Below are 54,957 nucleotides of genomic sequence, written 5' to 3'. Positions count from 1 at the left end.
ACAATAACACAAGGCGGAATTGTACAGGGAACTCAGGCAGGAACTGTAGAAGTTGTTTACACTTTTGTCGATGCTTATGGAGTTACTGTTACGACGAGCAAAGAAATCACTATAAAAGCAGCTACTGTTTTACCAGCTATCACAGGGCCTGATACAGTTTCAGTTTCACTAAGATCATTACCGTTCCAGAATGAAACAGCAGGAGGAGTTTGGAGTATAACAAACGGTACAGGTGCAGCAACAATTACTAATGAAGGAGTCGTAGAGGGAACTCAGGCAGGAACTGTAGAAGTTGTTTACACTTTTGTTGATGCTTACGGAGTTACTGTTACGACCAGCAAAGAAATTACGATAAAAGCAGCCACTGTTTTGCCAGCTATCACGGGGCCAGATACAGTTTCAATTTCAAAACCATCAACAGCATTTCAAAATGAAACAGCAGGAGGAGTTTGGAGTATAAAAAACGGTACAGGTGCAGCAACAATTACTAATGAAGGAGTCGTCGAGGGAACTCAGGCAGGAACTGTAGAAGTTGTTTACACTTTTGTCGATGCTTACGGAGTTACTGTTACGACCAGCAAAGAAATTACAATAAAAGCAGCTACTGCTTTATCAGCTATCACAGGTCCCGATACAATTTCAATTTCAAAACCATCAACAGCGTTCCAGAATGAAACAGCAGGAGGAGTTTGGAGTATAAAAAATGGTACAGGTGTAGCAACAATTACTAATGAAGGAGTAGTAGAGGGTATTCAGGCAGGAACTGTAGAAGTTGTTTACACTTTTGTTGATTCTTATGGAGTTACTGTTACGACGAATAAAGAGGTTACAATTCTAAACTATACACCATTACAAGGTAAAATTATTGCCTCAATAGAAAAACCGACAACGTTAGATACTATCAGTTTTTCATTTGAACCGTTAACAACAACTTTTACAGCAAGAAAGACATCTTCTCAATTGGCTGTTTCTGATAAAAGTAGTGCGTCATCAACATTAGTAAATAACCTAACATATAAGTGGATTTTCCACGAATTGGATAATGTTACCTTAAAGGATACCATTACAGATCCTATTGCATTGCAAAGATTTCCTATTCCGGGGAACTACCGTTTAACTCTTATAATTAAAGAGCAAAATGGTACAGAAACTACATTTTACAGAGATGTGATTGTAACGCAAACCTGCGATCCTATTATTGGTAAAATAAAAATTTTGAATTAGTCTGAAAAGACGAATTATTATAGATTGAAATTGTAGCAGTTGCAAAACTGTTTATAGATTCTCTTGCTCTATTGTGAAATAAAGTAAGCAAAAAATATAAAATTAACATATTAGAAAATATGACAAATTGTTTTAAAAAGCATTGGTTTCTTATTATCGGGATATTATTGTTATCTAATTATTCCATTGGGCAGAGTTTTTTGAGTATTCCTGATTCTATTGTAAAACCAAATGGTAGGCCTTTTATAATTCGATTAAATCCAACTAGTACTATTGCAGAACAGTGTACAAGTCAGGTTATAACTCTAAATATTGGTACGCTAACTTATCTCCCAGGCTCAAATGGTCCTTTACCTCAAGGAGTGGTAGTTAGTCCTTCAACAAATGGAGGTATAACAATACTGACAATTAGTGGGATTATTAATGATGGAAAACAGGGTTCAAGCTTAACCATGGACATTGCGGCACAATTTAAGCCAGGTACCTGTGATTATTTTTCAGAGGATATTCTAGCGAGTACAACTAATGTTGGATGTGGTGTCCCTTCAAATCAATCAGGAAGTGCTAAAGTAATTTCAGTGACTCCTAATCATGCGAAATCTAGGATTGTTTTGAGTAAATATATAAGTGAACCCGTATGTCCTAATACTGTTATTAGTTATAAAGTATACGCTGAAAATCCAAATAATCAGGGTTTTAATATTAAAAATGCAAAAGTTAACTTAGAATTGGATAAATGCGCTAATGTCATGGGCCTTTATAAGGAAAATACTTATATCAGTGTAAATCCTACTATTTCTACATCAAACGGAATGCAAAATGTTGTTTTTGACATACCAGATTTACTTTTAAGCCCATATTCAAATACATTAGCTTACGATCTATACGTAACATACCCATGCGTTAGTGGTGGTGGAAATGATTGTACAAGTGGAGCAAAGAGTATAAAATCATATTTAACAGGTACAAAAAGTGATTGTGGACTTGATATGGAAAGTGTAAAAGAGATAGTTTCAACAACTACAAGTGTAAATCCTTCACAATGTTCAAATGCAATTTGTCCTACTGGAGGTGGAGGAACAATAATTTTGGAACCACTTGAGATGTATGTGGGTTCAAATTTACCCTGCCCTTCTTGTTCACATCAAAATCCTTTACTTGCACTTACCCTTAACGTACCACCACTTTACCAGAATTATGAAAATAGGGTTTTATCGGTAGAGATTCCTTCTGGATTTTATGTAACATCTGCTGAAGATTATTATAAAACTGGATGTGATACAAATTATGAAATAAGATATGTTGATGCTCTAGGCAATAAACAAGCGACACCTTTTCCAGGTGCATTAACTCGTAAAGTTGAGTTTTCGACGGATTGTTCCATTTCGGTGCCTCATTCGTATTTTTATATATATTTGAAATACGACGAACAAAATCCGCCAAAAGGAAGTCAAACACTACCTGTAAAAGCAACATTTACATCAAATGGAACAGTAGTTTTAGAAACTACTTCCTATCCCTCTACTGCTCCTTGTGCACCGAGTTTGACTACTTATAATCAAGTGAGAAAAATAAATCAGCCGTTATCTGAAAATAATTATAATGCAGCAGCTATTCCAGGAGAGTTACTAACATATAGATTTCAACTTGAAAATTATGGTACTGCAGACACCAATAACAGTGTTTCTATAAAAATAGATAAGCAATTAATTTATGAGGGTGGGTTTAGATATTCTTATGATAATTGGAATTATTATTATGCTGGCCCTTTCAAACTTTTAGAAGGACAACCAGTATTTTCAGTTCCAGAACTTGGAGATGTTAGCGTAACGACTCCAATAGTTGGACAAAGTGGGAATGTAAATTTATCTGGATTTAGTTTTCCATGCACAAGGAAAAATCTTTATATCGAATTTGACGTACGACCTAGGGATAATGTTACAGCAGGAACTAAAATACCTATTACAACGACTATTGCAGGGGCTCAGGGAGTTAGAGAATTGAGTCCAAATCTTATTACTGTATTAGCTTACACATATGTAAAAAGTAAAATGTTTGTCAAGTGTTCTTTTGCCAACGAATGGAAAGATAATAATATAAATGTAAGAAATGGAGAAGTTGTTGATTTTAAAATGCAATTTTCTAACGTGGGATCTAATCCTGTTACACTTTCTGAATTAATAAATCTAAGACCTCAAGCTGGAGATTTGTTTGAATTTGGTTCTAATTCACGAAACAGTACTCTTAATATGGATTATTATTGTGATCAGCCAACCATTTTTACTAATGCCGCTGTAACACCAGCTGTTGATTTCTCTTATGCTTTAAACTCTCCTACAATGGATAGAGATATGTTATGTCCGCCTCAATTGTCAGGGAATGCACCAATATGGACACAATCCTGTAATAATGCAAATTGGCTAAAAGCAACATTCCTAAATAATTTTACACTATTGCCTGGAGAGTTTGTGGAGGTAATGTATAAAGGAAGAGCTACAGGAACTACAGGAACTATAGAAACTGCATATAACAGTTTTGCATTTAAAGTTATTAAAGACGGTATTTGCGATCTAGTGTCTGCAAATTCTAACACGCTGGTAATAAAAAATGATGAAAGTATCATCGGATGTAATTCTTGTACTTTAGATAATGCTTACTCAGGAGAAATGAAAGTTTTATTTGAGAACTTAATGAAGAACATTCTTACTAGAAAAATAAAAGGAGAAACAGACGCTCAAATAAATGGAAGTAGTCCTGATGAATTACTTGCTCTTAGACCTTACATCACTAGTGGAGGAGGTGATAAAATCTACAAGTTTGTATCAACGGTTAATGCCCAAAATAAAATTACCAGTATAAAGTTTTCTTTTGATGCAAATAGTGAAGAAAATGACGTTACGTTTATTGAAGAAAATGGAGTGAACTACAATCCAGAAGTAGGGGCTATAGATCCTTCCTACTTAAAAATTGATACCACTTTATATGCTACGTCAAGTAAATATCTAACAACATGTAGAAGAGTTGTAGATAATAACGGGTCAGTAATTTCTGAATGTAACAACAAGACACAGGTTAAAAATATTGAGTTCTGTCCTGCGAGATTTTGTTATCCAATGAGCGGTGAAATAAAAACAGGAGAATAGTTTCTAGCTAAAGCATATAAAATATTAATACATAAAGAATTAATTATGTTAAAAGGTTTTAAATTAAGAAAATATTGGGCCCTTACTCTTTGTATGGTTCTTGGTTCAATTACTTCAACGTATTCTCAAGATATTCCAGATAATGTCCTTGGTATAGATGTGCCAACATTAACAGAGGGATATAGAAAAGGTGGTATGACTAATGAAGTTATAAATATTGAAATAAGTAGGCTAAGAGAGAGTAGAAAAAAAGAACTATTTGAAAGTAAAGATAGAAAACAGATTCTTGTGAATCAAAATGCCAATGTGCAAATTAGTTACTCTATAAAAGATCCAGTACTTTTAGAACCAAGTGGACTTAATAAATCAAATATTTCAGCAAGAGGATTTAATTTAGCAGCTATTGTTGAAGATACTTTGGTTGTGAAAAAAGGTGCAAACACTAAGTTTTTTCTTGAACCATCTTCGCCAGATATGGCATATAAGTGGATTTTTTATGATTTAGATAATGTAACAAAAAAAGATTCAGCTACGACGCCAATAGCTTACCAAAAATATACTGTACCTGGAAAATACAAAATTACACTAGAAATAAAAGATCCAAGTGGCTGTATCTCCTATTTTACAAAGAATATTAAAGTAGAAGATTCTGAACTTTGTGTTGGAAAACCTATAAATTTTGCCTTTGAAACAACAGAAACTAATTTAACATATACTTGGACGGCTACAAATGCTGCAGGAGTTCTTGTAAATGAATTGTATAAAAGTACTGATGGTTTATATACGTATACGCCAACTCTTCCTGGCGATTTTGTTATTAAACTAACAGCAACAGGAACTGGAAAATGTGAAACTGTATTTGAGGAAAAAATTACTGTTTTAGATTGTGAACCTGCTCAAGTCTGTGAAAATCACATTGCAATCGTACTAGATGAATCTGGATCAATCGATGATACTGAAGCAAAAAGAATTAGAGCACAATTAAAATCTTTTATTGCTGCACAAATTAAGTCTAATAAAGATGGTGACGGTAAAATGACCATTTCATTAATTGGACTTTCAGATACTGATAAAGACACTCGTACGGATCATGTTCTTGAATATTCAGTATCTGAAGCTGATCTTTTAAATGGCGGGTATATATCTAGATGGATTGATAATTACGGAAGAAGATACGGACAGACAGGTATAAGCGAAGGTTCTGATTATTGGAAAAGTGGTTTGAGTGTAGTTTTAAATACAAACTTTAAAATTAAACCAAAATTAGTTTTCTTAATTACAGACGGTTGTCAGACAACAAATCCAGAAGGTCTTAAAACATTAATGCAGAAATTTGATAACTATCAAAACTCTCCTGACCAAAGTGAAAACAAGCCGCATTTATATGTTGTAGGTATTAACAACGGTTTCTATGTTGATAATGCAGAAACAAGTAAAACGATGGCTCGTAGCGCTGATCCTAATTTTGTTCCTTCATTATTGAAGACAAGTTTCGATTCTACCAATTCGGCTTATTTAGGTAAATCATTACAATACCTGTTTAATTTCAATGAAAATAATACTAACGCATTTCCAATTGAACGTATTAATGGTTTTGACAGTGCAACATATTTTGCTCATAATGATTTTACAATGTTAAGCGATGAGCCTTTTTATTTCTCAGATGGAATCGTAGAAGCTGGAGTAGGATGTGGAAAGTTATCTGAAAAAGATTATTGTGCGAACTGTATATCTTTCCAACCAGAAATTAATAAAGAATATTTATTGAGTGCTTGGGTAAAAGAAGATACAAATATTCAGCTAAAAGATTATAAAAACTCAGAAATCAATATTGTGTTTTACGATGATCCGCAAGCTGCAGATCCAGATCCAAGTGATCCAGATGCGCCATCACAGATAATTGGAAGTGTTACATTAAAACCATCAGGTGCAATTATTGACGGCTGGCAGAGAATTTCAGGAAAATTTATTGTTCCAGAAAAGACAATAACTGCTGGAGTGGTATTGAATAATAAGAACGTTGGTATTCCAATTTATTTTGATGATTTGAGAATTCATCCAGTGGACGGAAGTGTTAAAGCTTTTGTTTACGATCCTGAAACATTCAAATTGATGTCAGAATTAGACGAAAATAATTACAGTACTTTTTACGAGTATGATAACGAAGGAGGATTAGTGCGTGTTAAAAAAGAAACAAGTCAAGGTGTAAAAACTATTCAAGAAACACGCTCAGGTAATTTTATCAATCCAAAATAATTAGAAATGTTTTTAAGAAGATTAATAGGCGTTTTGGGTTTACTATGCTGTTCGTTTGGGTATTCGCAAGATGCAAAAGAGATATTAAAAAAAGTAGGTGAACAGTATGGTGCTGCCAAACCGCTTCAGTATAAAGTAACGTACAATTTATTTAAGGATTTTGATGCAAAAAAGGTAGAAGAAACTTATACGGGAGTTTTCTACAAAAATGCACAAAATGATATGTACACTAAAATAGGGAATACCGAAACTTTAAATACGAAGAAGGTTAATTTGAGAGTCAGTCATCCCGAAAAAGCAATTGAGATTAATAAGCCTATACCAGATTATAAAGGAGATTTGAATCTGAAGGCACTATTAGAAATGTGTAAGATTGAAAAGTGTACTGATTTGAAATCGTTTTGGGAAATAACTTTAAAAACGAACTCTTTTACAGGTTTGCCTTATTCAAAAATAATAGTAAGAGTTTCTAAAACCTATTTTATACAAAAACAGGTGTTCTTTTATAATGCGCCATCTAATTTTTCTAAGGATTATCGTAAACCAGATTCACATTATCCGAGGCTAGAAGTAACGTACAGTAACTTTAGTAGAAATCCAGTAAGCGTATCAGTGTTTAATAGTCAGAACTATTTTACATCTTCTGGAGGAAAAATTGTCTTGTCTCAGCAATTAAAAAAATACGAGATAGTAGATCAAAGAAATGTTGCCAATAATAATTAAGATAAATTATAGATATATGTATATCAGCAAAAATTTTATAGTAGTATTATTTTTATTTTTTAGTTTGTTTTCTTTTGGACAACACGAAGAAGGAATTATTGCTTACAAGCAAGGCAGTGAATTGTCTGGTAAACCAAAATTGAGTGTAGAGGATCCTAGATATTCAGACTTAAACATTAAGAAATTATTTGTTTCGGTGAATGATGGAGTGTCAATTCATTTTGGTTTTAAAGATGATATTACACAAACAGAAGCTTATAAAGAAATTTATGACTGTACCGTAAATTTAACAATCATTCCTTATAATAATAAAGGAGATGAAGATTATAGCTATATCGAAAATGGTGAGTTAAAATATCACGATAACCCTTTTAAGGTTTCATTAAAAATTACACATGATAATGTAACAAAAGGAATTAACGTAAAGGATTACTTAGTTTATAAACTTCCAGGAATCCATAAAGCAATTGTTGAAGTTAGCTCTATAACATATTCGTCTGCGGGAGTTCATACTTCTCCTTATTTAGCTGTAAAGTTTACTACAGATCGCTACTATAATTTACAAAATACTACTGCTATACCAACTGCAGAATTTGTTAAGTATAATAATGGATTAACACCTACTAAAGTTTCTACTGCGAGTCAAGCTGATGAAATTGTAATTAAATGGGAAAAAAATGAAAAAGCTCCAGCTTTGGAGTATGAATTAGAATGGGCTTGGATTGACAATTTTGGATCTGATGGTGCTAAAAAAGCAGCTAGCGATATTGCTTTGACAGAAAAAGAATTTATGTTAAACAGCACAAGAATTCAAACAAAAGAGACTTCTTACAGTATTCCTCTTGTTTATTCTAGTGGTTATTTTATATACAGAGTTAGAGCAGTTGGACGATTTTTGGATGATATTACTAAAGTTTATAACGGAAAATGGTCTGTTTCTGAAGTTAGTCATAGATTAAATGCTGTTAGTGACTGGGCTTTTATTGAAATAGATAAATCTCATGAATTAGGTGAAAAAAACTGGCAATATCAAGCTTCTTTTGCCGAGGATGGGAAGAAAAAAGAAGTTGTAAGTTATTTTGATGGTTCTTTACGTAATCGTCAGACGGTTACAAAAATTAATTCAGATAATAAAGCAGTTGTAGGCGAAGTTATTTACGATAACCAAGGTAGAGCAGCAATCGAAGTATTGCCGAGCCCGTTGCAATCGTCAGCAATTCACTTTTATAAAGACCTTAATAAAAATGCTGCAGGTTCTATATTTACTCATAGAGATTTTGACTGGGATGTAAAGGACAGTATAAGGTTTTGTAAACCAATTATAGTTCCTTCATTAGCAAATACTTCTGGAGCGGGTAAGTACTATTCTGTAAATAATGCAAAAACAGATAATTTCCAAGATTTTGTTCCAGATGCTCAGGGTTATCCTTTTTCTCAAATTGAATACACTCCTGATAATACAGGACGTATTAAAAGTAAAGGAGGAGTAGGTCCTGACCACCAGATTGGTAATGGACATGAAATGCGTTATTTTTATTCTCAGCCATCGCAAGAAGAGCTAAACCGCCTTTTTGGTTATAAAGTTGGAAATAGATTGCATTATAAAAAGAATACAGTTATTGACCCGAATGGTCAGGTAAGTGTAAGCTATTTAGATCCGCAAGGAAGAACTATTGCAACAGCACTAGCTGGAGATAAAGAAGGTAGTCTGGAAGCTTTAGATGATGAAAAAGATGCGAAACTTCACGCGGTGATTACTTCAGATATGTTGGCAGATGGAAACACTGTTTATGCATCTGGCGAAAATGGGATATTAAAAGACGGGTTGAAATTAAATACTGTTGTTCCTGTTGTACATAGTAAAGCAATGACGTTTGATTATTCTTTTACTAAAACGAAAAATGCATTTACAGATGCTTGTTTAAACGGTAAATTTTATCCATATGTATATGATTGGGCAATTAGTCTTAAAGACGATTGCAGCAACGAATTGCTAGTTGGAAATGATGCTTTAACAGCAAAAATCGGAGAATATAGTCTAACAGCAACTAGTTCGTCTGAATTGAAACTTCCGATAAGAACTTACAATGCATTACATGAGGAAAAGTTTCTGAGAGTAGGAGCCTATTCTTTTAATAAAGATCTTCGTATTGATAACGAGGTATTAAAACGTTATGCTGACGATTACATCAAACAATTAAAAGATAATAAAATTTGCTTGCCAGATTTAACAGCATTAGAAGAAAATGTTACAGTTGAAAATTGTAACATTACTTGTAAAAGCTGTGAAGATAGTTTGGCTAAAAGCAATTTGACAGAAGACCAATACAATTCTTTCAAAACCTATCTTGGTGAGACTGATAACAAATTAGGAAATGTTGATGCAAGAGCATACCTAATAACTATTGCCGAAAATAATTATGTTGCGAAAAATATGCTTACTGTTCTTGAGTTACAAGGAACAGATAGAGCTAGTTATGAGAATAGTTTTAGATTTGAATTTCAAAACCTACTAAAAGGTTGTAGAGAATTATGTGAGCAGCCAGTAAATGTTTGCGATCTAAATCTTGGAATGCTATTAAAAGACATGAGTCCACATGGGCAATATGGTTCTGTTCAAGGAATAGAATTAGATGTTGACGATGCTGCTGTAGAAGCAAATGAAGACATAGATGCTCCACTAGATCCTTTAAGTATTTTTAATGTTAATAATGATTTGTCATACGGTGGTTTCCATACTGAAACGTATAGAGATGAAGATACAAATCAGGATGTAACAGTAAAAATTTCAAATAATACGTGGAAAAATCCTGATGGAGGATTTTATAAAAATGACGATGGATCGGTTTCAAAAATTAAAGTAAAATTAGTAAGTACAGTTCCTGGAAAGCCAGAAGCAAATATTTACGAGCCAGCATTAGAAGATATTATCTTAACTAATAATGATCGCGATCCAAATAGTGACGATCCAAATGATTATTTAGTAGAACCAAAATATCTAAAAGATGTTGCTTATTTTGTAAGTATCTGGCAAAGTAGCTGGGCAAATGCTCTTGTTAAGTTTCACCCGGAATATCAATATTATAAATATAATTTAGGACTTTGCATGAAGCAAAATTCTGCAGGTATAAATTCAAACGCATTTGATGCTGATTTACTTGAAAAAGAATATTACACTGAGGAAATGACTCAGCCAAATGAAGCAATCTTTGCGGCTGGAGGTGTATTAGAGCAATTGTTGAATATTAATGCTACAAATGATCCATTCTACAGTTCTAAAAATGACTTCTTGCAAGAAACAAACGAAGATTTTGCAGTTAGAAGAGATATCATGCGCGAAGCTTTAACATCAAATTATGATGGTATGAAAGCAGGAGGAAAGAGTATGAATATGCTTCAAACAGCTTATTACTTTGCTTATTATTCTAATGGAATTGCTCATGAATCTGCTTTTGCAAATTTTTTAAGCCTTACACAATCAGGATTATTAGATAAAATCAGAACTCTTGGAAGCACAGGAAATATAGTAGAGTTAAATACCAAGCAAAGAATTTGGGCCAATTTTAAAGCTTACTACATTGGATTAAAAGATAAAACACGTACTGTTTTGGCGCATATAGATGCCATAAAGCACAATAACTATAATGAGTGCATCGGAAATCCTGATAGCTCAGATAATTTTGTAACCATATTAAAAAAATATACTGGAGTTACATCAGGTTATTCAGATACAAATTATGAAAGACTTGAGAAGTTAATAGCTTTAGCACCAGATCCTGATAAAGTAGCAATACCAACTACTCCAGCTAGTACAGGAATAAATTTAGTTTGCTCAGATGAGCTTTATACATTGTTTGCAACAAAAACAAAACGTTTTGTAGGAGCAGATTATGGCTATGATTCTAGCATGGATGATATGGATATTTTGGCAGCTGCAACAGCAGAAGCTGAAACAAAAATTTATTTAGAAACAGGAAAAAGTCCAGGATTTTTAGCACTTGAAAATTTCTTAAAAGGAATGGTAGATCCAAAGATTCAGGATCAGGGGTTAATTGTAACAAATCCGATACCAACCACCAGCATGCCATATTTGACGCGCAGTCTTTTTAATGCCCAGGTATATCCTACTTTTATATTAGGAGCATCAAATGAAATTCCTGGAATTACAAGCGCAAAAGATGCATCAAATATGCTATCTATTGGTTTTGTTAGAGGAGGCGCATCAATTGCAACACCTATTACTTTACAGTTTGTAAATGAGAATGCACATGTTAATCCGTGTGGTACAGGAAGCAACAGTCTTAATTGGGCTGACGTTATAGATTTTAAGAATTTATATTACATTCCAAAGTCGTATGATAAAGATTTAGGAACATATAAATTTCAAATTATTGCTACTATAAAAAGAAAAGGAAGCAATGAAACTTGTAAAACTCCAGAAGAGGTTCTTGTACAAGGTACAACCAAAATAAATATTGCAGATTATTATCCTTTAAAAGCTGACGTTACTTGTGGAAAACAAGAAAGATTTAGTGAAGCTTTTAATAATTTAGTGTTGACTTTACAGCGTGAAAATACATTAAGAAACTCAAATTTAGATATTACAGCAAATGGAGCTTTTGCAGGAAGTTATCTTCATGATTATTTTGGTATACAGCCTGGAGATGCAGTTACATGGAATAATTCTGGAAATCAGGCTGATATTTCTGTAAATGGAGAAAAACGTATAGCGCTTAATTTTGGTTCTCATGCTTTAGGAAGCAAAGCAATTTCAAGAATTTCAGTTGGAGATTTATTAATCAATAGTCCATACAATTTAGTTAAAGTAAGACTTCGAGGATTAATTGGTTTACGCCAGATTAATGCTAGAATTTCGACAGGAAATAACAAAAGACCTTTATACTTTACTTGTTGTTCGGTATGTGGTGAAAACGACTACAATGGAGATGGAATTGGTGACGAGTGCGATGTTACTAGCCCATGTGGTGTAGTTGATAGTGACGGTGATGGTGTTATGGATGATTGCGACAATTGTAAAAATACTCCAAATCCTGATCAAAGAGATAGTGATAATGATGGTATTGGAGATGCTTGTGATGGAAATTCTCCAAATCCTTGTGGTACTATTGATAGCGATGGTGACGGTGTTTTTGATAATTGTGACAATTGTAAAGATTTTCCAAATCCAGATCAAAAAGATACCAACAACAATGGGATAGGAGACGCTTGTGACAATCCTTGCGGTACAATTGATACCGATGGAGATGGTATAAACGATTTATGTGATAACTGTCCATTTGTTCCAAACCCAGATCAAAAAGATACAAATGGTAACAAGCTAGGTGACGTTTGTGATATTACAAGAATAAATACTTGTAAAATTCCAGAAGATGTGGAGCTTAAATATGAAGATAATTTAAGAGCGGTTATTAATGAAGCAATTGAATTAAACTCATTTGGACAGTATAGAAATTCTGCTTCAAGTTCTGTGATGAATCGTTTTATAACAGAATTAGGTTTAATAGAAAAATTTCAGGTAGCTAGAAATATTTATTTAGAAGAGAATCCAGAAACGTACAACACACCTATTGAATTAACAACTTTTTCAGTTACTAAATCTAACCCTAATGGTGGAGGGAATCCTTATTTCCAAATTCATTTTAAAAATAGCACAGGTCAAACAGATGCCTTCATAAGTTTGCAAGTGAATGCTAATTTGTTTAAGAAAATCAATTACATTGATGTTTCAGGTACTGTTGGGGTAAATGTTTATTATACAGACATAAATAATATTGCAAAAACTAGTAAAGTAAACATTTTTAATTATGTTAATTATGATGAAACTTGGGGATATACAGCAGGTGTATGCGAATTTTTAGAGTATAAATTGCAATCGCTTAGAACAGCAAGGATGGCAAGAAACTCAATAGCAAGTGTACCATTAAGAAATAGAGCATATTATGAAGCACGCTTAAATGCTGACGGAACAGTAACTACTTTTGAACATAACTTATCTGTTGCTGAAGCAAAAGCTATTGTGAGATCAACTGATTTAGTAGAAGAAGTATGTCCAAAGCTTTGTGTTCCAGCAATTCCAGAACCTGTAGTTTGTGCAGAGAAGTGGAGTTTGTTTAAAGCTGATTTGAATACAATAATTCCAGGTTACGTACTTCCTGAAAAATTAAATGATAATGGGAAGTTTTTCTGTGAAGCCAATTTTGGTTACATCAGTGACGATTATATCTACTATTTAACAAAACTAAAAGAATTTAAAAAAGGAACGATTAAAAGCAGTAATGCATTATTTGTAGACATTAATAAATTTGGAGCTACTAGATTACACTATGGTAATAAAGATACTCGTGGTGTAATTGACGAATACTTTAAATATTTAGTTCTAATTGATGTGCCAAATCCTACAGAAGAGGCATTAACATGGAATCAATTTGCTGATAAATATGTTGCTGATTACCAGAAATGTGTGCCTGCCGTAATGATTCCAAGATTTAGTTTAGTGCCTGAAAATCCAGGTACAAAAACACCTTGTGAATTATATGCAGCAACTGTAAAAGAAGCTAACAAACAACAATTAGAAGAAGCATTTTATACCGCTAAACGCGAAGAGTTTGTAAGAAACTATACTAAAGAAGCATTGGAAGGAATTACTGAAACGCTGACAAAAACAGCTTCAGATAAAGAATACCAATACACATTGTATTACTATGATCAGGCAGGTAACCTAATTCAAACAGTTCCGCCAGAAGGAGTTGATAGATTATTGCCGGGTTCAGATATTACAATCAATACAGTAAGGGCAAATGATAGTGAAAAAGTTGATTTAGCTGATGTAAACGGATTGCAAGTTGCACCGAAAAACGAGTTGCAGACTCAATATCGTTACAACTCATTAAATCAGTTAGTATGGCAAGAAACTCCAGATGGAGGAATAAGTCAGTTTGCTTATGACGAGTTAGGAAGAATTATTGCTTCTCAAAATGCGAAACAAAAATTAGCTTCTCAATTAAGTTATATACGTTATGATAAATTAGGTCGTATTATGGAGGCTGGTCAGTTGACATTAAAAACTCCTGCGGTAATTAACGAATTAGGAAGATTGGCAGTTAGTACTGCTCCAAATGCAACTTTAATTAAAGTCAATGCTATTAATGATCATTATCCCTATAATGTGGCTTCAAAAACAGATCAGGTAACAAAGACTATATATGATAATCCTTTGGAGAATTCAGAAAGCTGGTTCACAGATTATGGTGTAAACAACAGTCAAAAAAGAGTTACGGCTATATTGTATTTTGATCAATTGCTTACTGAACCAACTACGGTTCAAGCATCAGGGGGGTATAATAATGCAATTTTGTATGACTATGATGTGCATGGAAATGTAAAAGAATTATTGCATCATACCAATAACAACTCAGTATTAAATGGCTTAAATCAGCAGATTAAAAAAGTAGTATACGACTACGATTTGATAAGCGGAAATGTTAATAAGGTTACCTATCAGCCAGAAAAAGTAGATCAGTTTATTCATAAATATGATTACGATGCTGATAATAGAATCAAGCAAGTTTATACGAGTAAAGACAATACAGTTTGGGAAAAAGAAGCCAATTATCTGTATTATGAGCATGGTCCTCTTGCTCGTGTAGAAATTGGAGATAAGCAAGTTCAAGGAATAGATTATATCTACACAATTCAAGGCTGGTTAAAAGGAGTTAATTCAGAAGAATTAAACAATGATAAAACAGATGCAGGCAAAGATGGATTAAATGTAGCTAAAGATGCCTTCGGTTTTGCTTTAAATTACTATAAAGGAGATTATCTGTCTAGATCAAATAATACGAATTCAACTGTTTTCAGCTTAACTAATGGCGGAAACCGAGAAAGTACTGCTAATCTGTACAATGGAAATATCAAGGATATGGTAACGTCATTGTTGGATCTTAACGGAAACCCGATGGGTTCTCAATACAATAGCTATACATACGATCAGTTGAACCGTATTAAGAGCATGAATAGTAAATCTATTTTAGCTGGCGTTTCAAATCCTTCATATAGTTCAAGCTACAAGTATGATAGAAATGGAAATTTAATGGCATTGAACGCTTTTGCTCCTAAAGCAGACGGTTCTATTGCCGAAATGGATAATTTGACATACAGTTATAAAACTATAACGCATCTGGATAGAGATCCTTCAGCGTATAATTATAAAACAAGATCAAATCAGCTGCAGCATGTAAAAGACGCTGTTGGTGCGGGAGTATTTACAAATAACGATAAAAATCCAAATGATACATCGTTAGATATAGATAGCCAGCCTGATGATAACTACACTTATGATGAAATTGGACAGTTAACGTCTGATAAATTGGAAGGAATTGATATTGAATGGCGTGTTGACGGTAAAGTTAACAAGGTGACTAAAAAGAACGGTACTGTAATAAGCTTTGAATACGATGGATTAGGTAATAGAGCATCTAAAAGAGTTGTTACACCAACTTCTAGCACGACAACATATTATGAAAGAGATGCGCAAGGTAATGTCTTGAGTACTTATGATATGATAACCAATAGTGCAGGTTCTAAGTATTATCTTGCAGAACATAACATCTACGGAAGCAGTCGTCTAGGTATCGAACAATATGATCGAACAAAAGAAATTTCAGGAGAAACTTTTGCATTATTCGCAGAGAAAGCAAATTTAATGACTGCAAGATCTATGGTTGCGATGAAGGGGGTAGAAGACGTTCCTCCAACTTATGGTTTGAGTTTTGATTACAAAGATGATTTTGCAGCTTGGGGAGATTCAAATAGTAAATTAAATTTATTTGTTAATAAAACAACTAGAACAAAAGTAATTACATTAAATTCTCATTTCAAAATTAATTCCGCTACTCCTAAAGATCAGGATAATGTGATTGCGGCGTTACATGGTTCTTCTGTAGAAGGAAGTTTTCCAAAAAAGAATTCATTCTCTTATAGAAGCTCTGTATTATTAACCGTTAAGAAAAATGAATTAACTGGTTATGTGCCAACGGTATCTTTATATAAATACCGTCGTAATCACAATGATTACAATAGAAAAGGTAAAAAGAAATACTCTTTTAGAAGTACTTTGGAGAGAACAGATTTTACAATTGACACCAAAACAGGAGCAATTCCAGAAAGTGCATTTGATTTTAATGCAGAAGTTAGGTTAAACTCAAAAACGGCAGCTTATGAGGTAGTCATTGTATTAAATGGAAACGTTTATTCTACAGTTTCAAAAACAGAAGTGCTTAAAAATGGTGAAAACACTGAACACTTAAAAAGAAATGACGGTCGTTTAAAAATTACTTTACCTGCTAATACATTAGGTAAAGTTAAAATAGAAGATAAACCTGGTGAGTTCGTAGAGTTGCCAGCTTTACTAAGTGAAATGTGTGATTTCACATATAGTATTGATAACGGAAAAGGAACAGAACCGTTAAAAATTAATGCGTTTGGTTTTGATGAAGGTCCAGGGGGGCAGCCAGTTTCTTCTACAAGCTTAAACATGATATTAAGTAATGTTTCTTATGCTTCAACATTCTGTGGTGTAACAGAAAGTGATCGTGATGCAGACGGAGTAAAAGATAAAGATGATATTTGTCCAGATGTATTTAACCCGAAACAAGAAGATACGACTGAAATTGCATTAGGATATGCTCCAGACGGAGTAGGAGATGTTTGTGACAACTGCGCTTATCCAAACCCGCTTCAGATTGATACTGATGGAGACGGAAGAGGAGATGACGTTATGGTAAACGGAGTATTGAAACAGTGTGATAACTGTCCTACAATTCCAAATTACGATCAAGTAGATACTGATGGTGATGGTATTGGAGATGCATGTGACAACTGTAAAACAACAAAAAACCCATTGCAGGAAGATGCTAACCATAATGGTATTGGCGACGCTTGTGAAGGATTAGATCAAGGAGAAGGAGAAACAACTATTGTAGCTGTTCCAGAAACTTCTACTCGTTTAGTTGGTGACAAACGTTACGAATTATCAAATCACTTAGGAAACGTATTAAGTGTAATAAGCGATAGAAAATTGTTTAGAGCTGCAAATGAACCAGGTCAAGAAACGCTTAACAATTATGATTTTAATGGATGGGAAACTATTGTAGGAAATACTACTTGGTATAAATTGGGAGGTACTTCAGGTCAAGCTGTTCCTGAGGATAACAAATTGAAAATTACTGAAGGCGCTGCTAAGCAAGGTGTAATGTTAACGATGTTAACAACAGCAGGGAAGAAGTATACGGTATCTTATGATTTAGATTTAATAACATGTCCAGAACTGAAAGTAGAAGTGCAAAATGCGGGTACTGGTATTCAGAATCAGATAGAAAATAATTCTGGAAGAAAAAGTATAACTTTTACAGCAGCTGGTGTTGTTAGTAGCATCCAATGGACACGTACTAGAGCTAAAGATGATGTAGACGATGTTTACACACTAGATAATGTAACAACAAGTGTAGAATCGACTGAAAATACAGTTGGTTTTACTACCTTTAGTCCAGATATATTTAGTTACTCAGATTACTATCCTTTTGGAATGCTGGTGCCTAACAGACATAAGTCTGATGACAGCTACCGTTATGGGTTTAATGGGAAAGAGAAAGATGATGAAATAAAAGGTGAAGGGGTTCAATACGATTATGGATTTAGGATATATGATGCCAGAATAGGAAGGTTTTTGTCATTGGATCCGCTTTTTGCAGGATATCCATATTATACACCTTATCAATTTGCTGGTAATAGACCAATTTGGGCTATTGACTTAGATGGATTGGAGGAATTATGCAAAACAAGGAAGAAAATAATAATAATAAAAGAATGGGGAACTATCGTAAATAAGAAAATTTGGGATTCTGGTGGAAGTAAAGGACGCTTTGTCGAGAGTGGTGAAACAATTCTTGAACAAGGGGATATTGGTGCGCCAACGGAAGTAACAGAAACTACATACAGTAATGTACCTTGGCTAAGATCATATAATTCTACAACTAGAATTTATAGTATTCCAGCTGTAGATCCTAATGATAATAGCAAAGAAATAAATCCTCCACCAATAGAAGATGATAAACCAGTTATAGCTATAAAGCACAAGGAGGAAATTTTTAAAGAAACAGAGATTTCTGCCATTTCAATAGTTGACAAAAAAACAAAATCTAGTACCCCCAAAATTAAAGCGGCCGTTCCAGTTTTTAAGAGAGGTCAGGTACTTTCTCAAAACTTGCAAGGTCTGATTTTTCCTTCTGTTGATAATGGTGGTTTTGATTTTAAAGATAGAAATGTGGGCACTTTCCCAGCGAAGAAAATTTTGAAAACTATTGTAAATAATTTAAATAATAGTCCAGGTATTACCTCTATAACAATCTCAGGAAATGCCTATAGTGGTAAGGCAAATACAGTTGAAAATACTAGGGCTGCTTTTTATACTGGATTATTAAAATTGAAATCAATTTTTAAAGAGTTAGGACTTAATAAAAATGTAAAAGTTAATATTGACTATCAAAATACTCGAGCTATCAGATCTGAAAAAGATTCGGGCACAAATCTTATTATGCAGTTTAATTAAAAAAGTTATGAAAAAAGCATTATTTATTTTGTTTTGTATGTATGCTACTACAAAAATATATTCTCAAAATTTAATATTACATAATATTTTTATTCAAAAATTAAATTACTCAGCTGATAATTGCTATAAAGATAAAAAGGGAAACTTGGTTTTTTTTTCCAAAGTGTATTCCTCTGATGAATTAAAATTAGGTATATTAAATATGAATGATTCAGTGACTGTGAAAAAGATTTCAAGCACAAAAAATAGATATAATTATTTTTTAAAAGAAACTTATCAAAAAGATACCATCGAGAACAGTTTTAAACTTATTAATATTGTAGTTAATAAAAGAATAGACTCAAGAAATTTAAATAAGATAGTCTTTAAAAAGATACCTTCAGTAAGAACAGTTTTTGATTGTAATGAAAATAGATTTAATAATGTACTTCTTTTAAAATCATTCTTTTTAACACATTCATTAGTCTCTGAAGATAATGAAGCAAAAAAATATTCTATCAAATTGATTGATGAAAATTGTAATACTTTGCTTGATGAAGAATATGATAGAGATTTACTTTTTTCCAAGGATGATAGTTTCTTGATATTTAAAAATAAAGATTTTTTAGTTTTGATATTTGACAAATATTATTAGCAATAAATAGTGACTTTTATGTTAATCATACTGCTAAAATAATGTGTCGTTGGCTCAAGAATCTTGATAAAAAAGAAAAATTAGAGAATGCCTCACCTCCATGTGAGGTTTTCTTTTATAATTTTTTATAATTGAAAGTATACTTCTTACCTAACTTTTACCTAAAATTGTATTTTTGACATAAACTAGAACCATGAAAAAACCGAGTCAAATTATTCCATTATTCAAGCAATTCATAAAAGAAACTGAGAAAGGAAAGCGACTCAAAAAAAACGGAGAAAGAATAAAACTCGATTCCATACAAAACTACAAATATGTATTAAATAATATTATTCAGTTTTCTAGTAATACAAAATTCGAATTGCGTATTTGTGATGCATCTAAACTTGATAAAAGAGAATTAGCTTCGGAAAAAAATTATTGGAAAAAATTCTATCAAAAATTTACTGATTTTTTATATCAGAAAGGCTGTCATGATAATTATGTTGGAGCCAATATCAAAGTGATCCGTGTATTTTTTAATTATCTAAAAAATGACAAAGATATAAATACAGGTGATTTTCAGCGTTTGTTTTATGTCCGTAAAGAAGAAATTGAAATTTTTGTACTTTCTCCAGATCAATTAAAGTTTTTAATTCATGATAAAGAATTTGAACAAACCTTAATACCAAGTTATAGGCGCATCAAAGATATCTTTGTTTTTGGATGTTCCACAGGTTTACGTTACTCCGATATCTTTTTATTAACTAATAAAAACTTCGAGAAAATAGATGGTGAATGGTATCTAAAACTTAAATCTAAAAAAACAAAAACATTTAGTTTTATTAAGCTTTCTACTTATGCTATAACCATTTTCCAGCGCTATACTACTTCAAATAATAAAACAACTCTTTTTGGGAATACCAGCTTATTTAACTTCAACAAAAGTCTAAAACATATAGGAGAACTCGCAGGTTTCACTGCTGTTATAGAAGTTTCAAGAGAGAAGCAGGGAAAAACGCAACGCTTAACCAAGAAGACCGACACAGTAAAAAATCGTTTTTGTGATAAAATGAGCTCTCATATGATGCGACGAACTGCAATTACTACTTTACTTATTTTAGGGATGCCGGAGCATTTAGTTCGTAAAATAAGCGGACATAGTAATGCTAGTACTTCTTTTAATCGTTACGTACATTATGCTCAGGCTTATATGGATAAGGAAATTGAGAAGGTGCATAGTAAATTAGAAAATTACTAAATTAAAAACTACAACTCTAAGAGTTGTAGTTTTTTGTGCACCATTATTTTTTAGCTACTAAACTGAAAAACTTAGAAGTATAATATCGACTTTGTCATTAGTTTTTTTGAACCTTATTGATTTTGTTCTTTATAAAAAAAAATACTGATATGCAAAACATGCCTATAAATAAAAATAAGGCGAACAATACCAAGTAAAAACAAATTGAATAGACAAAAATCCCAACATCACTATAAATTTTATAATAATGAATGATTTTGGTTATTATAAAGCATAAAAAAATAACTAGAACAGAAATAATCATTCCTTTTAGCGACAATTTTATTTTCTTATTCATTTTTTACTTTTTTGGAAATAAATACATTAAATCTTCTTCAAAACTTTCATCTTTTTCTTCCTTTCCAATAGTATTTGTATAATCATTATAATCGTACTCTTTTACTATTGCATTTGCTGACTTAACTTCTGGCCTTCCCAATACAAAATATACAGCTTTAATAACATTTCTCCACTGTTCTTGCTGCAAACTTCTAGCACCAACTACACCAGCTCCAAATCCTTGCCCTAAATCATCATTTGATCTAGAGGTGTTATGTGTAGACCAAGTCAGTAATTTAGATTTAGGATCATAAGAAACACTAAAGGTGTTTTGTCCCGCATCAGGATGTCCTTCTAGAGTTTTTACAGTCACGCTTAATGAATTTCTCGTTTCTTCTATTTTTGAAATAACAACATAACCATTGTCTGGACCATCAATATCTATATCGAATTGATCATTTACGGTGACACCATAACTTCTGTCCATATCGACTAATCTATAAATGGCCATTTCATTATTTGTAATTTGACCCGGATCTTGCTTCATTTGAAACTTAAACTGATCAAAAGTTTTTTGTTCAATATTTTTAAAAACAGCTGTATATTTTTGATCTTGTACGTCACTTAAATAGTCACCGTCTTCTAAACGTTCAACTTTACAGCCTTTACATTCGCCAATAGGTTTATTTCTAGATGGTTCAAGACCTTCTAATTCTATCATATCAATAAGACGATTACCACTAAATTGATAAGGTGAATAATATGGATATGATCTGAACAACGGATCCACCTCAAAGAAACGCCCAATCCTAGGATCATGCATTCTAAAAGTGTAGTTAATAGAATTCCCTTCACCGCCACGAATTTCATCATCTTTTTCCTGTCCCTGGAACCCATAACGGTAGCTGTCATCAGACTTATGTCTGTTAGGCACCAGCATTCCAAAAGGATAGTAATCTAATGGTTTTGAATCCTTTTAAATATAAAAACTTGTTGCTTTTTTAATTGTTGAAAAAATGCAATTTTAGGCGTTTTTTTCGCATTTCAAAGTTAATAAAATGATTAAAATATTTGCATTTTTATTTGTAAAAATGAGTTGGAAATTTTTACTTTTTTTATTGCAATTATAGATAAGTATAAATGATTAAAACGAGATATAAACATTAACAAAATGATGCTATAAAAAAAAGAAGAAACGGTTTTACAAAAACCATTTCTTCCTATTTTATAAACAAACTAATGAAAGTTTAAATACTAGTTCTATCTCAATTTCCCAACAAAGATTAAACTACCGCCTAGAGCTTCAGAAACTGCTTCAAAATCAGCAGCGCCTTTTTGCTTTAATAGACTGAATTTACCATCTGGAGCTGTGATGTTACCATAATATTCTACACCATCAATTGTACCTACAGTATATACTGTTCCATATTTTTCAAAAGAAGTAAAAGGTTCAACTTTTAAAGTTTTTAAATCTACAAGTGCAAATTTTGTTGGAGCATTGTACCAGTCAGCAGGTTTTGCAGGTTGGCTGAAAAATATTACAAAATGTAATGTAATTTTATTATTTTTATTTAGGATTAATAAAAATAATGAATATCTTTGTAAGAATATTAACCCATAAGCTAAATTAAATATGAAAAAAATTACTCTTAGTATTTTATTGTTATTAAGCATTCTTTCATTTGGACAGTCTGTAAGCGTTACAGTTACTGAGTTGAAAGTTCTGAATATGGATGCCAGAACAATAAATTTCGGTACAAATGTTCAATCTGTTAATGTATCCATAACGGCAACAGTTACTACATCTTATAATGAAGACCCAACTGCCTTGGGAAAGATAGCGGTTTATTATAAACGAAACAGTCATACACAGGGACCTTCGATTCCCACAAATGGATTTGATGGAAGTTTCCAAATGATGAATGGTAGAACTCAATCGAAAACTTTTAAAATTACTTTATATAGATCTGATTTTGATGATTTTGGAGGTAATGTTTATGTACAGTACAGTCCTCCTGGAAATACTTTATTAAATTATAAAAGCGATATTATAAATGTTACAAAGATTCCGGATCCAATTAGCAACAATGTCATCTCAGGTAATCAAACAATTAATGAAGGGCAATCTACTAGTGCTATAAGTGGATCTACTCCTTCTGGAGGCGATGGAACTTTTATTTACACATGGCAACAAAAGGTTGCAAATGGTTCATGGATGAATATTTCAGGTGCTACTAACAAAAATTATTCACCTGGTGTTCTTACTTCAACAACGTCATACAGAAGAATTGTTACATCAGCTGCATACGCAGTTACCAGTACAAGTAACGAGGTAACTGTCACGGTAATTTCTTTGCCAACTATAGAAAATAATGTAATTACTCTAAATGGCAATAATATTTCTGGTAGTTTGCCAACAGGTGGGACTGGCACATATCAGTATTCATGGATAGTATATATAGATGAAGTGCCAGCACCTGATGGGTTTGTTATAGAAGGAAGTGGACAAAATTTAGAAATTCCTTCTTGGTTGCACAATGAATATTGGGAAGGAGAAAATATTAAATGGCCAATGTATATTTATAGGCGAGTAGCATCTGGAAATAAATTTTCAGATAGTAATTGGGTAGAGATTCCGCTTTTAAATAGCAATAGAACGTCACTTACTGAAACAAATTTACAAAGTGAACTAGATGAAATTATGACTGTCTATCCAAATCCAACATCAGAAGAAGTTAATTTTGCAACTAATTTCTCAACCAATAAAGAAATAAATATTGTCGTTTACTCAGATAAATTACAAAATGAAAAATCAGTATTTAGAGGAGTTGTTGAGCCTAATCAAGTTGTAAACTGGAATATTCCTTCAGGATATCAAAAAGGACTTTATTACTATAAAATTCTTTCAGGAAATAAAAAAGTCAAATCAGGTAAAATAATAATTCGATAAATTGGAATTGATGAGAATTTTGGTTTTTAATATTAATTGATTCAACTTAGTTAAAAACGGGCTAAAATAATTATATTTATTTTAGCCCATTTTAAAGTATATCTAAGCCTAAGATAGCATTTGCTAAAAGAAGATTAACTCCAAAAAAATAATGCTTGTCATTTTGTTATCTCAATTTCCCAACAAATATTAAACTGCCACTAGCTTCTGAAATTGCTTCAAATTCTGCAGCTCCTTTTTGTTTTAAAAGTCTATATTTAAAATTATTATTATCTGTAGGAATATTTCCATAATACTCAACACCGTCAATTGCTCCTACTGTATATACTGTTCCGTATTGTTCAAATGATGTAAATGGCACTATTTCTTTTGTTTTTAAATCTACAAGCGCATATTTTGTTGGAACTTTATACCAATCAGCTGGTTTTGCAGGTGGCGTAAAAGTATTATCAAAGTATTGAGTAAGTGCTTTGTTATCATGAACATATGAAACTACATTTACTGAATGTGCATTTAAAACAGCCTTTAAATCTACAAAAAAGGTAGAATCAAACGTTCCATTAGGATTTACTTTTAACAATCCACCTGGCGTTGGGTTACCAGTTACAGTACTATAATCTAATGAAAGGGCTGTAGCACGAGATGGTCTGTAGTATAAACTACCATCATTTCCTTTTGCAAAAGTATCATACCCCATTGACATGCGGGTATCATTAACATAACTAACAGCTTTTGATGCTATGTCAAAAACTGCAATTTGAGCATATTGTGGAAACTTATTAAAATCAGTAGGAGTTGCTGCCACTGGTAAAATGATTTTTTTTGCAGAAGTAACGTAACTCATATAAGTTGATGTTTTAACAGCAGCATCATTACTTAGCGGAAGGGCAGTGACAGAAATGGTTTCTGCAATAGTCATAGTAGTTGGATTGAACTTAATAACTTTCCCATCGTTTAACGCAAAAAAATAAGCTTCTGTTTCAGACACAAAAGCAGGAGGTCCAAAAGTACCGCTAACACCAGTTCCAGTAAGGCTTAAAGCATCTGCAGCCGAAATTTTCATGTTGTTGCTTACATTATATTTCGTTAAAGTTGAAGCTGTACCATTCCAAACATATGGATGTTCTCCATAAGAATATATCGTAGCGCCAGGCCCTATCTCTGTCATTGTTTTATAATCAAGAGTTGAAGGAAATTTATCGTAAGCTCCCAAATAAAAAATAGTTTCTCCACTAGGGCTTTTCACACGAACTGATGCAATAACTGCTGGATTTTGACCTTGGCCTCCATCATCTGTTTTATTATCATCTGAACTACATGATGTTAATGAGAGTACTGAACACATTATGGCTAATGCAGCATTTTTTATAAAAAATCTATTTGTTTTCATAAACTTGTTGGTTAAATAATTATAATTAAAATTGAGTTACTAATTTGATATTAAATGCTCTTCCGGGCTTTTGAACGCCAAAAAAGTCATAATTTTTTTCGTTGGTTATGTTTTGTATTTCTGCTGTTAAGGCATATTTAAATCCGCGTAGGCTATTATGGTAAGTCGCGCCTAAATCAATGTTATACTGGCTCGGGATAACGAATGGGTTTACAGAAGCGCTTTCCCAGCTTCTAAAGAATTCATATACATATCTTGCATCCAGAAAAAGAGCCAATTTATCTTCCTTGCCAATTAGGTTATGAAAAGAATAATTAGCGCCTCCGTTAGCAAAAAAATAAGGCTGGTTGGGTACTCTGTCACCTTTGTAAGCAGCAAATATTCCTTCGTCTGAATCATTGTAAAAATCTTGATAGGTGCTGTTGGCGTGAAATGAAAGTCTGTCATTTTTAGAAGTCCAGCTTCCAGAAACTTCAATTCCTTTAGAAGTCGCCGCAAATACATTTTGATAGATATTATTACGATCCAAAGCAGGAACAAATAAAATCTGGTTGTCTATTTTTCTTAAAAATACATTCGTTTGAGCCTGCCAGCTGCTTCTTTCAGCATTTGTTTTAGACTTGAAAAAAAGCTCAAAATTGAAGTTATGGCTGCGTTCTGGTTTTAAATTTAAATTGCCTTGAATAAATTGACCGTCTCCAAACAATTCGTCTGTCTGAGGCAGACGAGTAGCATATTCATACGTTAGTCTTGTAGAAAACTGTTCGTTAAATTTATAGCGGAATCCATTTCCAAAACCAAAATAATTTACGCTTCTGTCTTCTTTTATCACGGTATTATTAGAAGGTATTTTTTCTTCCGAATTGACTTTTTGCAAATAATTTTTAACAAAAAGTATATTTTCTAATTTTTCATTAAAGGCATCTATTTTAAAATCAGCTCCATTTACCCAAGTAAATAAATCTCGTACAGCACTTGCTGGATCATAACCCGTAATAAGCCTGTCGTCTCCAGTTTGTTTGGAATAGGTAGGGGCAGAAGTAAAACTCACGGCATATTTGTCGCTGATTTTCCATGAAGCTTTCAGTCGAGAAAAAACATCATTATTCCAAGTGTAAGTATCGCTTGGACCAGTAGATTCAGAAATTTCGCCGCTGACATTTCCAGCAGAACCTTCAATGCGTTCGCCATACCAATTGTAGACATAATCAGATACATCTGTAAATTGGCGTTCTCTGTAATTGTATCCTGAGATAATGTCTAAATTAAAATTTTCGCCAAAGTCATTGCGATAAGTAAGTACAGTTCCAGCCGCTTTTCTATAGGTCATAACTTCTCCATAGGGAACTCCAACCATTAACTGGTTGTGCTGAATTTCTTTGCTGTAATCGGTATAAAATCCTTCTATGCTCAGTTCTTTTGCCCAAATTCTGTCTTTTACACCAGTTATCAGCTGTATTCCATAACCTTCGTAGGCATCATGAAAACGAGGTACGGTCACTTTTTTAAGCTTTCCGGCATTATCGGCAACATCAACATCTACTTTATAGTTGTTTTGTGAGGTATCATAAAATCCGCTTCCTTTTATAAAAAAGCCAGTATTTTTATCATAATTGCTAAGTACTAAAGAGGTTCTGTAAGTTCCAAAAGATCCCGCCTGCGCTGCAAAAGAGCCGCTGAAACCTGATTTAATTTTCGGAGTAATTAAATTGACAGCACCGCCAAGTGCATCTGCTCCAAATTCGATAGGAACGACACCTTTGTAGACCTCAGCACGATCAATTAAATTAACAGGAACTGTCGAAATCCCAAAAGTATAGCCATGATAATCCAACGGAATTCCGTCTAAGAAAAAACGGATTTGATTTCCTGTCAGTCCATTCATCGAAAAATTGGTTCTGGAACCTAAACCACCTGTACGTCGAATATTAATACCCTGTGTTTGGGCAAGAACTTCTCCTAAATCGGTAGTTTTAAACTTCGCTTCTTTCATTTCTATTACAGAAACGGCTTGTGCTGTTTCCTCTTTTTTCTGTTTTTCAGATACACCTTTTACAAAGACATCATTTAATTTCTCTGCATCTTTTGATGGTTTTTCAGCTTTTTCTAACGCTATATTGATAATAGCATTTGAACTTTCTAAAAGCACGGTTTCTTTTTTCGAAATATATCCCTCCAAACTAGCTTCAATTGTATAACGCCCCATAGCTGCATTTTCAATTTTATAGAATCCGCTTGCATTTGTTTTAACATTTATTTCGGTGCCTAAAAGGTGAATGTTAACTCCCGCTAACGGGTTTCCAAATTCATCATTCACTTTACCAGAGATCGTGTTTTGAGCCATTAAAAATGTCGTCGACAATAAAAAGAGCAATGCTATTTTGAGCTTCATGAAATATACTTAGAATTAAAAACTATTCTTATTTAGAATAAATAAAGCTTCAAAAGTATGAAATTATCTATTAATAATATCCAAAGGTTAAATAAAATATATTAAAAATTTAATTCAGAGCTTCTATAACTTTGGCTTTCTGCTTCTTTTTTCTCAGGAAATCTATAAGTATCTGAACGGAAAAAGTCAGAACGATATACATAACAATTAGCGCCAGTACTGTGGTTATTCCGTTCGATCTGAAACCGAAAATCCCTTTTCCCCAAGAAATTAATATCCATTGCGTCATGTACATCGTGGTCAGGTTCTTGCTGCAATATTTTAAAAGCCTTGTAAATTTATTTTCTTTGATGTTTACGGATATTTTAAAAAGAATCCAAAGGAAAATTAAGGTCCATCCCGCGAAATAAATAACCCCGCCCGGACCCATGTGGTAAAATCCATTGTAATTGTAATCACCATAAATAAAAACTAACGGAGCGCCCAGAGCAACAAACACAAAGCCTGTATAAAGCATATTTTTAAACAACTGCGGTCTGTTATAATCCAGTTCCTGATACCATTTTCCAAAAAACATTCCGATGATAATAAAAGACATCCAAGGAAAAACTGGAAAATAAACATATGCTGGAAAATCATTATTGAAAAGAAGATCTAACACATAATTAACCACTGGAATATCAATATTGATACCGCTGACTTCTCTGGAAACTAATGCAATCAACATTCCTATAGCTAAGATTCCATATTTGTTGGTGACATATTTTCTAATAAAACCAACGAACAGCAAAGACATTCCTGCCAATTGCAAAATATCACCCAATAACATCAGATACACATATTGCTGTTCTATTGGTCCGTGCCAGCCGTATCTCTGAATGAAATTATCGGGTGCAAAACCAAAAAGTACAGGAAAAATGAACTTTAAAAAATTCATTAAAAGTGCCGCGCCCAAAAGCAGTACGCCGCGCGTTATAGAACTTTTCAGACTTTGATGGCGCGAGGTCATAAACGTTATTCCCATACAGATTAGAAATATAGATGTTCCTCTGCCTAGAAAGACAATAAAAACACCAATAGCACTTTCTGATTGCGATTTAACATCTGCAAATGTTAGTAGTGTATGTATAATTATCATTCCGATAACACTCATTCCTTTTATCAGATCCAGTGCTGGAATTCTTTTACTTTGCTGTTCCATAGTTTTATTTTTAATCATTAAGGTTTACCAAACCTATTAGTTATTATATATTTAATACGTTGCGTTTATATTTTGACGCGGATTTTACGGATTCGCTATCGCGAAAACGCGGATTTTACGGATTTTTTAATTTCAATATTTAAAATCAGTTTTTATCTGCGTTTTAGCGAAGCAAATCCGCTTTATCCATGTTTGATTTTTGCACACTGCACTTTAAATAATTGTATTATCCGACAACCGTTTTTGCAGTCGCAAATGAGTCTTCGTTTTCGTTGATAGATCTGTTAAGAGCAGGATAATCGACTTTACCGTTAACAGTCAGAGGCACTTGGTCGAAATAATAGTTTTTTATCGAACTGGCATGCAATCCCAATTTTTCCTTTGTTACTTGAGTTATGGTTTCGCGAGATAAAGTTTCGTCCTGATGTATTACGCCGAGATATTTATCCTGAACACTTATACAAATAAAGGTTTGCCCGCCCAACTCATTTTTCAATAAAACTTCAACTTCGTCCAGGTTTAAGCGCATTCCAAACAATTTCATAATGCGTTTAATGCGTCCCTTAATATGGTAATAGCCCAATTCATCTTTTTCGGCTAAATCGCCAGTATACAGTTTATCTGTTTCGTCATAATGCTGTAAATCAAAGATGTTGTTGGCATAACCGCCAGAAACATTTGGCCCGTAATAAATCAATTCTCCAGTGTTTTCATCAATTTCAAACCTTCCGTTTTTTACCGTAAATCCTATAGAAGTTCCTTTATCCTTAAAATCGTTTGGCGGTAAAACAGCCATTCTGCCGCTGGCTTCGGTTTGTCCGTATTGTGCAAAAAACAGTTTGTTGTAATTATCAGTATAATTTGAAATCACATTTGCCAGTTCTTGATTGAGCATTCCACCCGTATGAGTCAAATAACGTAATGTTGGAGTGTCTTTTTTAAAGAAGCCAAAGCGCTGCAGCAACTCATAAAAATAAGGAACACCGCTCAGTGTAGAATAACCATATTCCGTAAGATCTGACCAGAATTCTTTTTGGAGCACATCTCTGTCGGTACACACAATGGTTTTGGCTTTGATGCAGTTGGTTGTAAAAATCGAAAAGCCGTACACAAAATTAATGGGCACATTTAACGGAACAACATCGTGTTCCGTTATTGGCATGTACTCCATAATAGATAAAGCATTCTGAACCAAGTTATGATCTGAAATCTTAACAAATTTTGGCGAACCCGTAGTCCCAGACGTACTCATTAAAAGTTTCACATCGCCATGAATAGGGTAGAGGCGAATTTCTTTTCTTTTAAAAACAGCAATATCTTTAGACACTTGCTTTAAATCATAACCTCCAACTTCCGTTCTTGACGGATCGAAGATATAAGCGGGCCTATATTCATCTTCCAGGTTTTGTTTAAACTCAGGGTGCAAACCCGCATTAAGCAAGGCTACGGTATACTTTTTTTGATAAAAATTCAAAAACGTTTCAATCGCCGGCAGCTGATTGTCATTATAAATAAATACAACCGCACGCAGATCTTCAATATCTAGCGATTCGTGTATTTGCTTAAACGTTTTGACAACTTTGGTCTTTGCATCTATAAAATTTATTTTTTTATTCTTTTGAATTAAATCATAAAGTTCCATACTTTTTTCTTTTGAAATTATTGGATTTCTACACCGTTTTTCTTCAGTATTGCTTTTATTTTATCGATGTTTCCCATTTCCAGAATATCTTCCATCGGAATGGCTATGTCATAAAATCGCTCCAGTTCTTCAACCAAAAGCAAATGGCTCATAGAATCCCATTCTACAATACCCTGATATTCTAAATCGGGCGTGATTGATTCTACTGGTATTTCAAATGCAGTTGCAAATACTTGATGTAATTCTTGTGTTGTACTCATAATGATGTTATTTTTAATTTGTTTATGTTGTTAATTTTAAATTGTTTGATTTGATTTTAAATACATTAGAAACATTTTTTTGAAAGCTGACTAATTGTACAATCTTTTTTTTTAGGAGCTAATCCCGCTATCCGTTGCAATCTTTTTTATTTTTAAAGAAAAAATCAAAAAGGATTTCCACTTCTATCGGGGCTAGGACATTCAGTTTCATAAGAATGTTTTCGGCTTTTTTGTCATTTCGAGGCACGAGACCCGAGCGATAGCGAACAGGCGAAGCAAATCTCTGTAAGAAACTCGACAAAGATTGGCGAATATCTGAGTGGAAATACTAGTGTGATCTCTCCTTCGTCGAGATGACAAACTTTGTGGTTTACTCATCTTTCAAACTCAAAAACCTATTCCCGAGAGCTATCGGGACTATGTGTTTAAAAAATTATACTATTTATTCTTAAACTTTAGCCAGTTTCCATTTTCCTGTTCTGAATATCGCAATACACCCAAAAGCCAATACAAGCTCTGAAAGCAATATCGCAGCAAAAATCCCTTTTGGACCGAAATTCAACGCGACTCCGAACACAAACGAAAGCGGTATCTGGATCACGTAAAACATGAGAATGTAAAGCAGTGTCACAATCATAACTTTTCCCGCCGCATTAAGCGCTCTGGAAATAACCATTGTATAACCTAGTAATACATAAGCGAGAGAAATAATATGAATGTAAGTCGTGCTGTGATCAATAACTTCGGGCACGTCTGAAAAGATTCTGACAACCGGATCTGCCATAAAAATCCATAGGATGGCTACTGAAATTAAAAAACACATATTAATCATTCCAGCTCTCCAAACCGATTTTTCGGCTCTTTCGGGCTGTTGTGCGCCAAGATTTTGTCCGGTTAAAATTCCTGCTGCATTTCCGATTCCCCAGGCCGGAGTAGTTACGATTGAAGCAACTCGCTGTGCTATGATATAACCTGCCAAAGCATTGCCTCCAAAATGAGAAACAATTTTAATCATAAACAGCCAGCTCGACGCAGGAATCAAATATTGCAGCATACCGCCAAAAGCAAGTCGCACCACTTTTTGGAAAGTTTCACGGTGAAGCGCCAGTTGCTGTTTTCCAATTTGAAGAATAGTTGAACCTTTAATCAAATGAAACGCCTGATAACCAACTCCGACAAAACGGGCTACGGCTGTAGCGATACCAACTCCCAATAATCCGTAGGCGGGTATTGGCCCCCATCCAAAAATAAGGAGCGGGCACAAAAGAATATTTAATATATTCGAAAGCCATAGCGTTCGCATCGCCATAGAAGCATAACCCGCGCCGCGCAGAATTCCGTTTAAGGCAATGCGGATAATGATAAAACCGCAGCTGGCAAACATTACTTTTGCGTACAAGCTTCCTTGTATTATACTCGCTGGAGAAAGCCCCATTAGTCCCAATATTTCATCGCTCCATATAAAACACATAATGCTGATTAGAATCCCGCAGATTACACTGATGTTGATGACCTGTCCCGCTGTAACGCTAGCCTCCTTAAAATTCTGTTCGCCAACGCGCCGCGCAATCAAAGTCGAAGCTGCAATGCTTAGACCAATAGAAACCGAATATGAAAAACTGATAACCGATTCTGTTGAGCCTACAATAGAAACTGCTGCAGCACCCAGTTTGCTCACAAAAAACAAGCTGGCACAAACAAAAACAGATTCCATTACCAGCTCTAAAACCATAGGAACGGCCAGCAAAACAATTGCCCGATTAATACTGCCAGAAGTGAATTTTTTTTCTCTGCCTAACACCGCCGTAACAAACAAATCGGTATAAGATTGAAGTCTCAATACAGCTGCCTTCATGATTGGTGTTGTATTGTTTCACTGATCTCTGTAAACTCGTTCATTTCGTACTGCCTGATTACATAAAGCGGATTAGGCAGTTTGCTTCCTTTTTTCGGCACGGCAAAACCAGTTTGTTCCGCATAACCATTATTCAACAGTTTTAAACTATTGATATAAAAGCGCTTAAATTCAGGTTCAAAAAGATTGTACTTTTCAAAACGTTCTATAAGATGCGGATTATCCTGCTGATATTCTTCAATTGATCCGATTACGGTTTTCCAAAACAAATGTTCGTCATAATCCATATAAGTATGCAGAATGTCAGACAAGTATCTAAAAAAGGCATCAAAAACACCTATTAAAATAAACAAAGGTGTATTTTCTTTATTAGAAGATTGAATCAGACCGTCTTTAAGCTCGTCTGGTAATTTTGCTTTGGCTTCTTCTGTCAAAACAATATCATCAACAAAATCTTTGATGATAATGCGCTGCGGAATTCCATTTTTCATAACTAAAATAATATTCTCGCCATGCGGTGTCACACACAAAGAATGCTGATAATAAATATGTAGCAAAGGTTTTAGATACGCTTCTAAATATTGTTCCAGCCAGTTTTGAATGGTCAATCCTGAAACATTTATTAACTCCTGTAGAAAAGGACGATCGTTGCCATCTATATATAATAAAGAAGCCATCGTCATTAAATTTTCTTCGGGCTTGCGGTATTTTTCGGCACTTTCTCTCCATAAGGCGCCTAACATTTCACGATAATGATACGGACTGTCAGCTATGGCATTGTACTGCGGATGACGATACGAAACTGTAGCCACTTCGCCTAAAAGAACTACTTCTTTTTCCTCAAAATAAGGATCTTTTTCGAGCATATCTTTTACCCATTTGGTAACTCTTGGAGCAATATCCATTTGTTTTGGAGAAAGTCCGCGGATGTTTCCGGTGCTCAAAATAGAGAGCGCCGTTTTTACATAATGTTTGGTTGGATAACTTAAATTAAAGAAAGTTCGAATACTTTGCTGAGGCGAATATACATCGTCGCTTTTGCCCAAAATCACTAAAAATTGATTGGCCAAATCCTGATGAAACTGCAATAAAATTTTATTGTTTAACTGCCACGGATGTACGGGAATAAAAACGTAATCTTCAACCTCAAGTTTCAGACTGCGAAGTTTTTCCTGAAATCCTTTATAAACTTCCGCGCCTAATTCTGCTGCATAAAAATCATCAAAATGGATAGTTTCTAAAGAATTAAATAATGCTCTTTTTTTATGCGCGGCCAGCCAGTATAAATCGGTGTTTTTATTGGCTTCGGGAGCATAATTGTGATATTCGCTATTATTGAAACCAACACGTCCTTTATTGGCAATAACCCACGGATGACCTTCCATTTGATGTTCGATAGTTTGATAATCAGCTTTTGTCAACTCAGCCGCGCTCAGTTTTTCTCTTGTGTACAAATGCGCATCTGCATATAAGGTATTGAGAAGTTCTTCGGTGTATTTTGCCAATGTAAAAGAGTCGATGCCAAAGGTTTGCTGCAATTCCATAAAAAACGAAAGAACATCTTTCGCGGAAGCGGCTATATTATTTTCCCATCTCTGGATACTTTCTTTTTCAACATGCCAATATTCCAAAAGTCTTGGATAGGCTGAAAAAGTATAGTAAACCTCTGGACGATCGGTGGTCAGTTTAAAATGTTTAAGACCATCTTTTTCACTGCCCGTAATAGTAGGTTTGGCAACATCTTCATGCATTAATTCGGCTAAACTCTTGGCCAGCAGATTAAGATTTACCTTTTCCCAAACGGGAGCGGTAAAAACTTCGAAGTGTGGTATTGTTTCTAGATTCATTTTTGAGGGATTAAATACTAATTTCGGCTGCTTTTTCTGTGGCAATATGCGAGAGGTCAAAATCCTGAAAAGCAATTCTCTTTTCTAATTTATAGACCTCACGTTTAGCGACTTCGTTAATGATATAAGAATTGCGATAAGCACCCATTCCTAAATCTGATGAAATGTAACTGTGGGTATGAATTTCTGCGTTTTGCACAAAAATTTCGCTGCCGTTATTATCGATAGTATAATTTCTTTTTACATCATAACTGCCCGTTGAAGTTCTGCTAATTCGGTGTTGGATATCTTTCAGAAATTGAGGTTCTTGATAATGATATCCAGTTCCTAAGATTACATAGTCGGTAGAATCAGTAAATTTTTTCTGCTGTTCGATCTGCTCCAGATGCAATTCATAATTGCCATGAAGCCCTACGGTTATACCATCCAATTGAATATTAGGCCTGATTTTTACGCCAATGTCCACGTTGTCTACGCTAAGCGCATACATGTGATCGTAAATTTCATTGAGTAAATCAAAGTTGACCCCTTTAAATTGTGATTTCTGACGATCGAGCATAACCTTACGAGTCGAAGCCGGCATTTGATGAAAATAATCGATGTAATCTGGCGAGGTATGTTCTAAAACAAGCTTAGAATATTCCATTGCAAAAAAGCGGTCGGGACGGGAATACCAATTCAGTTTTAAGTTTTTAGGTCTGTTTTGAAGCAGATCAAAAAATACTTCGGCAGCACTCTGGCCCGAACCAATTACAGTAACAGTATCTTGTTCCAAAATTTCTTCTTTATTAAAAAGATAGCTAGACGTGTGGCAGACTTTTTCCATTTCTTGTAAATCAACAAAATCAGGAAGAATAGGCACAGTACCAGTTCCTAACACTAATTTTTCACAATAGTAAATTTTAGTCTGATTTTCATCTTTATGAAAAACATGCAATTCGTAAAGTCCATCTTTATAATAAATTTCTTTTACGCTAGATGAAAAACGGCAATTATTCAATTGTTTAATTACCCATTGACAGTACATATTATATTCTTTACGAAGGACAAAGAAGTTTTCTCGGATAAAGAATTTATACAAACGATCTGTCTTTTTAAGAAAATTTAAAAAACTAAACTTACTTGTTGGATCAGCCATTGAAACGCAGTCGCATAAAAATGGCGTCTGCAGTGTAACATGGTCAAAAAGCAAACCCGGATGCCAGTTAAATTGTTCTTTTTGGTCAAAGAAAAGTGCTGAAACGTCTTCAACAGGTTCTAGCAAAGCGGCTAAACCTAAATTGAAAGGTCCGATTCCGATTCCGATTAATGAATATATTTTACGATCTTCCATATTATTGGTTTATAAGATTATGCTCTGTTTCAGAGTTGATTACAATGTCTTTGTTTTGAGGGAATTTCTCCCAATACCATTCGCGGTAGCAGAAATTAAGATTGGATGTTTTGTGCGGCATTTCGATGACTTTATCGATTTTAAAGCCATGAAAAGCTTTATTCATCATCGAAGCTCTCGAATCTACAGACCCTTCGCCAACCATTCTACCCACTTCTGGCTGTGCAAACACATAATCGATCATGCATTGTGTCGATGGTGAAACAAATTTTTGTTTTGGATCTGTCGGCGCAATAAATTGATGTGTTCCATAATCAGTCGGCAGCACCTCATAATAATCGCCCAATACATCACGGGTTGGCCAATACACTTCAATATTAAAAGTTGGCTCGCCATTTGCCATTCCTATGTAGCTGTACAAACCGTCACTCGGAAGCAGGGTTCTGTAATAGGTTTCCAGTTCGCGCAACGGCCAGTCCATTTTCCAGTTGGCTTTGGCGTGATCACGATGAAACCATTCGTGCATCATTTCCAAATCATTTTCCAAATCAACAGGACGTAAACTGATCGTTACGTCTTCTTTTGGGAAATAGCGATTATACACCAATTCTTTTCCTTTTGGATTAATTAATTGCTCAGAGAAAAAGCGTTTGTGCAAAACATTCGGGAAATTGATGCGGGTCACCCCAGCAGGATTTCCACCACAGTCAATATCATTTAGAGCCGTAAGTAAATTGCCTTTTACTTTCCAATGACGGCTTTCAAGAATAAACGTTACTAAACCGCTTTTGTCTTCTTTTTGTAAATCTTCTAATTTGTCATATAGAATGTTTAAAAGATTTTTTTCGTCAGCAAGTCTGCTAGCGCCAAATGTATTTACGACTGCCAAAATGTTTCCTACCCAGAAATAGTGAAGTATTAGATTATACAAACGATCGTCTGGAATAAACATTTTTCCGTTTTCAGATAAGCCTGGTGCAATTTTATCTAACTGATCTTCAGAGGATTTACGGAATAGAAAACTTTGATTATCACGGAAAAACAGTTTTTCTGGCATAAACACTGCATCCAGCTGTACCAATGTATTTTGTTGATGCCATTCGCAGAACATTCCTTGCTCGTTAAACATTTTTACTACACCGGTAAGGATGATATCGATATATTTTTCGAACCAAATCTCACTGGTTTTTTCCAGAGATAATCCCGTTTGCTGTGACGCTTTTTCGATTACATTCTGCATTCTTGAAGGATTTCCTAAAATGCTGTCTTGACATAAAGAAGCCAATAAACAAACGTTATTTTCTTTTTCGCTTGCAGTAACTTTAAACGGATTGTAGCGCACGCTTGTAGAAAAACTGTCCAGTACATTTCCGTTATAAGAAACGGATATAAAACCAGGATCACAGATCAATTCAATATCAGGATAGGTTTTCTTTACATTATCTCCCCAAGCGGTTTGCATCAGCCTTGAAACTTCATAGCCTCTGTACAATTCATGAAAATGATTAATGCGTTCTGCTCCAGTAATTTTTACATGAAGCGAAAATTTATACATATAATCGCTTTCCTTATTGTACACCGTTCTTACTGATGAAGTTGCTGTAAATTCTTTTCCGAATTCACCCAAATCGATAATAAGATTTTCTTTTGTAAGCGTCTCAAATACAGTCTGAGTTTTAAAATATGAAGCTTCCCATGGGTGAACTGGCAGCACTTTCCAATCTGAATATTTTTGCAATAAATCCTGTGTTTTTTGATCTTCTTTACTAGCTTGTAAAACTGTAGTTTTTGCAAAATCTGAAGGCAAAACGTTATCTACAGATTTTTCGGTAACCAAATCAGGATGCACTAAAAAATAATACAGCTGAAAATAACCGCCTGTTTCTGGAGCATATTTTAAAACTTCAGATTCTGTAAAACCTTCACGACCTTTGGTAAGCGGATGCAATAAATGTCCTGCTGGAAACAATTGTTCGGCTTCAATAAAAGTCATTTCAGCTTTATTAAAATCTTGACCCGAAGTTTGAAAATGTTCTAAAAACTGTGCTATTTTTTCGGTGCTCAGTTGCATTCTCTTTTTTACATTTTTAGAATCTGCCAGCGGATACTGAAGTCTTACCTGATTGGTAATTAATTCTAAAAGACGGTCTGCATCTATTTCTTTTATAGTTTCAGTAGTAAGATCACGTTCCATTACTGGAAAATCGTAGAGATGTCTGAAGGTTTCAGATCTGTAGCGAATAGGAGCGTAGACTTCGACTTTATCTACAGGAAAATCCAGTTTTAGATGAAGTTCATGATTATACTTTGACATATAAGATCTTAGTACAGGATCATATTTAGGAACCCCTTCATAAAAACTGCTGTTGCCCAATTCGCGCACGCAACAATTCAATAAAATAGTAAACGTAATATCGACTGCTTCTTGAGCAATTTCTTTAGGAGAAGATGTATTCATTTCCGTGTTTTTTGATGATTGAAAGGATATTATTAATATGATCTACTGTAGTTAATGGATTCAAAATGGTGAACTTCAAGTAAAAAATGCCGTCTACTTTTGTGCTTGCGACTAAAACTTCACCGTTAAAAAACATTTTCTTTTTGATGTGTAAGTTCATTTTGCAAGTATCTCCAGGCCAGCCGTCTAGTTTATATCTAAAAACCAAAACGCTTAAATCTGAATCAGTTAGAAGTTCAAAATCGTTATCGTTTTCTAAAATTTCAGCTGTTTGTTTCGTAGTTTCAATTATAGTGTTTGTATAATCGCCAAGTTTGGTTCTGCCCATATAACGCAGTGTGCACCACAGTTTTAAAGCATCAAAACGGCGTGTGCTTTGTACCAGCGATTTGTTGATTTGAGCTGGAAGTTCATCATAATCCTGTTCTTTCGGATTTAAATAATCGGCGTGATGTTTTATAATGTGAAGATGCTGTTTGTTTCTTACCATAAAAGCACTACTGCAAATTGGCTGAAAGAACGATTTATGATAATCAATCGTAACAGAATCAGCTTGTTCGATACCGTTTAGCAGATATTTGTGTTTATCTGTTAGCAATAAACCACAGCCGTAAGCAGCGTCGACATGAAGCCATAATTCGTGTTCTTTTGCCAGAACTGAAATTTCAGCTAATGGGTCGATATTACCGAAATCTGTTGTACCCGCTGTAGCCACAATTGCAATCGGAATGTTGCCTTTTTGTTTTTCTTCAATAATGGCTTGTTTTAGTTTTTCAGCATCCATTCTGTAACGGTTGTCCGTAACAACCTGAACGATTGACTGCTCGCCAAGGCCCAAAATAGAAGCGTTTTTCTGGTTGCTGAAATGCGATTTCTCTGAAACAAAGATTCGGAATTTACTAGAATCTGGCGGACAGCCATTTAATTTGATATTCCAGTTCAGGTATTTCAAAGCAAAATAATCTCTTGCTAGAAGCAATCCCATAAGGTTACTTTGTGAGCCTCCGCCCGTAAAAATTCCGTCGCAATCTGCAGTGTATCCAATTTGTTCACCCGTCCAGGCAATCAATTTTCTTTCTATAAATGTTCCTCCAGCGCTTTGATCGTAAGTATCCTGCGAGGAATTGATTGCGCTAATCAACACATCGGCAGCCAAAGCGGGAATTACAACAGGACAGTTTAAATGGGCAATATATTCTGGTAAATGATAGGCAGTAGCATGATTTACGTAAATTTCATCGATCTCATCCCAAAGTGTTTCATAATCTGTGACTGGCTGATCTAAGTTTACAGCTTCTACTTTGCTTTTAATTTCCTCAGGTTTAATGCCGCTAAACGGAATTTTAGTATTTTCAAGAAAACTGCCTACACGTTTTTGTACTAAGGCTATTGCATTGTTATATTCTTCGCCTGAATTTTCATGAAAAATATCCTGATAAAATGGGTCTATAGAATTTTTCACTAAGACATCTGGGGCATTGTCTAATAGGTTTTGCATAATGATTAATTTTTAGAATTGAGTTTATTGGAAATAAGTTACTTTACTAGAAATAGGCGTTCTCTTTTTTTTGGACGGTTCAAGATCATCTGGATAATACCCGACATACATTAGACCCAGAGATTTTTCATTTTCAGCCAGACCAAATTGATTTACATAGTCAATTGCACCGGCAGAAGTACTCCAGTAGCTCCCGATATTATGGGCAGTGCAGGTGAGTGCCATGTTTTGAACAGCAGAAGAAACGGCAGCCACTTCTTCCCATTCGGGCAGGTTTATTTTGCGATTGAGAACCATTATAACGCCAATCACGCAAGCCGAATTAAGAGGATATTTTTTTAGCAGATTGTACTTTTCAAATGCTTCTTCAGGAGAAAACTTTTTAAAATAAAAGTCTTTGTAATATTCAGCCAGAAAAGATCCGAGTTGTTCCAAATAATGATCTTTAAAAACAATAAACCTCCATGGCTCCGTCATTTTATGCGTAGGAGCGTAGGTTGCGTTTGTCAAAATTTCATTTAATAGTTCTTCTGGTATATTTCGCTTTACAAATTCATCTGCATAAATACTTCGTCTGGTCCGAATGATCTTTGAAATCTTTTTTTTCCGGGGTACAAAATGTGAGGTATTGATTTCATTGGGTTTCGTGGTATTATTCATATTTTTTTAATAAATTTTTTAAGAAAATTCTTTTTTTAAATTTTAAAACAAATATATTTGTAAGTAGATTTTATTTAGAATGAATAAAAACAGTAGAAGCAAATGTAGAAATTAATCTTTATAAAAAAAATAAAACAGTAAAAAATAAATACGAAATTCTGTACATTTTTAAAGTGTATTTGAACGATGCTTTTTTTTGTATAATGTTTGATTTCAGTAGTTTGTGTTTTATGCTTGCCTCAATTTTTATTAACTATTAAATAAACTAATAAAATGAAATCACAATCATTCATTGAAGATGAAATACCAGTAAAAGAAAATTATGTTTATCAAATTCCTACAAGCCCGCTAATAGTGGAGGTTACGCCTCAGGAAAGAAATATTTTATCCCATGTTGGCACGTTGCTCGAGAAAGCATTTAAGAGCTATGAAAACCCAGATTACATAACGGCGCTTCATCTACATTCCTTCCAGCTTCTTCCAGAACGAATAGCCAGAATCTTAAGCCGTTTTGGAACAGATTTTTCAGCAGATCAATATGGTGCTATTGTTTTTAGAGGTCTTCTAGAAGTAGACCAAGATCATCTGGGACCTACTCCTGCTAACTGGCAGAGTGCAGATTATTCTAAACTCAATAAATACGGTTTTATTTGTTCCTTGCTGCACGGAGCAGTTCCTTCAAAACCTGTTCAATATTATGCACAGCGAAAAGGAGGAGGGATTCTTCACGCGGTTATTCCTGACGAAAAAATGGCCGCTACACAGACAGGTTCTGGATCCAAAACAAATTTATATGTGCATACCGAAGATGCGTTTCTTCTTCATCAGGCCGACTTTTTAAGTTTTCTTTATTTGCGAAATGAAGAGCGTGTTCCTTCCACATTATACTCTGTACGATCACACGGAAAAGTTAACAACATAATGGAAAAGCTTTTTCAGCCTATTTATCAATGTCCGAAGGATGCCAATTATGAGGAAGAAACTAATAATGGTCCGTTGGCTTCTGTTTTATATGGAAATAAAGACCTTCCTTTTATCAGATTTGATGCAGCTGAGCAAATATTTAATGAAAAAGCGGGACAAACGCCTGAAGCACTTTACAATTTAACTGAATTTTGGAATGAAGCTAAAGAGCTGATAAATAGTGATTATATACCAGATTCAGGAGACGTTATATTTGTCAATAATCATTTGTGTGCTCACGGAAGAAGTGCTTTTATAGCGGGACAAAGAGAGGAAAATGGAAAAATTGTACAATGTGAGAGAAGACAAATGCTCAGAATGATGAGTAAAACGAGTTTAATTCATATAAGATCGATGACGCATACCGATGATCCGTATTTTGTTATGGAAGAACATTTAGGAAAAGTTTTTGGTCAAGATTAATTTTGGAGACTGAATTGAAGAGAGGCATCAGATAAAATTTGATGTCTCTTTTTTTGTTTGTATAAACGTTCAATAATTTATTCTGAAATTGGAATTTAATTAGCTGTTTTCCATGTATATTATGAATTTAATAACTGCATTAAAAACATCTATCACTTCATTTTTTTCGACAGTTACAATTTTCCCGTGAGCAATTTTATTTCTTTTCTCAATTATTTTTGTAAAATTACTTCTTGATAAATTTCCCACTTCAACGGGATCAATTCCTATTAACGATTTAAATAAAACAAATGCCTTATCAACCATATTGGATTCCTTTAGAAAAATATCAATGCTTTTTTCATCAATATTTTTACTATTTAAGTTTTCTACTATTTTTGAATTAATATAAGATTCTAATGCTATAGCAACTGATAGAAATGACAGGAGATATTTTTCATTTATATACTCTTCTTTGGATTGAACTAAAAGTTGTTTCCATGGTTCTACATTTAATTCTTTAGTTCTGCCATAAACCATCCAGCCTATTTTAACTATATCTCCGAATTTTCCAAAAGAATCTTCATTTGTAGTTTCTCTGGATATCCTTATTTCCTCAGAGGATAAAATGGTAAAATTTGCTCTATCGTTTTCATAAATAGGAGCAGAAAAATAAAATTTTTCTTTATTTGTTAAAAAAACTTTGTGAAAGATAGGGACTGTTTGCTTAAGCGAAACAACTTTTGGAGTACCAATGGCTATATCGCAAGTACCATATTCAATAATATTACTAACAAAATCTAAAGCAATGAAAGGATGTTCAGAACAATAAGCATCAATAATTCCATCTAAATATGAAAATGAATTACCACACGACCTACACTGATTGATTTCGTGGAGAGATACAGGACTATTTCTTTGCATGACAAAACTAAGCGACTCCCCAGATTTGCATTTACTACAACTAATTGATAAATTATTATTTATTCCTATCTTCATTTTATAGTTTTAATTTGCATCTAAATAAGCGATTAAAATATTTAATTATTTCAAATCAATTATAAATATCTATAATAATCGTAATCTTCGAATTTTTTAATTAGATAATCTTGCATTAATAGAATTTCTTCAACATGATCAACCTGTTTTCTTATATAGGTTAATCTAAATTCAGTTGATTTATTTGAACCCCATTGGCGACTTATTCTATTTCCATTTTCTTTTTTTTCAGAATAGTCCAGTTTTGATTCACGACAAATGATAAAAATATCATTTTCACGCTCTATGGGCTCGCTCCATACACCATGAATAAATAGATTTCTAATCTTTTTAATATTTGATACTTTTTGAATAAGCTGTTTTACAGTTTTATTTTCAAAATCTTTTAAATCATTTAGGTTTTTAAGCATTTCAATATTAGAAGCTAAAGTGTTTCTTTCAAAAAGGGTGTTAGCCAAAACAAAATCAGAAGTAATATATTTCCCTACTATAATTAATAATTTAGATTCCATTTTTGCAAAAAGAGTAGATAATAAACCAAGATAAAAATAAACTTCTTTTTCCTTTTCATCAGTATTTTTGAATTTGGATGTCATATTTAATATTTTAAATTTTTATAGAAAATTAATAAAGTATTGTTAGAGTTTATCGAATTTTAGGGACGTTCGATTACTCTGATTTTTCAAAACTTACAAATAAATATTCTGAAACTATTTTAGCTAGGTTTACTGTAAAGACAGCATGTCTTTCGTCAATTTTATAAGATGACTTTGATGGGCCAATTCCATGAGAATCACTATATGAATTTCTTAAACCAGAAACACCATTTATTATGCTAAAAACTCCTGATAAGATTTGTTTAATGTATTCATTTTCATGATTTGCTGGAGACATGTTTAGTAAGCTTGCTATAGTTTTATAAAGTTTTAATAAATTACCATCGTAATCATATTTTTCATTTGTCTTTGTTTCGAAAATAAATAAGCAGACTGATTCAATTAAAGTTCGAGCATTAGTAATTGAACCTTCATAATCTTTTTCAACTATTTTGGAATCACATTTTTTTATTTGTTCATGTATATACTCAAATGATATTCTTTCCAACCCTTTTGTTTCAACAAGTTCAGGATTTATTATATCAAAATCAGGAAAATATACAACTTCTCTAATTTCGGGCTCTTCATTTTTTATTGGATAAACTTTTAAGACTGCATCAAAAATTTCTTTTTTATCTTTTTCGCTAAGTTTGTCAATTAGAGCCTGATTTTTTGGATGCGATTTTATTTCAAAAACACTAACAAGAGAATATGATCTACTTCCATAAGTACTTGATACATCTAAGTAAGATGTAGAATTAATTAATAAATCTGATAAATCTTCGCGGCCTTTATACTTTAAAATTCTTCTTATTTTTTTATATCTGTATCTTCCATAAATAATTAATTATACATCAAAGATAATAATATTAGTACGCAGTTATTTTGCGTAGGTTTTATAAATTCAAGAATAAAAGTCCTAAAAGCGCACACAAACTCAAAAAAAAGATATTCAAAAAGTCTTTTCTAAAATCAGTTTATCTTTATAGATAATTATTTATTAACGTTTCTTCGGATCCTCACGTTCATTTAATCTTTCTCTTTCTCTTTCAAAATTCTTTCATACTTTAAAATCTTAATTATTTGTGAAACAATTTAGAATGTTTATTTTTGTCGAGAATTAATCTAAATAAAAATAAATACCGCATATTTTTTTTCAAAACCATAAAAATGAATTTTAAACGCCCAATTACCCTAATCATTTTCCTTTTTTTAGCCGTCAATTTGCAAGCACAAACACTTCGATTAAAGGTTGAAAACGAATCAAAAAGTCTTATTGCAAACGCCTCAGTTTCTTCAGGCAATAAAATTATCGGAACGACCAATAAAGCTGGACAAGTTTCGATTTCAGTTCAAGATATAGAAAACAAAACGGTTTTAATTTCGTCACCAGAATATCAGCCGCTTTCTTATGTTTTTTCTAATCTGGATGAAAAAAATGAAATTTCTATTGTTTTAGTTAGTGAAAACGAACTGCATGAAGTAGTTGTTACAGCAGGAAGAAAGCAAGAGAATATTGCGACAGTTCCTTCTTCGATCACTATTATGAGCCAAAAAGAAATTCAGGTTCAAAGCAGTATTAATACTAATTTATCGTCTATTCTAGGAAATGTTATTCCTGGTCTTGGTGTTTCAACAAATAAAGCAACAAACTCAGGGCAAACTTTAAGAGGGCGACAAGTTTTGGTTTTAATTGATGGAATTCCGCAGTCAACACCTTTAATGAATGGTGCTCGTGATATCCGTGTGGTCGATGCCAACGCAATCGAACGTATTGAGGTTATTAAAGGAGCTACTTCTATTTACGGAAACGGTTCAGGAGGAGGTATCATCAATTATATTACAAAAAAGAGCCCGTTGGTTGACAGTTTTCAAGGGATAACTACTGTAGGTGCTACTTTTAATCCAATCCATAGCAAAGAAACTTTTGGTTACCGTGTCTCGCAATTTTTCAATGGTAGAAAAAATAAGTTCAGCTACGTTATTGGAGGAGCTTTTGATTACACAGGCCTTCAAAGAGATGCAGATGGAAAACCTCTAGGACAGACAGATGGTTTGTCTAATTCGTCTCAGTCTAATGCTTTTGTCAAATTAGGATACGATATGGATGATCATACTAGTTTTAACGTAGTTTACAATTTCTATAGCAGTACCCAAGATGCTAAATATATTAGCCAAACAGGAGTATACGGTCAAACTCCGACAATTGGAGTGAGAGGTACAGAGCCTGGTAAAAGTGCAGGAACGCCTTTCAATCATAACTTCATGTTTACTTTTTCGAAAAATAATTTATTTAATACAACACAATTGGATGTGTCTGCTTATCTAAATTCTTTTCAATCGATGAATCGTTATGTGCCTTCCGGAACAGCTTGGTATGGCCCGGGACAAACCATGATTAATTCGAATAAAAATGGAACGCGAATTAACTTAAATACGCCTTTCAAAATTGGTTCAATGCCTACTGAAATTACTTATGGTATTGACGTTTTAAATGATGTTACTTTTCAGGATTTAGTAGACGGACGTGTTTATATCCCGAAAATGGACATGTTAAACATTGCTCCTTATGCACAATTAAAAGTGGATGTTTTAGAAAATTTAATTTTTAAAGGCGGATTGCGATATGAAAATGCAACAGTTCGTGTTGATGATTATAATACAATTGCTTCTGGACCAGGAAATCAAGGAAGTATTTTTGTAGAAGGAGGTAAAATTCCATATAATGCTACGATGTTTAATGCTGGTCTTCGTTTTAATAAGTATGAAATTTTTAATCCATTCGTAAGTTTTTCTCAGGCATTTGCCATAAATGAATTGGGAAGGATTTTAAGAAGTGCTGAAGAAAGCACGATTGCAAGTTTAGCAACAGATCCAATTATTACCAATAATTATGAAGTTGGTTTTTCTAGTAAGTTTTACAACTTTAATTTAACAGCTTCGTATTATATTAGCACTTCAAAATTAGGTGCTAATTTAATTGAAATTGACGGACGTTTGGTGGCACAGCGCGAACCTGAAGAAATTAAAGGATATGAAATAACATTAGATTACAGATTCTCTGATAAATTGAATGTTGGAGGAAGTTATTCTTATGTAGACGGAAAAGCAGAATTTGATGACGGAAGCGAAGTGTACTTAAACGGATCTCGTATTGCTCCTCCGAAAGCAACGGCATTCATTAATTACAAACCTGGTTCTGACTGGTTTTTACAATTGTCTTGGGTAAATACGGGCTGTCGCGATCGTTTTCAACCAAACGCGAATGGAAAGTACAATAATAGTGAAGGACCTATTTCGACAGTGAATTTGATTAATTTTGCCGGAAGTTATGCATTTAATAAAAACTGGTCGGTAAACTTAGGAATTGAAAACTTATTAAACAACAGTTATTATTCAACTTTAAGTCAATACCGCGCTGTAAATGCAGATTATGTAATGGGTAACGGTATGACGACAAGTTTAAACCTGCGTTATAAATTTTAAAATTTCAAAAAAGATCATTTTTAGAAGCTTTGCATTATTTGAAAACGATATAATAAATGAACAAAACGCTTAAAAAGAATATTGGCTTATTGCACCTTTGGCTCGGACTTGCGTCCGGGCTAATTGTTTTTATAGTTGCCCTTACAGGAAGTATATTGGTTTTTGAAGATGAACTGGACGAGTTTTTTAATCCTGAGTTTTATAAAGTTGCTAGCATAGGCGAGGAAAAAATGCCAGTAGACGGAATTATTTCTGATATGAAAGAAGATTTTCACCTTAAGAAAATTGATCGCGTTCATTCTTTTTATGATCCAGAAAGAACTTTACTGATTTCCGCAACTGATTTGGACAAGAAAAAACAGCTTTTTTCTATTGATCCCTACACTGGTAAAGTCCTAGCTTCTATCCTTGCAGAAAGACGTTTTTTTTCTATTGTGCTTGATTTGCATCGTCATTTGGTTTTGGGCGATTTTGGACAAGCTATCACAGGAATTAGCTGTCTTATTTTTGTGTTTATGCTTTTGTCGGGACTTGTTTTATGGTGGCCAAAGAAAATTAAAAACTTAAAACAAAGATTAACGGTAAAATGGGGCGCATCATTTAAAAGAGTAAACTGGGATTTTCACTCGACTTTTGGTTTTTATACTTTTTTGGTTCTACTAATTATTTCATTAACAGGTTTAACTTGGTCCTACGATTGGGTTGAAGACGGAGTTTATTTATTGGCCGACGGAACAACGAATAAAAAATCTGCGAAAGTTGAAAACCCAACTAAAATTGATCCAGAAGGAGATAAAACATTTTTCTATCAAAGCATATTCTCTAAGACAGACAGTGTTTTTAAATACAAGGGAGACACTCAAATCAGAATACCATCGGACACTATAAACAGTATTTTGGTTATCAAAATGAATCTTGAAAAAGATATACCAAATATTGCCAGCCTTGCTTATTTTGATAAATATACAGGCGAAATTGTAGAAGCGAGACCCTACGAATCATTTAGCAATGGCGATAAAGTAAGACGTTTGATTTATCCAATTCATACCGGAAGCATTTATGGTTATCCAACCAAAATTCTAGCATTCTTAGTTTGTCTTTTTGCTCTTACGCTTCCCATTACGGGGCTGTTGATTTGGCTTGGAAGGAAGAAGAAGAGTAAATAAATTCCAGCGGTATTGATCACATCAAAAAGATCATTTTATAGCTATAGAGAGTTTGATTATATATAAAGTATAATTATTTTATAATGAATAGAAAAGTCCTGAATTTCTTCAGGACTTTTCTATTTAATTTAAACTATTTTGTTTTCGTAGGACGTACTTCTATCTTGCTTGGAAGTACATTAGGATTCATTTTTAAGAGATCCACAACCATCTGTCCTAAATCTGATGGTTGGATTTTCCATTTGTCGTCTTCACTTGGAGTATGACCGTTAAAGTTTGAAGTGACTGATCCAGGCATAATCGTTGTGCACTTTACATCGTAATCACGAAGGTCTAGCATGGCAGCTTGTGTAAAACCCACCAAACCAAAGTTTGAGGCATTATAGGCAGCACCTTTGGCAAAGAAGTTCGCTCCAGCTAGCGATGCAATTGAAATATAATACCCTTTGTTTTCTTTAAGTTGCGCAACAGTAGCTTTCAGGGTATGAAAAGCTCCCGTAAGATTGGTATCTATCATTGTGTTCCAGTCTTCAAGGGACATTTCGTCTATGGGCGCAAATTTTCCTACTCCAGCATTGGCAATGACAATATCAAGTTTTCCGAATTTGGATACAATCTGCTCAACGGCTTTGAGTTCATCATTAAAATTTCTGACATCAGATTGTATGACAATTACGTTCTGTTTTCCTAATGTTTGTTGCGCTTTTTCAAGTGCTTCAGTATCCCTGCCTGAAATAGCTACTTTTAGTCCTTTTTGCACTAAAGCTTCTGCAATGCCCAGACCGATACCTTTTGTCGCTCCAGTTATATACGCTACTTTGTTTTCTATATTCTGCATTTTTATTATAATTAATTTTAATTTTTTTATCGCGCTTCAGATTTCTACATTGTGCATAGAAGATAAGCGGTTTATAAAAATACGATAAATTTCCAGTACAGTAGAAAGTTTTCGAAAATAGTGCACAGTTATAGCGATAGGTTTTCAAAGAGATTCAGATACAACATAAAGCAAAAAAGTTCTGCACTGGCAGAACTTTTTATTTCTTGAGGATTATTCGATATAAGAATCCTATTAAGCTGTTTCGAAAGTCTTCTGGATTTCGGTCTCAGTACCAGTGGCCTTTTGAGCTAAGCTTTCAGCAGCCTGAGCAAGTACATCCTTGTATTTAGCCAATCCGATACCGGCAATGGGTATGGCAAGTTTTCCGATGAGAGAGCCCGCATCGGGATGCCCATTATTTGTAAGATAAGAAGATAGCAGCAGCGAACCCACCGCGCCTATAAGGATATAGCTCCCTGGCACATCTGCAATCTTACTTTCAATAAAATCTCTAAGATCTTCAAGGTTTTCCTGGTTTATTAAGTTTTCCATAATTGTAAAGTTTTATATTCTTGTTATTTTTCAGATTAAAATTAAAAAGCCTATCTGAAATTATTTTATAGAATTGGGACACAGTATTATATAATAAAAAGGTGGTTCTAGCTTTCTGTTTATTTTATCGTCTGAATAAAAAGCGTTAAAAAACTTTTAAAACAGATTGCCCATTAATCATTTAGAAAATTTAACATGAATTCTTTATAACTAAGTGGTTGCTTTTGAATTCTAGAGAGCTTAAAATGCTGTAATGTTATTCTAATATTATGTAATGAGGGGCTGTTTAAATTGCCGTAAATTTGTCTTTATACTGGTAATGATACTGTTTAAATCAGTCAGAAAAATACAGGGGACCGGCGGGGTTCGTCTGGAGGTTCTGTCCCAAATGATTTAGTTAATTACCATATACTTTTCAGGCAACCGCCGGCCGCCAAAGGACTCCCTTTTTAGGGAGTTTTTTAGTTGTAGCTATACTGTTTTCAGTTAGTCTGATTAGAGCATGATTCGAACTATAGTTTAAACCCGCATCTAGCTACGTTTTTATAATGTCTTAAACCCTAGATGCACGATTCTGCACCTGAAGTTTTGGGCGCTTTAAAAAAAAATGAAAAATACCGTAAATGCAAAAAAACTGCATATTTTAATGATCTAGAGGTTTTTCAGTTTTATGAAAAAAAAGTCCTGAATTTCTTCAGGACTTTCGTGGGGAGAGCAGGATTCGAACCTAAGCTCGGGAACGCCCGCCTATGCTGCATTTTTTGTTTTGTAAAAGTTGGAGTGCCACGATTTTGCCATAAAACTTTTTATATTTAAATTTACATGCTAATGTGTTGATATTTAGTACGTTACTTCTATTTATTTGTGTGATTTATTTTATGTTTTAAATTTTACGATAAAATTAAAAAAAATGATTGATTTGTCCTATTTTTTTATTTTAGTTTGCTAACAGTCTAGACCTTGTTTTAAAGATAATGGCAACTTTTACTTCTCTAAAAGTCCTGCCTCCCAATAATGGTAATAATTTCTATACGTTCATCTCCATTTATTCGGTAGTAAATAGTATCAACGCCACAAACACAATAACGATATCCTTTTTTGATATGGTTGGCAGATGGAAATAAAAATGGATTTTGTTCTATTTTGTCAAAACAATCGTAAAACATATTGAAATAGTTGTCAGCCTGATCTAGTCCAAACTTGCCGACTCCATAGTAATAAATTCTTTTTAAATCTTCTTTGGCTTCGCTACTCAAATAATAGCTATACATCTCCCAAACCCTTTTTAAACTCGGTTAACATTTCCTCTCTAGTTTGTTTTTTTGCGAAACCACTTTTTTCTCCTTTATCTATTTTAGCTCTAACGAAGTCATAAAACTCTTCTTGCGAACGTGCTTTTTTGATTAAAAAATTAATAGCTTCACTTTTGCTGCTGAACTCTTCTGAGTTAACTTGATTTTTTAACCATTCTTCATTTGGAGCTGTCAATGATATACTTTGTCGTGTCATAATAATAAAAGCTTTTGAATTGGTGTAAATTTACACCAAAAAAATAAGATAGAAAAAGATTCTGTCAAAAACTTGTATTCCGAAAAGCGCCTTAACTTTTATGTACAAAAAATGTATCAAATCCAAAATTGAGGTGCCACCATTTTGACATATAACTTAGAGCATCAATTTATATTTTTTTTTTAATTATAAAAATCTTTTTTATACTAGCCTTAACGGGACAATTCTCGAACCATTTTCAAGATGATTTGAAAAAAATAAATATTACTTAAGATCTAGTTTCCATGCAATTTTATTTTTAGCGCATTATCAATCTGCTCCCCCATCGACACTGTCAAAAGTTTCTCTTTCCTTAGGTTTGATGCTGTATTTGACAGATACCATCGGACCATAGTAGATATCGAACCGAGTTCCATTTGTACGAAGCTGTATTTGTCCGATTACGCCAGCTAAAAAATGAATATTAGGAGTAATTCCTGCAGTATAATATACTGACAATCTAAAAATATCAAAATTCTCTTTTGCATAATCTTTTGACGCGAACTTAAGCATCAGCTCCGCATAGTAGCCTATATTGGGAGCCAAGAACAACGGTTTGCTCTTGCTTTGAGGGAGAAAATGATTTACTCCAAATCTCATACGAATTCTTGGGACGGTCTGATGGATTCCGTTTCCGTCATCAAAAAATTTAGTTTCAAAACGGATCTACTCAAATATATTTCCTCTCGGCATATCTTGTGAGAATGTGCCCATTATGATTAAGCGGTTCTCAAGCGTTTCATAATTTCCCATTTCTTCAACTGCATATTTCTGATTGTGCGCATATCCCAGCCACAATTTGATATTTTTGAAGCAAGAATAGACAAGCCATGGTCTTAAAACGACTCTCTGAGTGTATTCAAAAGGATTTTTTGTATCGTAGGATCCCTGCGTTACCAATTGCATATCAGCCTGACCGCTTAAGTGCCATTTTTCATATAGGGGAAAAGCAATATCACCTTCCGTTATAGAAGCTGGAATAAATCCAACTGTGTAAGGCGGATCAAGCTGTGCATTTGAAATTTGCGATGCTAAAAGTGCGGATAAAGAAATGATAACTCTTTTAAATTGGATCATAATTAGAGGTGTAGAAAACAGAAAAAGTTAAAATATGCTGCATAAGTTCAATGCGGTGACTGCAAACAAAAGAGGCTAAATTATTTTAGCCTCTCCAAATCAATAGTATTCCATTTAAGGCTCAACGATATTAAACCAGAAATTAAAACTGTCTATTTTTCCTAAAAATGAAGTAAAGGCATTTTGATCCCCATCGATCTTTATCGCTTTGGATTTCAAAAGATCAGCAAAAGAAGCTTCTTTTAAGCTCACTTTATTGAGATCGCTTCTGTTGATTGTTATTGTTGCTGTAACATCGTTTTTAACGCTTCCTCCAATTCGAGGTGTTACAACTCCATTTGCCACAATTAATGCTACCTTCTCTTTTACATCTGGAAGAACAATGTTAAAATTATATTTCATAGCAGCAGCATCAGCCTCTGTTCCTTTGAATTTCATGGCAAGAAAATTAAAGAATAAGTCAGTACTCATTCCGCGAACCATGTCGGGGCCAGCTGTATCAGGTGATGGCAGCACCTTAACTCCATTTCTTAATTCTGCTGCTCCTGACAAATAAAAATTTCTCCATGGACCAGATTCGGCTACATAGCCCAGCTGTTCGTAAGCATCTGCCAAAAGGTTTCTTCCATCCTGATTTTTCGGATCTGCAAAGACCAGATGGCTTGCAACTTCAGCCACCCATCGGTATTCTCCTTTGTCATACGATTTTTTAGCATTTGATAATAAATTATCCGCACCTCCCATAAATTCAACATACTTCTTGCCCGCATCAACTGGTGTCAGTTTATTTAAATTGGAAGGGTTGCCGTCAAACCATCCAAAGTATAATTGATATTGTGCGCGTACATCATGGCTTAAAGTTCCATAGTATCCTCTGCTGTAAAATTCTTTATCCAGCGATTCGGGAAGCTTCAGCATTTCAGCAATCTCTATAGGAGTATAGCCCTCGTTTGCAAGTCTTAGCGTCTGGTCATGGATGAAACGGTATAAATCACGCTGCTTCTCCCAATACGGTTTGATATTTTTGTTGTCCCAAGTAGGCCAGTGATGCGAAGCAAAAGAAAATTCTACATCGTCTCCCCATTTTGCAAGCGCCAAATCAATATAGGCGCTCCATTTCTGCCCATTACGAACCTGCGCGCCTCTTAATGTGTAAAGGTTGTGAAGTGTATGTGTTATATCCTCAGACTGGCAGAATGCTTTAAGTTCTGGAAAATAAAACATCATTTCGGCAGGCGCTTCCGACTCTGGAGTATAGATAAATTCAACTTTAAGGCCATCGACAATTTTTTCCTCGCCCGAAAGCTTGTTGATTTTTACGGTGCCGTCTAAAATCCCTGCCAGTCCTGTTGACGTTGTCTGCCCTAAACCAGTTCCTAATGTTCCCTTTGCATCTTTTGGAAGAAGATTTCCGTACATATAGGAAGCTCTTCTTCCCATGGTATTTCCTCCCATTACATTTTCGCTGATAGAATGGTCAAAAAATCCTTCAGGCACATAAATAGGCACTTTACCGCTTTTTACATCTTTTTCGTCAACAACGCCTCTTATTCCTCCAAAGTGGTCTATGTGGCTGTGGGTAATTATTACAGCGGCTACAGGTTTTTTTCCTATTTTTTCGTTTGCCAATTCCAAACCTGCTTTGGCTGTTTCAGGAGATAGTAGAGGATCAATAATAATCCATCCTGTTTTCCCTGCTATCAAAGTCATGTTTGCCAAGTCGAACCCTCTGATCTGATATATTGAGCCCTTCTTTACTTCAAACAGCCCATTGATACTGTTGAGTTCGCTTTGACGCCATAAGCTCGGATTTGTAGTTGCGGGTGCAGTGCCTTTTATAAAGTCATACTGCTTCATGTCGTAGATAATATTCCCTTTTGAATCCTTTATATTTCCTGCTGGAATAGTAGCTATCAGTCCCCTTTTTGCATTTTCATAATCGGTTTTGTCTGCAAAAGGAAGATAAGATAAGAGATCATTATTTGCTTTTTGCGTAAAGCTTGATGCCTCTTTCTGATTTTTATCTGTTTTGATTTTTTGAGAATAGGTACTTACTGTTGTAAACAAGGTTATAAATAATAAAAACCCGACTGCTGTTTCTGAAAATTTTTTCATGGTGATACCTCTTTAAGTTGTTAAAAAATAATAGAATGCTGATTTCTATATTTTGATGGGTATCTAAAATTAAATTTTAAATAAGAAGAAAGTAAATTCTTATTGGAAAAGATTGTTTCATTTTATAATTTGCAACCAGTTAATTGATTATGCAACATTATTTTTGTTATTATGCCACGCTGAGTATAAATAGATGGAATAATAAGCGAAGTAGCAATTTTAGCTTTTGTCCTTTCAGGTTGACCTAACGGGACATGAACCAATTTTTGCCGAAAACATTAAGATTTTAAATTTAAGTAAGAAAAGGGACATTTTGGAAATCACAAAAAAAGCCTGAGAAACATGGACTTCTCAGGCTTTACATTTTTTCTCGTATATACATCTATTCAAACCTAAAAGCGTCAGTACCTTATTTTGTTGGTTTTCTAGTTTTCATAAACACCGTGTGCCACGGTTTTGCCACAAATCTCTGATTGCTAAATTATAACAGTTTTTGATGTTGTATAAGTTTCGAACCTTAGCTTTTCATATCTTGATTTTACTGGATTTGCTGTTTTCCAAAACACCATGCGCCACGATTCTG

At 33.9% G+C, this 54,957-nt stretch carries 33 protein-coding genes and 1 pseudogene; 11 read left to right on the top strand and 23 right to left on the bottom strand.

The genetic code is table 11. The annotated features are described in order from the left end of the window. The 7 genes from Q9Q97_RS12435 to Q9Q97_RS12405 form a co-directional block, all read left to right on the top strand. On the top strand, nt 1–1,224 hold a 1,224-nt coding region (locus Q9Q97_RS12435; protein WP_306157445.1), incomplete at its 5' end, for a hypothetical protein. Between the two features lie 119 nt (nt 1,225–1,343). After that, nucleotides 1,344–4,367, top strand: a complete 3,024-nt coding sequence (locus Q9Q97_RS12430) for a hypothetical protein (protein ID WP_306157443.1) — start codon at nt 1,344–1,346, stop codon at nt 4,365–4,367. Nucleotides 4,368–4,412: 45 nt separating this feature from the next. Next, on the top strand, nt 4,413–6,623 hold the full coding sequence (locus Q9Q97_RS12425; protein WP_306157441.1) for a hypothetical protein: 2,211 nt from the start codon (nt 4,413–4,415) through the stop codon (nt 6,621–6,623). A 6-nt stretch (nt 6,624–6,629) separates the two neighbouring features. Then, the gene (locus tag Q9Q97_RS12420) at nt 6,630–7,346 is read left to right on the top strand and encodes a hypothetical protein (RefSeq protein ID WP_306157439.1); all 717 of its coding nucleotides are present in this window, start codon (nt 6,630–6,632) and stop codon (nt 7,344–7,346) included. Nucleotides 7,347–7,362: 16 nt separating this feature from the next. Beyond that, nucleotides 7,363–18,972 carry a thrombospondin type 3 repeat-containing protein gene (locus Q9Q97_RS12415; protein WP_306157437.1) on the top strand — a complete coding sequence of 3,870 codons (11,610 nt, stop codon included), beginning with the start codon at nt 7,363–7,365 and terminating at the stop codon, nt 18,970–18,972. Nucleotides 18,973–18,979: 7 nt separating this feature from the next. Next, on the top strand, nt 18,980–19,606 hold the full coding sequence (locus Q9Q97_RS12410) for a hypothetical protein (RefSeq protein ID WP_306157435.1): 627 nt from the start codon (nt 18,980–18,982) through the stop codon (nt 19,604–19,606). A 193-nt stretch (nt 19,607–19,799) separates the two neighbouring features. After that, the gene (locus tag Q9Q97_RS12405; RefSeq protein ID WP_306157433.1) at nt 19,800–20,846 is read left to right on the top strand and encodes a tyrosine-type recombinase/integrase; all 1,047 of its coding nucleotides are present in this window, start codon (nt 19,800–19,802) and stop codon (nt 20,844–20,846) included. Nucleotides 20,847–21,186: 340 nt separating this feature from the next. Here Q9Q97_RS12405 and Q9Q97_RS12400 read toward each other — a convergent pair. Then, nucleotides 21,187–22,107, bottom strand: a pseudogene (locus tag Q9Q97_RS12400) (hypothetical protein); the annotation flags it as partial. A gap of 317 nt (nt 22,108–22,424) precedes the next feature. After that, nucleotides 22,425–22,838, bottom strand: coding sequence for a hypothetical protein (locus Q9Q97_RS12395; protein ID WP_306157431.1), 414 nt, complete (start codon nt 22,836–22,838; stop codon nt 22,425–22,427). 55 nt (nt 22,839–22,893) lie between these two features. Here Q9Q97_RS12395 and Q9Q97_RS12390 point away from each other — a divergent pair, with 55 nt between their 5' ends. Further along, nucleotides 22,894–24,114: a hypothetical protein gene (locus Q9Q97_RS12390; protein ID WP_306157429.1), complete on the top strand. Its 1,221-nt coding sequence runs from the start codon at nt 22,894–22,896 to the stop codon at nt 24,112–24,114. 166 nt (nt 24,115–24,280) lie between these two features. Here the strand turns inward: Q9Q97_RS12390 and Q9Q97_RS12385 are convergent, their stop codons facing one another. From Q9Q97_RS12385 to Q9Q97_RS12335, 11 genes are all read right to left on the bottom strand, one after another. Next, nucleotides 24,281–25,504 carry a hypothetical protein gene (locus tag Q9Q97_RS12385; protein ID WP_306157427.1) on the bottom strand — a complete coding sequence of 408 codons (1,224 nt, stop codon included), beginning with the start codon at nt 25,502–25,504 and terminating at the stop codon, nt 24,281–24,283. A gap of 25 nt (nt 25,505–25,529) precedes the next feature. Next, nucleotides 25,530–27,896, bottom strand: coding sequence for a TonB-dependent receptor (locus Q9Q97_RS12380; RefSeq protein WP_306157425.1), 2,367 nt, complete (start codon nt 27,894–27,896; stop codon nt 25,530–25,532). A 109-nt stretch (nt 27,897–28,005) separates the two neighbouring features. Continuing rightward, the gene (locus Q9Q97_RS12375) at nt 28,006–29,097 is read right to left on the bottom strand and encodes a heparan-alpha-glucosaminide N-acetyltransferase domain-containing protein (RefSeq protein ID WP_306157423.1); all 1,092 of its coding nucleotides are present in this window, start codon (nt 29,095–29,097) and stop codon (nt 28,006–28,008) included. Between the two features lie 226 nt (nt 29,098–29,323). Continuing rightward, nucleotides 29,324–30,739, bottom strand: coding sequence for an AMP-binding protein (locus Q9Q97_RS12370; protein ID WP_306157421.1), 1,416 nt, complete (start codon nt 30,737–30,739; stop codon nt 29,324–29,326). A 17-nt stretch (nt 30,740–30,756) separates the two neighbouring features. Then, nucleotides 30,757–30,999, bottom strand: coding sequence for an acyl carrier protein (locus Q9Q97_RS12365; protein WP_306157419.1), 243 nt, complete (start codon nt 30,997–30,999; stop codon nt 30,757–30,759). A gap of 448 nt (nt 31,000–31,447) precedes the next feature. Next, nucleotides 31,448–32,854 (bottom strand): MATE family efflux transporter, encoded by a 1,407-nt coding sequence (locus tag Q9Q97_RS12360; RefSeq protein WP_306157416.1) that lies wholly within the window; start codon nt 32,852–32,854, stop codon nt 31,448–31,450. Next, entirely contained in the window at nt 32,851–34,701 is a 1,851-nt protein-coding gene (locus tag Q9Q97_RS12355) for an IucA/IucC family siderophore biosynthesis protein (RefSeq protein ID WP_306157414.1), read from the bottom strand. The genes Q9Q97_RS12360 and Q9Q97_RS12355 overlap by 4 nt, the downstream gene beginning before the upstream one ends. Before the next feature lie 10 nt (nt 34,702–34,711). Continuing rightward, nucleotides 34,712–36,034, bottom strand: coding sequence for a lysine N(6)-hydroxylase/L-ornithine N(5)-oxygenase family protein (locus Q9Q97_RS12350; protein WP_306157412.1), 1,323 nt, complete (start codon nt 36,032–36,034; stop codon nt 34,712–34,714). 1 nt (nt 36,035) lies between these two features. Beyond that, nucleotides 36,036–38,492 (bottom strand): GNAT family N-acetyltransferase, encoded by a 2,457-nt coding sequence (locus Q9Q97_RS12345; protein WP_306157410.1) that lies wholly within the window; start codon nt 38,490–38,492, stop codon nt 36,036–36,038. Further along, nucleotides 38,473–39,990, bottom strand: coding sequence for an aspartate aminotransferase family protein (locus Q9Q97_RS12340; RefSeq protein ID WP_306157408.1), 1,518 nt, complete (start codon nt 39,988–39,990; stop codon nt 38,473–38,475). The genes Q9Q97_RS12345 and Q9Q97_RS12340 overlap by 20 nt, the downstream gene beginning before the upstream one ends. Before the next feature lie 24 nt (nt 39,991–40,014). Next, nucleotides 40,015–40,650 (bottom strand): nitroreductase, encoded by a 636-nt coding sequence (locus Q9Q97_RS12335; protein WP_306157405.1) that lies wholly within the window; start codon nt 40,648–40,650, stop codon nt 40,015–40,017. 273 nt (nt 40,651–40,923) lie between these two features. Between Q9Q97_RS12335 and Q9Q97_RS12330 the strand changes: the two genes are divergently transcribed. Then, a complete protein-coding gene (locus Q9Q97_RS12330; RefSeq protein ID WP_306157403.1) occupies nt 40,924–42,036 on the top strand; it encodes a taurine catabolism dioxygenase TauD in 1,113 nt (370 codons plus the stop codon). Nucleotides 42,037–42,135: 99 nt separating this feature from the next. On the opposite strand, the gene Q9Q97_RS12325 is transcribed toward Q9Q97_RS12330, so the two are convergent. From Q9Q97_RS12325 to Q9Q97_RS12315, 3 genes are all read right to left on the bottom strand, one after another. Further along, entirely contained in the window at nt 42,136–43,014 is an 879-nt protein-coding gene (locus Q9Q97_RS12325; protein ID WP_306157401.1) for a HEPN domain-containing protein, read from the bottom strand. 59 nt (nt 43,015–43,073) lie between these two features. After that, the gene (locus Q9Q97_RS12320; protein ID WP_306157399.1) at nt 43,074–43,610 is read right to left on the bottom strand and encodes a hypothetical protein; all 537 of its coding nucleotides are present in this window, start codon (nt 43,608–43,610) and stop codon (nt 43,074–43,076) included. Between the two features lie 73 nt (nt 43,611–43,683). Next, a complete protein-coding gene (locus Q9Q97_RS12315) occupies nt 43,684–44,118 on the bottom strand; it encodes an abortive infection family protein (RefSeq protein WP_306157396.1) in 435 nt (144 codons plus the stop codon). Nucleotides 44,119–44,780: 662 nt separating this feature from the next. Between Q9Q97_RS12315 and Q9Q97_RS12310 the strand changes: the two genes are divergently transcribed. Further along, the gene (locus Q9Q97_RS12310) at nt 44,781–47,096 is read left to right on the top strand and encodes a TonB-dependent receptor (RefSeq protein ID WP_306157394.1); all 2,316 of its coding nucleotides are present in this window, start codon (nt 44,781–44,783) and stop codon (nt 47,094–47,096) included. A gap of 56 nt (nt 47,097–47,152) precedes the next feature. After that, nucleotides 47,153–48,262 carry a PepSY domain-containing protein gene (locus Q9Q97_RS12305; protein ID WP_306157392.1) on the top strand — a complete coding sequence of 370 codons (1,110 nt, stop codon included), beginning with the start codon at nt 47,153–47,155 and terminating at the stop codon, nt 48,260–48,262. Nucleotides 48,263–48,395: 133 nt separating this feature from the next. On the opposite strand, the gene Q9Q97_RS12300 is transcribed toward Q9Q97_RS12305, so the two are convergent. The 7 genes from Q9Q97_RS12300 to Q9Q97_RS12270 all read right to left on the bottom strand — a co-directional run bounded on the left by Q9Q97_RS12300 (nt 48,396) and on the right by Q9Q97_RS12270 (nt 54,374). Further along, a complete protein-coding gene (locus tag Q9Q97_RS12300) occupies nt 48,396–49,100 on the bottom strand; it encodes an SDR family oxidoreductase (RefSeq protein ID WP_306157390.1) in 705 nt (234 codons plus the stop codon). Nucleotides 49,101–49,334: 234 nt separating this feature from the next. Then, nucleotides 49,335–49,634 carry a hypothetical protein gene (locus Q9Q97_RS12295; RefSeq protein ID WP_306157388.1) on the bottom strand — a complete coding sequence of 100 codons (300 nt, stop codon included), beginning with the start codon at nt 49,632–49,634 and terminating at the stop codon, nt 49,335–49,337. A 992-nt stretch (nt 49,635–50,626) separates the two neighbouring features. Next, nucleotides 50,627–50,905: a type II toxin-antitoxin system RelE/ParE family toxin gene (locus Q9Q97_RS12290; protein WP_306157387.1), complete on the bottom strand. Its 279-nt coding sequence runs from the start codon at nt 50,903–50,905 to the stop codon at nt 50,627–50,629. Further along, complete coding sequence (locus tag Q9Q97_RS12285) at nt 50,898–51,143, bottom strand: CopG family transcriptional regulator (RefSeq protein ID WP_306157385.1); 246 nt, start codon at nt 51,141–51,143, stop codon at nt 50,898–50,900. The genes Q9Q97_RS12290 and Q9Q97_RS12285 overlap by 8 nt, the downstream gene beginning before the upstream one ends. A gap of 309 nt (nt 51,144–51,452) precedes the next feature. After that, entirely contained in the window at nt 51,453–51,728 is a 276-nt protein-coding gene (locus Q9Q97_RS12280; RefSeq protein ID WP_306157382.1) for a hypothetical protein, read from the bottom strand. A gap of 120 nt (nt 51,729–51,848) precedes the next feature. Beyond that, a complete protein-coding gene (locus Q9Q97_RS12275) occupies nt 51,849–52,259 on the bottom strand; it encodes a hypothetical protein (protein ID WP_306157379.1) in 411 nt (136 codons plus the stop codon). Between the two features lie 114 nt (nt 52,260–52,373). Then, on the bottom strand, nt 52,374–54,374 hold the full coding sequence (locus Q9Q97_RS12270; protein ID WP_306157377.1) for an alkyl/aryl-sulfatase: 2,001 nt from the start codon (nt 54,372–54,374) through the stop codon (nt 52,374–52,376). Between the last annotated feature and the right edge of the window lie 583 nt (nt 54,375–54,957).

The organism is Flavobacterium sp. DG2-3 (assembly GCF_030730925.1).
Classification (GTDB): Bacteria; Bacteroidota; Bacteroidia; order Flavobacteriales; family Flavobacteriaceae; genus Flavobacterium.
This window is presented reverse-complemented; position numbering and strand designations above follow the sequence as displayed.

Excerpts from the sequence above, each read along its gene's own strand:
- Q9Q97_RS12395 (WP_306157431.1), bottom strand. The coding sequence starts at position 22,838 with ATGCTTAATAACAATAAAATACTAAGAGTAATTTTTTTCATATTTAAT.
- Q9Q97_RS12285 (WP_306157385.1), bottom strand. The coding sequence starts at position 51,143 with ATGACACGACAAAGTATATCATTGACAGCTCCAAATGAAGAATGGTTA.
- Q9Q97_RS12320 (WP_306157399.1), bottom strand. The coding sequence starts at position 43,610 with ATGACATCCAAATTCAAAAATACTGATGAAAAGGAAAAAGAAGTTTAT.
- Q9Q97_RS12360 (WP_306157416.1), bottom strand. The coding sequence starts at position 32,854 with ATGAAGGCAGCTGTATTGAGACTTCAATCTTATACCGATTTGTTTGTT.
- Q9Q97_RS12275 (WP_306157379.1), bottom strand. The coding sequence starts at position 52,259 with ATGATCCAATTTAAAAGAGTTATCATTTCTTTATCCGCACTTTTAGCA.
- Q9Q97_RS12405 (WP_306157433.1), top strand. The coding sequence starts at position 19,800 with ATGAAAAAACCGAGTCAAATTATTCCATTATTCAAGCAATTCATAAAA.
- Q9Q97_RS12420 (WP_306157439.1), top strand. The coding sequence starts at position 6,630 with ATGTTTTTAAGAAGATTAATAGGCGTTTTGGGTTTACTATGCTGTTCG.
- Q9Q97_RS12330 (WP_306157403.1), top strand. The coding sequence starts at position 40,924 with ATGAAATCACAATCATTCATTGAAGATGAAATACCAGTAAAAGAAAAT.
- Q9Q97_RS12370 (WP_306157421.1), bottom strand. The coding sequence starts at position 30,739 with ATGGAACTTTATGATTTAATTCAAAAGAATAAAAAAATAAATTTTATA.
- Q9Q97_RS12340 (WP_306157408.1), bottom strand. The coding sequence starts at position 39,990 with ATGCAAAACCTATTAGACAATGCCCCAGATGTCTTAGTGAAAAATTCT.
- Q9Q97_RS12375 (WP_306157423.1), bottom strand. The coding sequence starts at position 29,097 with ATGGAACAGCAAAGTAAAAGAATTCCAGCACTGGATCTGATAAAAGGA.
- Q9Q97_RS12430 (WP_306157443.1), top strand. The coding sequence starts at position 1,344 with ATGACAAATTGTTTTAAAAAGCATTGGTTTCTTATTATCGGGATATTA.
- Q9Q97_RS12385 (WP_306157427.1), bottom strand. The coding sequence starts at position 25,504 with ATGAAAACAAATAGATTTTTTATAAAAAATGCTGCATTAGCCATAATG.
- Q9Q97_RS12350 (WP_306157412.1), bottom strand. The coding sequence starts at position 36,034 with ATGGAAGATCGTAAAATATATTCATTAATCGGAATCGGAATCGGACCT.
- Q9Q97_RS12335 (WP_306157405.1), bottom strand. The coding sequence starts at position 40,650 with ATGAATAATACCACGAAACCCAATGAAATCAATACCTCACATTTTGTA.
- Q9Q97_RS12390 (WP_306157429.1), top strand. The coding sequence starts at position 22,894 with ATGGATGCCAGAACAATAAATTTCGGTACAAATGTTCAATCTGTTAAT.
- Q9Q97_RS12345 (WP_306157410.1), bottom strand. The coding sequence starts at position 38,492 with ATGAATACATCTTCTCCTAAAGAAATTGCTCAAGAAGCAGTCGATATT.
- Q9Q97_RS12425 (WP_306157441.1), top strand. The coding sequence starts at position 4,413 with ATGTTAAAAGGTTTTAAATTAAGAAAATATTGGGCCCTTACTCTTTGT.
- Q9Q97_RS12295 (WP_306157388.1), bottom strand. The coding sequence starts at position 49,634 with ATGGAAAACTTAATAAACCAGGAAAACCTTGAAGATCTTAGAGATTTT.
- Q9Q97_RS12355 (WP_306157414.1), bottom strand. The coding sequence starts at position 34,701 with ATGAATCTAGAAACAATACCACACTTCGAAGTTTTTACCGCTCCCGTT.
- Q9Q97_RS12290 (WP_306157387.1), bottom strand. The coding sequence starts at position 50,905 with ATGTATAGCTATTATTTGAGTAGCGAAGCCAAAGAAGATTTAAAAAGA.
- Q9Q97_RS12270 (WP_306157377.1), bottom strand. The coding sequence starts at position 54,374 with ATGAAAAAATTTTCAGAAACAGCAGTCGGGTTTTTATTATTTATAACC.
- Q9Q97_RS12380 (WP_306157425.1), bottom strand. The coding sequence starts at position 27,896 with ATGAAGCTCAAAATAGCATTGCTCTTTTTATTGTCGACGACATTTTTA.
- Q9Q97_RS12305 (WP_306157392.1), top strand. The coding sequence starts at position 47,153 with ATGAACAAAACGCTTAAAAAGAATATTGGCTTATTGCACCTTTGGCTC.
- Q9Q97_RS12325 (WP_306157401.1), bottom strand. The coding sequence starts at position 43,014 with ATGAAGATAGGAATAAATAATAATTTATCAATTAGTTGTAGTAAATGC.
- Q9Q97_RS12300 (WP_306157390.1), bottom strand. The coding sequence starts at position 49,100 with ATGCAGAATATAGAAAACAAAGTAGCGTATATAACTGGAGCGACAAAA.
- Q9Q97_RS12365 (WP_306157419.1), bottom strand. The coding sequence starts at position 30,999 with ATGAGTACAACACAAGAATTACATCAAGTATTTGCAACTGCATTTGAA.
- Q9Q97_RS12410 (WP_306157435.1), top strand. The coding sequence starts at position 18,980 with ATGAAAAAAGCATTATTTATTTTGTTTTGTATGTATGCTACTACAAAA.
- Q9Q97_RS12415 (WP_306157437.1), top strand. The coding sequence starts at position 7,363 with ATGTATATCAGCAAAAATTTTATAGTAGTATTATTTTTATTTTTTAGT.
- Q9Q97_RS12310 (WP_306157394.1), top strand. The coding sequence starts at position 44,781 with ATGAATTTTAAACGCCCAATTACCCTAATCATTTTCCTTTTTTTAGCC.